This window comes from Pontiella sulfatireligans (assembly GCF_900890705.1).
Classification (GTDB): domain Bacteria; phylum Verrucomicrobiota; class Kiritimatiellia; order Kiritimatiellales; family Pontiellaceae; genus Pontiella; species Pontiella sulfatireligans.
This window is the reverse complement of sequence record NZ_CAAHFH010000001.1, coordinates 1,038,086-1,095,756: the sequence shown is the minus strand read 5'-3', so window position 1 is coordinate 1,095,756 and position 57,671 is coordinate 1,038,086. Positions and strand designations below refer to the sequence as shown.

34 protein-coding genes (2 of these 34 running past the window's edge) are annotated in these 57,671 nt (G+C 53.4%); 31 read left to right on the top strand and 3 right to left on the bottom strand.

Annotated elements, in window-relative coordinates:
* From SCARR_RS03780 to SCARR_RS03690, 20 genes are all read left to right on the top strand, one after another.
* Positions 1–1,211: the 3' portion of an arylsulfatase gene (locus SCARR_RS03780; protein WP_136060183.1), read on the top strand. The gene continues 208 nt to the left of window position 1, outside the view; 1,211 of the gene's 1,419 nt are visible here — the last part of the coding sequence; its start codon lies beyond the left edge, outside the window; the stop codon is at positions 1,209–1,211.
* Positions 1,212–1,218: 7 nt separating this feature from the next.
* A complete protein-coding gene (locus SCARR_RS03775) occupies positions 1,219–2,592 on the top strand; it encodes a sulfatase-like hydrolase/transferase (RefSeq protein WP_246044443.1) in 1,374 nt (457 codons plus the stop codon).
* Positions 2,592–5,009 carry a DUF5703 domain-containing protein gene (locus SCARR_RS03770; RefSeq protein ID WP_136060181.1) on the top strand — a complete coding sequence of 806 codons (2,418 nt, stop codon included), beginning with the start codon at positions 2,592–2,594 and terminating at the stop codon, positions 5,007–5,009. The genes SCARR_RS03775 and SCARR_RS03770 overlap by 1 nt, the downstream gene beginning before the upstream one ends.
* A 7-nt stretch (positions 5,010–5,016) precedes the next feature.
* The gene (locus tag SCARR_RS03765; protein WP_136060180.1) at positions 5,017–6,558 is read left to right on the top strand and encodes a sulfatase family protein; all 1,542 of its coding nucleotides are present in this window, start codon (positions 5,017–5,019) and stop codon (positions 6,556–6,558) included.
* Positions 6,559–6,583: 25 nt separating this feature from the next.
* Positions 6,584–8,749, top strand: coding sequence for a sulfatase-like hydrolase/transferase (locus SCARR_RS03760; RefSeq protein WP_168432977.1), 2,166 nt, complete (start codon positions 6,584–6,586; stop codon positions 8,747–8,749).
* A 5-nt stretch (positions 8,750–8,754) separates the two neighbouring features.
* Positions 8,755–9,900, top strand: a complete 1,146-nt coding sequence (locus SCARR_RS03755) for an aldose epimerase family protein (RefSeq protein WP_136060178.1) — start codon at positions 8,755–8,757, stop codon at positions 9,898–9,900.
* A 257-nt stretch (positions 9,901–10,157) separates the two neighbouring features.
* The gene (locus SCARR_RS03750; RefSeq protein ID WP_222846168.1) at positions 10,158–11,375 is read left to right on the top strand and encodes an FAD-dependent oxidoreductase; all 1,218 of its coding nucleotides are present in this window, start codon (positions 10,158–10,160) and stop codon (positions 11,373–11,375) included.
* Positions 11,376–11,556: 181 nt separating this feature from the next.
* Positions 11,557–14,622 (top strand): sensor histidine kinase, encoded by a 3,066-nt coding sequence (locus SCARR_RS03745; protein WP_136060177.1) that lies wholly within the window; start codon positions 11,557–11,559, stop codon positions 14,620–14,622.
* Complete coding sequence (locus SCARR_RS03740; protein WP_136060176.1) at positions 14,615–15,289, top strand: response regulator transcription factor; 675 nt, start codon at positions 14,615–14,617, stop codon at positions 15,287–15,289. Before SCARR_RS03745 ends, SCARR_RS03740 begins: the two co-directional genes overlap by 8 nt.
* A gap of 233 nt (positions 15,290–15,522) precedes the next feature.
* Positions 15,523–17,223, top strand: a complete 1,701-nt coding sequence (locus tag SCARR_RS03735; RefSeq protein ID WP_136060175.1) for a sulfatase-like hydrolase/transferase — start codon at positions 15,523–15,525, stop codon at positions 17,221–17,223.
* 12 nt (positions 17,224–17,235) lie between these two features.
* The gene (locus SCARR_RS03730) at positions 17,236–20,115 is read left to right on the top strand and encodes a sulfatase-like hydrolase/transferase (protein ID WP_136060174.1); all 2,880 of its coding nucleotides are present in this window, start codon (positions 17,236–17,238) and stop codon (positions 20,113–20,115) included.
* A gap of 15 nt (positions 20,116–20,130) precedes the next feature.
* Positions 20,131–20,259: a hypothetical protein gene (locus tag SCARR_RS29030; protein ID WP_281281109.1), complete on the top strand. Its 129-nt coding sequence runs from the start codon at positions 20,131–20,133 to the stop codon at positions 20,257–20,259.
* A gap of 74 nt (positions 20,260–20,333) precedes the next feature.
* Positions 20,334–22,316: a hypothetical protein gene (locus SCARR_RS03725; RefSeq protein WP_136060173.1), complete on the top strand. Its 1,983-nt coding sequence runs from the start codon at positions 20,334–20,336 to the stop codon at positions 22,314–22,316.
* 91 nt (positions 22,317–22,407) lie between these two features.
* Positions 22,408–23,160 (top strand): hypothetical protein, encoded by a 753-nt coding sequence (locus tag SCARR_RS03720; RefSeq protein ID WP_136060172.1) that lies wholly within the window; start codon positions 22,408–22,410, stop codon positions 23,158–23,160.
* A 144-nt stretch (positions 23,161–23,304) separates the two neighbouring features.
* Positions 23,305–25,974: a sulfatase-like hydrolase/transferase gene (locus tag SCARR_RS03715; RefSeq protein ID WP_222846167.1), complete on the top strand. Its 2,670-nt coding sequence runs from the start codon at positions 23,305–23,307 to the stop codon at positions 25,972–25,974.
* Positions 25,975–26,016: 42 nt separating this feature from the next.
* On the top strand, positions 26,017–27,636 hold the full coding sequence (locus SCARR_RS03710) for a hypothetical protein (RefSeq protein ID WP_136060171.1): 1,620 nt from the start codon (positions 26,017–26,019) through the stop codon (positions 27,634–27,636).
* Between the two features lie 22 nt (positions 27,637–27,658).
* Positions 27,659–28,429 (top strand): hypothetical protein, encoded by a 771-nt coding sequence (locus SCARR_RS03705; protein WP_136060170.1) that lies wholly within the window; start codon positions 27,659–27,661, stop codon positions 28,427–28,429.
* 23 nt (positions 28,430–28,452) lie between these two features.
* Positions 28,453–29,025 carry a PEP-CTERM sorting domain-containing protein gene (locus SCARR_RS03700; protein WP_136060169.1) on the top strand — a complete coding sequence of 191 codons (573 nt, stop codon included), beginning with the start codon at positions 28,453–28,455 and terminating at the stop codon, positions 29,023–29,025.
* 303 nt (positions 29,026–29,328) lie between these two features.
* Positions 29,329–29,745, top strand: a complete 417-nt coding sequence (locus tag SCARR_RS03695; RefSeq protein WP_168432976.1) for an alkaline phosphatase family protein — start codon at positions 29,329–29,331, stop codon at positions 29,743–29,745.
* 47 nt (positions 29,746–29,792) lie between these two features.
* The gene (locus SCARR_RS03690) at positions 29,793–30,680 is read left to right on the top strand and encodes an IS4 family transposase (protein ID WP_168432975.1); all 888 of its coding nucleotides are present in this window, start codon (positions 29,793–29,795) and stop codon (positions 30,678–30,680) included.
* Positions 30,681–30,773: 93 nt separating this feature from the next.
* On the opposite strand, the gene SCARR_RS03685 is transcribed toward SCARR_RS03690, so the two are convergent.
* The gene (locus SCARR_RS03685) at positions 30,774–31,544 is read right to left on the bottom strand and encodes a hypothetical protein (protein WP_136060166.1); all 771 of its coding nucleotides are present in this window, start codon (positions 31,542–31,544) and stop codon (positions 30,774–30,776) included.
* Positions 31,545–31,727: 183 nt separating this feature from the next.
* Positions 31,728–33,920, bottom strand: a complete 2,193-nt coding sequence (locus tag SCARR_RS03680; protein WP_136060165.1) for an alpha-galactosidase — start codon at positions 33,918–33,920, stop codon at positions 31,728–31,730.
* Between the two features lie 339 nt (positions 33,921–34,259).
* Between SCARR_RS03680 and SCARR_RS03675 the strand changes: the two genes are divergently transcribed.
* The 10 genes from SCARR_RS03675 to SCARR_RS03630 all read left to right on the top strand — a co-directional run bounded on the left by SCARR_RS03675 (position 34,260) and on the right by SCARR_RS03630 (position 54,587).
* Positions 34,260–35,777, top strand: coding sequence for a sulfatase family protein (locus tag SCARR_RS03675; RefSeq protein WP_136060164.1), 1,518 nt, complete (start codon positions 34,260–34,262; stop codon positions 35,775–35,777).
* 3 nt (positions 35,778–35,780) lie between these two features.
* Positions 35,781–37,373: a sulfatase gene (locus SCARR_RS03670; RefSeq protein WP_136060163.1), complete on the top strand. Its 1,593-nt coding sequence runs from the start codon at positions 35,781–35,783 to the stop codon at positions 37,371–37,373.
* 19 nt (positions 37,374–37,392) lie between these two features.
* Entirely contained in the window at positions 37,393–38,961 is a 1,569-nt protein-coding gene (locus SCARR_RS03665) for a sialate O-acetylesterase (RefSeq protein ID WP_168432974.1), read from the top strand.
* A gap of 19 nt (positions 38,962–38,980) precedes the next feature.
* Positions 38,981–40,432, top strand: coding sequence for a sulfatase family protein (locus tag SCARR_RS03660; protein WP_222846166.1), 1,452 nt, complete (start codon positions 38,981–38,983; stop codon positions 40,430–40,432).
* A 20-nt stretch (positions 40,433–40,452) separates the two neighbouring features.
* Entirely contained in the window at positions 40,453–41,934 is a 1,482-nt protein-coding gene (locus SCARR_RS03655; protein ID WP_136060160.1) for a sulfatase family protein, read from the top strand.
* Positions 41,934–43,922 carry a glycoside hydrolase family 97 protein gene (locus tag SCARR_RS03650; protein ID WP_136060159.1) on the top strand — a complete coding sequence of 663 codons (1,989 nt, stop codon included), beginning with the start codon at positions 41,934–41,936 and terminating at the stop codon, positions 43,920–43,922. Before SCARR_RS03655 ends, SCARR_RS03650 begins: the two co-directional genes overlap by 1 nt.
* A gap of 264 nt (positions 43,923–44,186) precedes the next feature.
* Positions 44,187–49,280, top strand: coding sequence for a sulfatase-like hydrolase/transferase (locus SCARR_RS03645; protein WP_136060158.1), 5,094 nt, complete (start codon positions 44,187–44,189; stop codon positions 49,278–49,280).
* A 182-nt stretch (positions 49,281–49,462) separates the two neighbouring features.
* Positions 49,463–51,634, top strand: coding sequence for a beta-N-acetylhexosaminidase (locus SCARR_RS03640; RefSeq protein ID WP_136060157.1), 2,172 nt, complete (start codon positions 49,463–49,465; stop codon positions 51,632–51,634).
* Positions 51,635–51,724: 90 nt separating this feature from the next.
* The gene (locus SCARR_RS03635; RefSeq protein WP_136060156.1) at positions 51,725–53,932 is read left to right on the top strand and encodes a glycosyl hydrolase family 95 catalytic domain-containing protein; all 2,208 of its coding nucleotides are present in this window, start codon (positions 51,725–51,727) and stop codon (positions 53,930–53,932) included.
* A 55-nt stretch (positions 53,933–53,987) separates the two neighbouring features.
* Positions 53,988–54,587, top strand: a complete 600-nt coding sequence (locus tag SCARR_RS03630; protein ID WP_136060155.1) for an RNA polymerase sigma factor — start codon at positions 53,988–53,990, stop codon at positions 54,585–54,587.
* 81 nt (positions 54,588–54,668) lie between these two features.
* On the opposite strand, the gene SCARR_RS03625 is transcribed toward SCARR_RS03630, so the two are convergent.
* Positions 54,669–56,711, bottom strand: a complete 2,043-nt coding sequence (locus SCARR_RS03625) for a serine/threonine-protein kinase (protein WP_168432973.1) — start codon at positions 56,709–56,711, stop codon at positions 54,669–54,671.
* Between the two features lie 193 nt (positions 56,712–56,904).
* Here SCARR_RS03625 and SCARR_RS03620 point away from each other — a divergent pair, with 193 nt between their 5' ends.
* A protein-coding gene (locus SCARR_RS03620) for a hypothetical protein (protein ID WP_136060153.1) crosses the window boundary here: on the top strand, positions 56,905–57,671 show its beginning. It continues 970 nt past the right edge of the window; 767 of the gene's 1,737 nt are visible here — the first part of the coding sequence; it begins with the start codon at positions 56,905–56,907; its stop codon lies beyond the right edge, outside the window.

Genomic DNA, 57,671 nt, shown 5'->3' with positions numbered 1-57,671 from the left:
TCCATGTCAGCCCGACCTGTGCACCGAGCCGCGCCGCATTTATGACGGGCAAACATGAATTTAAGTCCGGAGTAACCTACACGATGGGCAAGCGGAGCCGGATGAGCCTGGAGTCGGTCACGTTGGCTGAGCAGCTAAAGCAGGCTGGCTATGCCACTGGGATGTTCGGCAAATGGCATCTGGGTGAAGACGGACCGTACCGTCCGGAAAACCGTGGGTTCGATGTGGCATTGACGCGGGAAGGAGTTCCTAACCGCCCGAGAATGGATCATTGGGATCCTCGCATGATGTTGAACGGGGAGGAGCGGCAGTATAAAGGCTTCCGCACCGACATCTTTTTTGGGGAAGCAACGAGCTGGATAAAGGAGCAGGGGGGGCAGCCTTTCTTCTGCTACATCCCGACTTACTCCGCGCACGTGCCGCACGATGCACCTTCGGAATTTATTGAGCCCTATAAAGACGAGCCGAGCGGGGCTAAATATTTGGCGATGCTGGCCAATATTGATCATAACGTCGGGCTCTTGCTTGGAAAGCTGGATGAGTGGGGGATCGCGGAAAATACAATTGTGATCTACATGAACGATAATGGCGGAACGGGCATCGGCCGGTACAATGCCGGAATGCGCGGCGGCAAAGCCACGGTCTGGCGCGGCGGAACGCGGGCCATGTCGCTCTGGTGCTGGCCGGGTCGCTTTGTTCCCGGCGATGTTAACCCGCTGACAGGGCACGTGGATTTAATGCCGACGTTGCTGGAACTGGCGGGCGCCCCATCGCTGACGCCTGCTGACATTGACGGACTCTCGCTGGTCCCACTGCTGAAGGATCATCAGGCTGAGTGGCCGAAGCGGATGCTGTTTACGCATATGGGCCGCTGGCCGGATGGCGAGGCGGATAAGCATAAGTATGCCTTTGCCGGCGTGCTCTACGGCGACCTGCATCTGGTGCGCAGCGAGACCTGCGGCAATCCGTCGTGCCAGGGAGAGTGCCGAGTCTTTCAAAAAATCATTGATGGCACCACGCCGGTCTCCGACCGTAAAAACGATTTTCATTACCGCGTTTTAGAGCGGGGTCACTGGGGGCTGTACGATCTGAAAAATGATCCGGCTGAACGGCATGATTTGGCAAAAGAGCAACCGGAAGTCGTTCAGCAGCTAACTGCCTCGTTTGAAAAATGGTGGACGGATGTTCAACCGAATTTGATCAACGAGTGATTTGGAGATGGGAATGAATAGATATGTTGCAACCCTTTTGTCGGCATTGCTGGTTTTATGTGCGGCCAGTGCTGGGACAAAGCCGAATATCGTTGTGATGTTGTCCGATGATCTCAGCTGGACGTTGCCTGGATTCAACGGCGGTAAAATTGTGCCTTCACCCAATCTCGATCGTTTGGCGGAAGAGGGGATGCTGCTAACCCAGTTCTATGTGCAGTCGGTTTGTTCTCCAACACGGGCCAGTTTTCTGACCGGCCGCTATCCCTTTCGAACGGGTGTGGAAGAGCGCCCTCATTCGAATGACATTGCAGGCATGTTAACAGATGAGCGAACTTTGGCCGATGCGTTGACGGAAGCGGGGTACTTCACCGCAATTTTCGGTAAATGGCATTTGGGCAACTGGCAGAAGAAACATTTGCCAATGCAGCGCGGCTTCCAATACCAATATGGCCACTACTCCGCGTTGATTGATTTTTTCAGTCATGAACGGGAAGGGGTTATGGACTGGCACCGCAACGAAGAACCGCTTCAGCAGGAGGGCTACTCTACGTACCTCATTGCGGATGAAGTTGACCATCTCCTGGCGCAGCAGGATAAATCGAAACCGTTCTTCTTTTATGTGCCGTTCAACGCCGTTCATGGCCCATTCCAGGCGCCAGAAGAAGTGGTCAGTAAATACCGGCACATCGATTCAGCATTCTTGCCTGAACAGTTTGCTCAGTTTGAGTGTCTGGATATTGCGGTCGGCAGGGTTATGGCATCGTTGGAAAAGCATGGCTTTGCAGAGAATACGCTGGTGGTCTTCTTTAATGACAATGGAGCAGGGACCCGGATCGGGAATGGATCGTATAAAGGAGGCAAGGGGAACTATTACGAGGGCGCACTCCGGGTGCCTTGTATTTTCAGGTGGCCGAAACATATTGCTCCCAATCGGCGGGTAGATGTGCCGACACACGCGATCGATCTTTATCCCACGCTGATCAATGCGGCTGGCGCTTCCCTGAAACAGGAGTTGCCCATTGATGGCTTGGACTTATGGCAAACAATTACGAAAGGTGAAGGTTTGGACCGTGAAGAGATTGTTCATTGTCTTGATATGGCTGCGCAGGGGAAACGAAAGGCGTATAAGGGAACATTGCGGCATGGCGATTTTAAATTGGTAGGCGATGAACTCTACAACATTAAGCAGGATCCCTATGAGTCGAAGAATGTTGCCAACGATCATCCAGAAAAGGTGAGCGCCATGAAAGCTCGACTGAAAGCATTGCTGTTGGAACGCCGTCCTGCCGAAAGCCATGATCCTATCCCGAATTATCCTCCGGTGATTTTCGGGGAGGTTGAAAACCGCGAACTTATGAAGAAAGAAGCGAGGAGGAATTAATGCTGAAAATGACGACTATACTAGGGCTTATGCTATGCCTGCTAGGATTGAAAACTGTCGTCGCGGATACTTCATGGGTGGAGCAATATAACGTTGTGTGGAACTCGCAGAGTGAAAATTCGTCTGGTTCCATGCCGATGGTCGGCGGGAATATGGGCTGTAACGTTTGGGTCGAGAACAACGACCTGCTGTTCTATTTTTCCAGTCCGGGTTGCCGTGATGAAAACGGGGCGTTGCTGAAGTTCGGCCGTATCCGCATCAATACAGAGCCGGATATTTTTTCCGGAGCGGAATTCGAGCAAAAGCTAAATTTAGCAGCAGGATGCATTGACATCACAACACGTTCGTCGGCCCTGGGCGAAACGCGCATCAAACTGTGGGTGGAAATAAAGAACCCGATCATTCACGTGGATTTGGATTCCGATTCAGACGTGGTGGTGAATGCCACGTATGAAAGTTGGCGGCATGAGCCGTTGCTGATTCCCGATCATCGGAAGGGAAATCGATTTCTTCCGCATTTTGAACGCAGCCTTGCGTATACCAGCCGTCCGGGATATGAGGGCGATGCCTATATCTATAATGATGAATTTAAGGCTTCAGATAAGTCCATTCAGTTTGTCCATCGAATGCGGAACGACAAATGTTATTTCGGCGAGCAGGTTGTGCAACAGGAGCTGACCGCCATCAAAGACCAACTCTACGATCCGCTCACCGATCTGACGTTTGGCGGAAAATTGTCAGGCGACGGTTTGCGCTTTGTGAAAGAAATCGATGGAGTGTATGGACAGAACCAATTCAAGGGTTGGAAATACCAAACTGGAAAATCAAAAAAAGCCCGTCTGAAAATCATCACGCATATCAACCAGACCGATTCGCTCCAAACATGGGAAAAAGAGTTGGATGAAAAGGCGGCGGTGCGTGCAGATTGGGCGTCGAATGCGGCGTGGTGGAATCAGTTCTGGGTGCGTAGCCGGATTATCATCAATGCGGGGAGAGGTGAAGGCGATGAAGGATGGCAGCTGGGCCGTAACTACAACCTTTTCCGCTATATGCTGGTTAGTGGATTTTTTGCCAATGAGCCGACTATGTTTAACGGCGGCGTTTTAACCTTTGATGCAATTTATGAAGGGGCCGATCGATATGGCCGTCCCGCCGTCACCGAAAGAGAGCGGAAGAAAAAAGAACAGTATGGCGACAGCAACCCGCAGGCCGGTTCTGGATTTACTCCGGATTTTCGTCGTTGGGGCGGGGCGCTGACGGCACAGAACCAGCGGCTGGTGTATTGGCCGATGCTGAAGAATGGTGACTTTGACGGCATCCTTCCGCAACTCGATTTTTATGTCGATATTCTCCCGTCAACCAAAGGCGTGGCGAAACACTACTACGGCATTGACGGCTGCATGAACGCTGAGCAACCAAGCATTATCGGGCTGATCGGTCTGTCGGAATATGGCTGGACCAGTAAGCATACGGAAGGAACCAATAAATATCGTCCGCCCGATTATGAAAAGGGCATTCCGGCCAACGGAATCCGGCATATCTTCCAGTCCCAGTTGGAGTTTTCCTGGATGATGCTCGAATATCACCGATTCAGCGGGAACGATATTTCGGCCTACCTCCCGTTCATTGAGCAGTCGATGATTTTCTTCGACGAGTACTATCGCATGTGGCAGAAAAAACTCACTGGCAGTGAGTTGGACGGGAAAAAGCTGATGATTTATCCCTCCAATGCGCTGGAAGGTCACCCCAATGCCATCAACCCAACCAGTGTGATTGCCGGGTTGACTACCGTGCTGAATGGATTGTTGGAGCTCCCTGATTCAATGCAGAGTGAGGCAAAGAAGCAACGTTGGAGTGCGATGTTGGCCACGATCCCCGACTATCCGTATGGCTTCCGCAACGGGAAAACCTATTTGCGACCCGCTGCAAATAAAGAGCTGGGGCACAAGGTGCATTGTCCAGAGATGTATCCGCTATTTCCTTATCAGATCTACGGTCTGGGTCTGGAAAATCTGGATATTATCAAAAACACCATGGATGTGATTGTGGAAAAATATCCGCAGTACAACCAAACTTCAGGCGGCTGGAACCAAAACCTGATCTACTACGCCCGTATCGGTGATGCAGAAACGGCGCGCAAGCTCACAAGCGATAAAATCGGCAACGGTCCATTCCGTTTTCCGGCCTTCTTCCCGGGCGGCGATTATGCACCGGATCATAACGTCGGTGGTTCCGGAATGATAGGTCTGCAGGAAATGCTGTTGCAGACTCATGGAGGGAAAATTCTGATGCTTCCGGCATGGCCGCATGATTGGGATGTAGACTTCAAGCTCCACGCCCCCGGCAATAAGGTGGTCGAGTGTTCCTTTAAGGACGGCAAAATGATGTCGTCGGAGCAAGCTCAGGGAAAGAGGTAAGGAAGGGATGACTAAGACCATATTATCTATTTTTGCGTTATACTTTACCACGAGTATCGTTCTGGCAGGTGGCTCGAAACCGAACATAGTCTTTGTCTATTTCGACGATATGGGCTACGGGGATGTTTCCTGCCTGAACCCGGAATCGAAAATCCAGACGCCGAACATTGACCGGATGGCTGCGCAGGGGATGACCTTTACCGATGCCCATGCTCCATCGGCGGTTTGCACTCCCAGTCGCTATGGGGTGTTGACCGGTCGCTATCCGTGGCGCAGCCGCCGGAAATCCAGCGTATGCGGCAGGTTTTCGCCGCCGCTGATCCGCCAGGAACGGATCACCATAGCCGAAATGCTACGCGATAATGGATATGCCACCGGGCATGTTGGCAAGTGGCATCTAGGAAACGGATGGCAGCTTAAAGACGGCGGCGATTATGAAAAAGCCGTTGCCGAGATGCGAAAAACGAAGAACAAGTTTGCCGACCCGGGGGTGGATTTTACCAAACCCATTCTGGATGGCGCAAATCAACATGGGTTTGATTATTCGATTACGGCCAACACGACTATTTATGAGAACGGGGTTCCTCTGGGAGAGGTTCAGGTTATTAAGCCCGGCTCTAAGTATGGCTATCTCGATCCGAATCTTAAACGCGAAGAATTTGTTCCGTTGTGGGTTAAAAAGGCCGATGAATTCATCCGCAAGTCTGCGCAAAGTAAACAGCCGTTTTTCCTCTACTATGCATTAACAGCACCGCATGAGCCGCACGTGCCGAATAAGCCCTTTCTCGGCAAGTCGGGTGCGGGGATTTATGGTGACTTCATGCTGGAATGCGACTGGGTGGTCGGCGAGCTGATGGTTTCGTTGAAAGCGGCCGGCGTCGATGAGAATACACTGGTTTTCCTGACGTCCGACAATGGGCCGGAAAACTGCACGCTCGAACTGAAAACAAAGTATGATCATTACGCGGCGGGTGACTGGCGCGGCCACAAACGGTTGAATTTTGAAGGCGGGCACAGGGTGCCGACGTTTGCCCGATGGCCCGGTGTTGTGAGGCCGGGCAGCGTTTGCGATGCCACGGTCAGTCAGGTTGATTTCTTTGCCACCTGTGCCGAGATGGTGGGCCACAAGTTGCGGGATGACGAAGCCGTTGACAGTTGGTCGATGCTTTCGGCGTTTAAAGGGGACGGGCAGTTCCAGCGAGGAGAGTCGGTGATTTATCAAAACTATCTAGGGCAGCTCGCCATTCGAAAAGGGGACTGGGTCATGATGATGCATCCCGCTTGGAAAGGCATGCTTTCAACATACACAGATCCGGAGGAGCCGGAGGTGTTGGATGCCGAGCCTTTCCAGCTCTACAATCTTAAGACAGATCCCCGCGAGCGCACCAATCTGTTCAGAACCAATCCTGAGAAAGCAGAGGAACTAAAAACCCTGGCAGCGGAACTGGTTCGTGAGGGGCGCTCAAACCCTGGCTCGCAGCAGGAGAATGATCAGCCCTATGAATTTATGGACCAGTGGAATCAAATCGATTGGGCAGAATCACGGTAGTACAATTGGATCAGGAGCAGAAGATATGAATATTAAGATCAGAAGTTTACTCGTCGGCCTTATGCTGACAACCGCATTTGCATACGCCGCACCTCGCCCAAATATTGTCTACTTTTTTGCGGACGACATGGGCTGGGGGACGATCCGGGCCAATCAGAAGATCGCTGCCGCCAAAGGGGTGGACACGACTGAAATTCAAAAACTCATCATGCCGAATATTGATTCGTTGTCTGACAGGGGTCTGAATTTCTCGCACGCATACGGCAATCCCGTTTGCTCTCCGTCACGCGCCTGTCAGCAAACCGGGTTCCATCAGGGCCATACCTGGGCCGACTGGAATGACAAGGGGCCTCACAAGGCGATGCGTACGCAGGATCCAACCCTTGGGAAACTTCTCGCCGCAACGGGCTACCGCAACGGTATGTATGGCAAGTGGGGCTACGGCGGTTCGCTGGATCCGTTAAATCCGGTAATCGTCAATCCGCAGACCCTGCCGATTGCGCATGGCTATCATGACTGCGTGGTGGAGCTGCATCATGTCCGTGCGCATACCTTCCTGCAACCGTCGCTTTGGTATTCCCATGTTGCGCCCGACGGTACGGTTGAGCTGGACACCACATTGCGGATGAATAAGGAGGTCTATCCGGAGGAGGATCTTTATGCGGACAACTTTTATGCGGCCGGCGCAATCGATTTTATCCGGGCTGAGGCCAACGGGCCGTCGCCTTTCTTTGTTCAACTCTCTTTTCAGATTCCGCACGCTCCGTTTGACGAAATTGAAACCGTGCCCGGCTGGTTCGATGCGTATGCCGAAACGGACACCGCTGCGTGGAGCAGAGAGGTAAAGCAGTATGCCGCCATGATCACGCTCATGGACACGCGTATTGGTGAAGTCATTGCCACCTTGCGCGACCCCAATGGCGATGGAAATGAATCGGACTCGGTGTTGGAAAATACGCTGTTGATCTTTTCCTCCGACAACGGCGGCTCCGGCAACGAGTCCGTCCGGTTTTTTAACGGTAACGGTCATTTGAACGGTTACAAAGGTGCAGTTACTGAGGGCGGCATCCGCGATCCGCTGGTGTTCTGTTGGGATGGTGTGATTCCTCCAGGAACTACGACCGATCATAAAACATGTATTACGGACATTCTCCCCACGTTTTGCGAACTGGCGGGCGTTGCTGCCCCGGTCGGCGTGGACGGCACATCCATTGCACCGTTGCTGACGGGCAAGGGAGAAGCCCGCAAGCGCCCCGTATTTTGTTATGAAGGGTACGGTAAAAATACCTGGCGCTGGTCCTTGGTTCGGGACGACATGAAACTGGGCAAGGAACAGAAAACCGGGAAGCTTCATCTCTACAATCTTTCGATGGATGAGTCCGAGCAGAACAATCTTGCGGAGAATCCTGAGTATGAAGAAATTATGAAGGAGCTGCTGGCCATTGCACTGGATGAAAACCTGGAGGCCGACAAGCTTTACGCCAACGTCTTTCCGACCTGGATCGGCGGCAACGGCGCCGACGTGAATGCGGCTGACAGCTGGAAGGAAACCGGTAAGTGGGATTTCGATATTAAATGGCCGCAGAGCAAAACGCCGGACGAAAGCTGGAATGCACGGGTGGTGAACGCGAAAAACAAAAAACAAACCGCCCATCTCGATACCTCCATCAAAACCCTTGGTTTCGAAGTGGCGGGAAATTCTTCCTCGAAAGCCCTGATGGAGCTGACGCTCAAGCCCGGCATCACGCTGACCGGCCGCAATGAAATCCGGCTAGCTCCGTTTTCAAGCCTGAAGCTCAATGGTTCCACGCTCAGCTCAGTACGTTGGATCGATGTTTTCGAGCAGGCTACGTTGCAGGGAACAGGGCGGATCAATTCCTCGCTCTACAATGCCGGGCTCATCCAGGCCAAAGGAATGGTGGTTTCTGGCGACTATAACCAGTCTGCTGTCGGAACCCTCGAAGTGGAGGTCGGAAACAAAGCCCCGCTTACCGTCAACGGAAAGGCCGTGCTCAATGGAATCCTGAAATGCACTACTCCCAGCGGAAAGGGCACGCCCTTTAAGGTTCTGTCGGCGGCGTCAATCAATGGATCCTTCACAAATCCAAATGGACTGCTTCGCTCCGGCGGGCAGACCTTTCGTATCCAGTACAAGGCAGATAAGGTTATACTTGAAAAGATTGAAGGCTAAACACTATGAAGATCACTTTATTAAACCGAATTATTCCCGCACTGTTTTCCGCCGATTCATTCACCTATGCGACAAAACCCAACATCGTTTTGACTGTCGTCGTGGCTGTACTGTTCTCAGGGTGTTCATCGACAAGGGTTGAGGTAATTGATTCCGGACAGCAGTATACGTTGAAGAACAACAATGACATGAAAGTTCGATTAGCCTGCTACGGCGCGCGCATCACATCCCTTAAAGTCCCGGATCGCAATGGAAATATTGCTGATGTCGTACTTGGATACGATGACGTTGAACTCTACAAGACCGCAGTGAAGAAACCCTATTTCGGCTGCGTCCTGGGCCGTAATGCCGGCCGTATCGCCCGGGGACGTTTCTCTCTCGATGGGGTCGAGCACCAACTGGCGTGCAATAACGGGCCAAACCACAACCATGGCGGCATTATCGGGTTTGATAAGATGGAGTGGCAGGCCGAGCCTTTTAAGAACGGTGTTTGTTTCAGCCGATGTTCGCCAGATGGAGAAGAAGGCTATCCCGGCAATCTGAATGTTGCGGTCACCTATACGCTCACGGATGACAACGTGCTGATAATCGACTATCGCGCCACGACCGATGAGGCCACGCCGGTCAACCTTTCTAATCATTCCTATTTCAATCTGGCCGGCGAAGGGGCGAATACGGTTCTTGATCACGAACTGTCAATCCATGCCGATGCCATGACGCCGATCGATGAAACGTCTATTCCAACCGGTGCGGTTGTTCCCGTTTCAGGAACACCGTTCGACTTCCGACAGGGGAAGCCTGTGGGGCGTGACATTAATCAGGATAACGAGCAACTTAAATTCGGCAACGGCTATGACCACTGCTTTGTGCTGAATAAAGATGTGGAGGTAGCGGCCACGCTCTACGATCCGTCCAGTGGCCGATTGATGGAGGTGCTGACTCAAGAGCCGGGCATTCAACTCTACACGGCTAACTTTCTCAATGGCACCCTAATCGGGAAATCCGGCCGGCCGTATCTTCGTCGTAGCGCCTTATGCCTAGAAACCCAGCACTTCCCCGACAGCCCCAACAAACCGCAATTTCCCGTTACGATTGTACGTCCAGGGAAAGATTATCAATCCCGAACCATTTACCGGTTTTCAATTCGTTAGTTTACAAAAGGAGCCGTTATGAAAAAATACGGTTATTACCGCATTTATTCTTGGAGCAGTTGCATGTACGGCTTTATCCGATGAGGCCAAACATTATTTTGATCTATGGAGATGATATCGGCTAAGGCGACTTTCATGTCAGCCCGAGCCCTTCGTAAAGTCTCCAGAACCAAAAAACACCCCTGAGACCTATCCAAGATAATAACGCGCCAGAAAGCGCCGATAAGGCCGACGGCCGGCAGCTTGGCGCCACTATTTTGCTTTCATCCGACGACATGGGGAAACCGATGCCGTTCAAGGCGCCGTCTTTTGCGATTCCATATCATGGGGATGATAAACACTCAAAACACGGGCACTCTGACCGCAGCATCATCCCGTTCCAGGAAGGATTCTGGTGGGTCGAGGTCGGCAGCGACTTCGATATCGTCGGCGACTTCGACACCATCCGCCACAAGTTGATGGGCTATGCCTACGGCGTATGGGACTACGCGAAGAATTCCGGCCAATATCCTGAAACGGAGAACTTTGCCCTGAACTGGGTTGGATCTGTTCCCGGTCGCCGCGAATCGCGGCGCTTTATCGGGGATCATATTCTGTCCGAGACGGACTTGCTGGAGCACAAGCACTTCGACGATGCAGTGGCCTTCGGCGGCTGGCCGCTGGATGAACACAACCCGGGCGGCATCGAAAATCTGGATGATCCTCCGAGTTTCTGGCATTCCCATTTCGACAAGGTGTATGAGATCCCGTACCGCTCTTTGTTTTCAAAGGATGTTTCCAACCTGCTTTTCGCCGGCCGCAATGTGAGCGTAACGCATGTGGCGCTCTCTTCGACCCGCGTGATGGCCACCTGTTCCACGATGGGGCAGGCCGTTGGAACCGCTGCCGCGCTCTGCGTACAAAAGGGAATTACTCCCCGTGAGCTGGGCGAAAAACATATTGCCGAGCTGCAGGAACAGCTCATGCTGGATGATGCATACATTCCAAATCGACCAGCCTGCGATTCCAATGACCTCGCGAAAACGGCGAATCGGATTCATGCGTCATCGACTTCGTCCGGCGATGTGAATCTCCTCGTCGACGGCGTCCCGCGCGATGAACACGGAGAAATCCATCACTGGGCATCCGATGGCCTTTCAGCTGAAGTCGCCTTTGAGTGGGACGCGCCGGTGCCGCTTTCAAGCGTCATGGTCAAGTGCGACACCAACGTGAACAAAAACATCATGATGCTAAAGACGCCGCGCGAGACGGAGTCGTATACCAGCACGGTTCCGAAAGAGATGCTCAAGGCGATCGAGCTCGAAGCCTGCGTGAATGGCGAGTGGATCAAGCTCGGCGAGCTCGATAACAACAGGACCCGCCTGATCAAGTTCCGGTTTGAAAAAGTGGAAGCCTCCGCAGTGCGAATCCGGTTGAAGGAAACCTACGGGGCAGCAAACGCAAAGTTGTTCGAAGTCCGTTGCTATGAATCCTGACATGGTCTGGGTGGGTCAATTCCTTCGATACGAGCGGAACGGGATTCGGTCGCGTTGGCGCAATGGAGCGGCATGTTTCGCCTAGCGACGGTAAATAAACTGGAAAGGACTTTGCGCGATGTGGTAGTAATCGTGCAGAATTAAAAGCAGATCAGTAGCAACATTCAGGGGCCCTTGTCTAATGCAAATCGCTGGCTACATGGTAATCGTTCTCGACATCATCGGCATCGTGGGTGCCGGCATGGTGTTTGCCGGAAAGATGAAACGATTCAAGGATATGTTCGGCGCAGGCAACCAGCCGCCGTGGCGGGGCTCCCGCCTCGCTATCTTCGCGCTGCTTGGCTTATGCATGAGCAGCAGCGTTGGAGCGCAGGTTGTTCAATTCGAGTTTGACGAAGCAGAGGGCTTCGCAGACGGGAACATCAACAACCATCCTCGTTGGATAAGCTACTTGGAAGCGAACGCCGTAGATACGAGCGGAACGGGATGCCTCGTGTTGGATTCTGATACACGCTGGGTAAACTCCATCTGCGTGATTGGATTGTCGCCAGTCGATAGCCGGCTAACCACGTCCGCCGATTTGGTTTTCACTGAATCGGTTGCCTTCGGGCGTGGAGACCTCTTTAGTTTAATTGCCAAACACTCGGTTCATACAAGCCTGCCGGATATGCGTGTGGCTCTGAGGCGGCTGGATGATTTCTATCTGTTTTTCTTCAAATCCATGGACGGGACGCAGAGCTTTTCGCCGGGGGTCTCAAAATCAGCATTGGGCCTTGATGGAACGCTCAACGACACCAGCGATGAGCTCTCGCTAACCATGACTCTTCTGCGAGGGGAAGACCAGGCCGACTGGACCGTGTGCACAACCCTCTCCAACATGACCCAATTCACTGAAGTACTGAATCATACCAATACCAGTGTGGTGTCGTCTGCTGAGTTCTTTGATGCCTCGCACCTGTTTTTCGGAATGAGTTCATCGATGGAAGAGGTATACCACGGCACAACCAAGCGTACGGTTGAGCGTTTTTCGATGGAGAGACGTGGGATCAATGCGACCGCTGCTGGGGAGGGCGCAGGATACCGGGCTAGCAAGTCTGGCCTCCCTGATCAAGGCAGCGAAGGGAACAAGGTTAAAACCACAAGAAGCACGGCCAGCACGAGTGTTGTGTGGACGAATACCCTGATTTCCGGTGCATGGGACAATGAACTAGACGCAAAGACCTCGGCGGCAACCTCGAACCTGGTAAGCCAACAGGTGATTGAGTGGCCCGCTGAGAAGGAGATTGCATTCTTTGACATTCCCCGGACGCTGAACGAACTTTATGTTTTGGCAGATGGACTTCGGGCGGAGCAGAACACGCTGCCGGTTCTTAATGACACGCTGCAGTATGAGGCCTATGGGTATCATGGGGGCTATCTCCCCGCGTTGGAGGAGCTGCCGGACGAGCCGCGCTGGACACTGGATTTCTCGTTTAATTCAAATATTGCATTATCCAGGATTATTCTTGTTCCTGCGCTAGACCGCCGGTTTGGGCGCCCGAGCAGCTATGGCTTCCCGCTCCGTTTTCGTGTGCTGATGGTTGCGGCCGATGGAAGCATGAATGTTGTCAAAGAGTGGATGGATGCCGATTGCCCCGATCCCGGGCGTTTCCCGCTGATCATTGATGTCCCCCCGCCGAGGAGCCATATCGTTCGGATCGAGGTCTTTCGTGGATTTAAAGACGAAGGCCGGGAGCTGTTTGCCCTCGATGAACTGTTCGGTGTTATGGGTGCCGCCGACCATCCATGCCTCAGCATGACGGCCAGTTCGGAATATGAATCGCTTCCCTATTGGGGAAAACAGTTCCTGATTGACCGGAAAACCAGTCTGGGTTTGCCTCTTGATGTGAAATCGCAGGACGCGATAAACCCGATGGAGGGGGACTTTGCAGTTTCATTCGACGCTCCACCCACGAATCATTGTGTCGTGGAACTGGATATGGGGAAGAACCGAAAGCTCGGATGGGTATCGTTGTTTCCGGCCCAGTCTTCGGAAGGAATCATGATCCCCGGCTTCGGGTTCCCCGAAAACCTTGCGATGGACATCGTGAGGGAAACGCCGGACGGCAAACGCGGCCGGGTTTTCCGCAACCCGGTGGAATGGGAAGAGATGCATCCGGGCAACAATGTGGCGCGTTTGTCCGGGGTTGACTTAAGCGGGAGATGGATTCGGATTCAGGCAGACAACCTTCCATTGCATAATGGAAAACCGACCTTTGCCATCGGCGAAATACATGTTTACCGGAAAGAAACGACGTATCCAATCGACCAGATTCATCTGGAGGGGTTTCCGCCTGGGGCGGACGCCAAGACCGAGCTAATGAAAGATGGCATGGCCGGAGGACAACCCATTCTGTTTCTGTTGGATTGGCTTCACAAAATAGAACGGCGGCATCAACTGTCACGTTCATTGCTTGAGTTCGCCTCGTTGGAGGATGCCCTGCGAACGCGCTGGAAGAGGTCTTGGCAAATCACTGGTTTTAGCGCTCTCCTATTGCTGGCCATGGTTGCCGTATTAAGCGCTATTACCGCAATTGTCCAACGGCGGCGCTACGCGAAACGGCTTCGTTTCCAAATTAGTTCTGATCTGCATGATGATGTGGGTGCATTGCTTGGATGTTCGATGCTGGCCGGAAAAAAACTGGAGCGCCGGGTGACGGATGACAAAACACTGCATGAGGTTCGGCGAATCCTCAATTCCACGACGAAGGCAACGCACGCGTTAAGGGATGTTGTTTGGATCAGCAACGACGAGCAGGACACGTTGCGCCATCTGGTGGCCAAGTTGAGGGAAACGGCAGAAGTGTATTCCGAGTATTATCAACTCCAGTTTTCCGACGGCAACCTGTCCACCCTGACGGACTATCCATTGAGTCTCGCCAGCAAGCGCGACACGTTCCTCTTCGTCAAGGAGGCGCTGAACAATATCCACAAGCATGCGCAAGCCCAAAAGGTTGAGCTCTCGCTGTCTCAGACGGGGGGGCGGATGCGGATCTCCATTAAAGATGACGGCATAGGTTTTAATTTGAATGCAACCGATCTGGAAGATACAGTTGGCTTTGGCCTTCGAAGCATGGAAAAACGCGCCAAGCATTTAGGCGGCCGGTTAACGATCCACTCCGCTCCCGGATCGGGAACCGAAGTGGTATTGGCGTTCCCCATCAGGAAGGCGAGACGTGTTAAACTATCAGGAGACAGCCATGGATAAAGCTCGTATGCCCCGTTTCGCTGAACCGATCAAAGTTTGGGTCGTTGAGGATTTGGAAGATTATCGAGAGGATCTGGTCTCCTCTTTTGAGGAGCTTGACGACATCAACTGCACGGGGAGCTTCGGCAGCTTCGAGGCGGCTGAAAAGGCGGTTCACCTAAGCACCTATGAACAATGGCCTGACGTAGTGCTGATGGATATCCAGCTGCCGGGGATAAACGGAGTCGAGGCCATCCCCGTTCTTCAAAAGCTCATCCCCAGCGCGGATGTGGTGATCTTGACTTCCTTCGGCGACAAACGCCGCATCTTCGATGCCATATGTGCCGGCGCGTCCGGCTACCTCTTGAAAACCGATGGGATCGATGAAATCGTCAAAGGATTGCATGAGGTGCATTCGGGAGGTTCGCCGCTGAACAGCAGTGTGGCCTCGATTGTCCTAAATATGTTTTCGCATTTGAAAAAAGAGTCCACGGACCATGACCTGAACGAGGTGGAACTCGAAGTCCTGAAGCAGCTGGCCGAAGGATTTCAAAAGAAAGAGATCGCCGCATCCCTTGACTTGGAAGCCCACCAGGTGAACTACCATGTACGCAACATCTACAAGAAGCTGCATACCAATTCCCTGAGCGGAGCCGTCGCCAAGGCCATTCGCAAAGGTTTGATCTAGCCACATCCCCGTTGCCCCGGATAAATTCTTAATGCTTTAGCGTGCATTGCATTGCATGCCAATATCCTTGTTGTTTCCTGCTGGAATCCGGTGTGTCTCTTTTGACACTTTTCGGTCTCCATAGTGACAGTAGACCCATGGTCAGACCCTTGCTATCTTCCTACCGTGTTCAAATGGTTGTGGACGCTATGCAGGTTGGAGGAGGTGCCTACCTGCCTGAGGATGGGGAGACAATGATTGAAGCAACTATAAAACCGATGTCTGCTATTTGCGCATTGTGCGCGTTGGCGACAACTGTTTTTTCCGCTGAAGCACCGCGCCCGAACATACTCGTCGTCATGTGCGACGATTTGGGCTACGCCGATGTCGGTTTCAACGGGTCGACGGACATACGTACGCCTAGGATGGATATGCTGGCAAAGGATGGAACAGTATTCACCTCCGCCTACGTTGCACATCCCTTTTGCGGGCCGAGCCGCATGGGGCTCATGTCCGGCCGCTATCCCCATGCATTCGGCGGCGCGTACAACCTTCCAAACCATGGGCAGGGAATTGAAGAATACAACAACGAAGGAGTTCCCGTTGCCGAAACACTGATCGGCACGGTTCTTCAGAACGCCGGATACTACACCGGAGCCATCGGAAAATGGCATATGGGTTTCACCCAGCCGTACCATCCCAACAACCGTGGCTTTGAAGAGTTTTTTGGCTTTCTCGGCGGCGGCCACAACTATTTTCCGGACCAGTACCAGCCAGCTTATGAGCGTCAGGTTCAGTTCGGAAACAAGCATATCAACGAATACATTTTGCCTTTGGAATATAACGGGAAAAACGTCAACGAGACCGAATACATGACGGATGCTTTCACGCGGGAAGCGTGCCGCTTTGTGAAAGTAGCCTCGGCCAAGGAGAAGCCGTTTTTCCTCTACCTGTCCTACAACGCTCCGCACACCCCGCTTGAGGCGCTGGAAGACGATTTAGTGCTCTACGAGGATATCGAGGACCCGAAGCGCCGGACCTATGCCGCCATGGTTCACGCGGTGGATCGCGGAGTTGGGCAGTTGGTTGAAACGCTGAAAAGCACCGAACAATTCGATAATACCTTGATCGTCTTCCTGAGCGATAACGGAGGGAAAACCGCTGCGGGGGCAAACAACTATCCTCTTCGGAACGGGAAGGGCAGCGCCTATGAAGGCGGCTATCGCGTTCCTATGTTCTTCCATTGGCCTCAACAGGTGCCTGCAGGGCAGAAGTTTGATTTCCCGGTTTCGGCGCTGGATTTCTATCCCACCTTTGCGGGGCTTTGCGGCGCGGCGATTCCCGATGGAAAGATTCTGAACGGCAAGGATATCTGGGCCGCCTTCAAAGATGGGCAGAACCCGCGCCAGGGAGAAATGGTTTTTGCCCTGCGTTATCGAGGGGGCTACAGCGAAGTCGGCGCAAGGCGGGACGACTGGAAAGCTACGCGCGGCGAAGCAAGCACATGGCAGCTGTTCAATATCAAAGACGATGCGGGCGAAGCGCACGATTTGAGCGCCCAGTATCCTGAACGCCTTGAGGAGATGGTTGCGGCCGCCAAAAAATGGAGTCTTACCCATGCGGAGCCGCGCTGGTTCCATGAGGAAAGAGCGCGGGAAATCTGGGACGAAACCCGCATGCCGGCCACTGCTGCGACTTTCGGCATGGATTCGATTGCATTCAAGCCCGCCGACATCAAACCGGTGGCTTTGGAGCAAAAAACAACCCCGCTATCCAATGGAGATATCACTAAAGCCCAGTTTCTTGAGAACGAAAAAAGGCGGTGTGAAGTTAAGGGATGGAAATGGAATTCGGGCAAAGTGGAAACAATGTTCAACGAAATCGATGCCAACCAGGACGGCATCGCATCCGGTCGTGAGAAGAAAATCTACTGGGCAAACTACAAAGCACAATAAGAGAGGGATGAAATGAAAACATATATGCTAGCAGCGGCTCTTCTGGCCGCACTTGGTGTTCAAGCCGATACTTTAGTCAATTGGGGCGCGGCAGACACTGGCGCGGACATGTTTGCCGCTTCGGCGAATCATAATCCCAAGCCAGGTACTGTTTATGCAGCAGGCAATGTATATGGAGATGAGACTGTTCATAGCGTATCATCGGTAGCGCCGGTCGAGTCGCAGACCTATAATGCTGCGGCGTATGCGACTGTAGCCATCACCATATCCAAGGATATCCATGATGATGTCGGCTCCGGCGCCGCTGACGGCGGAGACTCTGTTTTCATCCAGGCTCCAAGTTCTACCTTCTTGCAAGCCATGGTCGTCTGGGAAAACTTCGTAAGCACCAATACGACACTCACCAGCATTGCCATGGGGGGTAGATATGTAGGCAGCAGCGGCGCCTTCAGATACCTGATCGAGAAAGACAATGGAGGATCTACTTCATGGTATGTAAGTGATCCAGCCCTCACGCTGGCACTCTCCTACGCTTCTGCCTCCTCAACGGATCCAGCCTCGTTGACCTGGTACGCCTTTACTCCGGTGAATAACGACGGCGGCGTCATCGGTTCTGTTGCAACGCCGGGCATGAATGATATCACCTCGGTCGGCGTCTATGCCGACATCGCCAAAACCACCGCAGGGAACACCGGGTTTAAGCTTAACTATTTCAATGCAACATCGGGTACAAGCGGGCCGCCTGTCAACCAGCCGCCATCGTTTGCCAACGATCCTTTCAACAAGCCTAATGCTGATATCGATGTAGGCTACACCAACTCGATCGCAGGCGATGCCTCCGATCCGGAATCCGATCCGATGGAATTCTTGAAAACCGATGGTCCCGACTGGCTTACGGTTGATGTCGACGGAACCATCATCGGAACCCCGGCTTCGAACAACGTAGGCGTCAATGCCTTCACAGTTCAGGTTTCTGCAACGGGTGGCGTGGACACGGCCGTGATGAATGTTACCGTAAACGCTCCGCCGGCGCCTCCTACAGGCTGGGAAGAATTTGTCAGTGACTACGACCTTAGCGGCGACAAGTTTGACGATGCGGACAGCGATGGGGTGTTCGATATCTATGAGTATGCCCATGGCGGAAACCCGACCAATCCTGCCGACAAGGGGGTTGCTCCTGTTGTTGAATATGGAACAGACGATGTGGCCAGCTTTATCTGCGTGGAAACCGCCAATACCAATTCGGGCATCACCTATACCGCAGAATGGATTGACAACCTCACAACGAATAACTGGAGCCAAATTTGGGATGCCACCAACGTGACGGCGGCAACGCTTCCAGGATACAACGAAGTGGAACGCCAACTCAACGGCACGGGCCAATCTAAATTGTTCTTCCGCAACCGCCTGTTCCCGGCTGCCCCCACGCCCTCCGGTGAACGACCGAATATTCTGATCATTATGTGCGACGACCTTGGTTATTCCGACGTCGGATATAATAGAGACTATAGCATCGCTCGTTGGGGTCAAATAACGCCTGCTCCAGCACATGCGATCAACACCCCCGAAATCGATTCGCTGGCGGCCAACGGCATGATCTTTGCCCAGGCCTACGTGCCGCATCCGTTCTGCGGACCGAGCCGCGTGGGAATCATGTCGGGGCGCTATCCGCACCACATCGGCGCTTTGGAAAACCTGCCGTACGAAACGGCAAACCGGCCGAGTCTAGTAACACAGACCACCTGGGGCTACGAACCCGCAAATGAGATCGGGGGAATTCTCACCAATGAAACCACCATGGCCACGGTGCTGCAGGATGCCGGCTATCATACGGGCATGATCGGGAAGTGGCATATGGGAGTCGCCGACTTTGCCCATCCGAACAACCGCGGATTCGACTATTGGTTTGGAATGCTCGGCGGCGGACACAACTATTATGCGCCATGGCTGTCGAAATATGATCCTTCCGTGGTCAACGACTACCAATTCTGGCTCACGCGCCAGGCGGCAGAAACCAATATTTTGTCGGGATATTTGACCGACATACTTTCGGTCGATGCCGTGGACTTCATTGAGCAGGCGCCTTCCGATGAGCCGTTCTTCCTCTTCCTGTCCTACACGGCGCCGCATTCTCCGATGCAGGGTAAAAGCGAGGATTTGATCGCCCGGTTCGGCGGGAGCGGCGCCTATGGCGCCTATTCGGATCGACAGAACCTGGTGGCCATGATGGATGCGGTTGACCGCGGCGTTGGCGACGTGGTCGCCGCGTTGACGGCCAAAGGGGTTATGGACGATACGCTGATTGTCTTCCTGAGCGATAATGGCGGAAGGGAAGTGGAAGACGATGCCGATAACAATCCGCTGAAGGGGGGTAAAGGGGATACGTATGATGGTGGAGTGCGCGTGCCGATGTTCATGCACTACCCGAATGCGATCCCTGCAGGAGAGGTTTATGATTATCCGATGAGTGCCTATGACTTCTTCCCGACCTTTGCCCGGTTGGCCGAAACGACGATTCCGGAAGGAAAGACCCTCGCCGGCAAAGACATTTGGGATGGCATCGTAACCAACGGGAATGCCCATGTCGATGATACCATAATCTGGGCTCGCTACCTCAGCAACGGGTACTCGCTTGGACTCCGCAAAAACGACATTAAAGCCACCCGCAAGAACTTCGGCGTGTGGTCGGTGTACGACCTGTCCACGGATGTTGGCGAGGCGAGCAATATTATCACCGATCCAGCCGCCTCCGCCGAGCTTGATGCGATGCTTCTCGTTGCGCAGGAGTGGGGCACACACGGCCTAGACCCGCTCTGGTTCAACTCGGAGATCAGCTATACCAATTGGAACGTGAACGGCATGCCGAAATATGACCAGAGCTTCAGCCGGTAAACCAATGCGGAGCGCATGAAGATGAAATCTTTCAGCAAACCGAAAAACGGACACAGAATTTTTACAGACGTCGAGGCTGTAAATTCGGAGGAACGCATCCGGCCGGTCATGGCCGGTGTTCCGCTGGCGGGAGCATCTCCATAACCCCGGAAGGGTATTTGGGCAAATGGAAGAGTCAGGGAAGTAAAAAGGAAGAAAAACAACTAGGAGAGGAATAGATGAGAATGAAAACGCAGTTCATAATTGGTGCGATAGCCGCCGTGGTTTTGGTGGCTGGACAAGCACAGGCGGCCTTTACCGATTTTACGGCGGCCGAAGGGTATACGAACGGAAATCTTCACGGTCAGGTAGATTGGAGCACGGCCTGGCCGAGCAACTATCCGAATGGGTTCGTTGTCGACACAAACGCAGCAGGATACAACGGTGCCTTGGGGGTTTGCACCGTGTATTCCAACTGGGCCTACTGGGGCGAAAGCGAAGTGGCGGATACCCGCGGCGACACGCTGGTTGCTAAAGCGGTATTCAAGTACGAAGCTCTCGGTGCAACTCCGGCAAACAACGGCATATTGTTTACCTTGAAGTTTTTGGGCTCAGGCGGGAATGACAATATCAGGTGCTCGCTTCGCCGCTCGAAGGGACCTGTGCAAAGCCTGACCTTCCAGCTGGCCTCAACGGGTGATAACGCTCAATCAGCCACTGCCTTTGAGGGGCATCTTGAAAAATATACGGGGGTCGTCAACTATATCGGAGAAAGTGACTGGCTTGAATATACCGCCCAACTGATGCGCGGAATCAATAAGAACGACTGGAAACTCGAGTTGGTAGTTAAAAATCTGGCGACGGATGAGGTCTGCATTGCCGGTCGCTGGACGTTCAAGTCATCCCTTAATTTCTACAATGCACCCGACTATGTCGGCATGATGGAAGGGACTAATGATGAAACCAAAAACAATATTGCGCCGGGAAGCCGGCAGGTTGACTCGTTCGAGTTCTACTCCTATCACCAGGACATCCTGTATGACGAGGTGTGCGATGGGAACATCGATGGTGCCAAAGGGAACGCCGAGGAAGGGCAGGCGTGGACGGATGACAGCAGCACCTGGTATGGCGATTGGGGCTATATGTCAGGAACACCCTTTGTTCGAGTTGCTCACGATAAATACGGCAAATTCGGTTCTCATCGGAATATAGACAGTGCCGTGAATCAGACCGGTCGCAAATGGATAACCGGACTGGGCCGCGCGCCCCTCGTAGACGAAACGATCCAGTGGAGTGTAAATACCAGAGTGTATGCCACCGGCCATGGGGACGAGCATCCCTTCTTTGACCTGTACCTGACGGCCAATTCTATAAACAACAAGGATCCCGATACAAAAATAGCATATTCCATAAATCAGGTAGAAAGCGTGGATGATCCGAATGAGTATACAAAGATGCTTGGCTGCCGCATTGCCCAGGACGATAACGGGTCCATGGCGGTACTGCTCAAGCCGGCAAACAACTATAGCAATGTGGGCTCGTCAAATAACGTTACGGGTTGGATTCCCCTAGGTGATGTCGGCATCTCCGGTGATGACCTTCAGGGCGATCGCCTTCACGTAGCCTACCGTGCGAAAAAAACAGCGGCACCGACGGTCTGGGATTGCAGTGTGATCATATCCAACATGGATACTGCGGCATCATGGACCTTCACCGAAGACGGGATGACCAATACCCTGCTCTATTATTCGGGCAGTGCCATCTATCCGACTGTGATTGATCCTAAAGGCTTTACCTTGGGCGGCGGCATTGAAATGGATGATCTCATCTGCCGCATCTACTACACAAACGCCTTTGATCTGCCTCCGGGACCATGGGACGACTTTACCGCAGATTATGGCCTGACGGGCGTCAAGACCGATGATGCAGATATGGATGGCGTCGTTGACTGGGGTGAATATGCGTTCGGTGGCAACCCAACCAATGCAGACGATGTCGGTGTGCTGCCATCGTTCGAGGCATCTTCGGGGAACTATATTTTTGCCCTGATTGGCGACAACACGATTAGCTATTCCGTGCTCACCAGGGATGACCTTGTGCTTGGGTTATGGACAACCAACGGCCCCCTTCCGATTACCGCTAATGACAACATTCTTAGCAACTATACCGAAAGTGTCGGTACTGCAACCAACAAGATGTTCATCAAGCTACTGGTTGAATAGGAAGCAAGACAGGGTTGAAAGAGCGCCCCAATCTCCTCCGAGGCGCTCTGGAGACCAAATTAAGAAACACAAACGAACAAAGGAGAAACAAATGAAAAAAATAATAGGAATAATCACAGTAGCGCTCATGGGGACGACTCTGGCTCAGGCAGCGCTGTTCACGGAAGACTTCAATGAAACGGTGGGAACAGCTTTCACTGCTCTGCCGGCAGAGGTTGCGGGAACTAGCTGGAGTGCAGGTTCTGCTCTTCTCGATGGGCGCGTTTCCGCAAATCCAACTACTGGATCCAATGTTGGTGAGCTCAATGGGACCGGCAACGAGAAAACCGAGGCAAACTTTGCTTCCACCGCGGTGAGTACCGCTTTGCAGGTAAACTTTGATCTGTTTATCAATCTCAACACCGTACTTCCGCGTGATCTTGGTGCGCAGCTTGAGTTTACACCGAACGCTACTACCGATATGGAGATTGAGTTCAACCAAGGCGGTAATATCACTCTAGTTGGTGGCAATCTGGCCTTTGCGTCTGGAAGTGGAACGACCCACCTAGGTGATGATGTATGGCAGGATATTACCGTTTCCTATAATAATGTTACGGCCAATTCCTATGAAATGGATCTTACAATGACTGACGGTACTACAACAAGCTATGCTACAATTATTGCTTCCGGCTTGGTAGCTTCCGATATGTCTATCAACCGTTATCGCTTCGGCATGCACGGTGGAAACGACGAGACGATTTTTATAGATGACCTTTCAGTCGTCATTCCGGAGCCGGCAACGCTCGGTCTGGTTGCAGTCTTCGGTGGTGCAGTCATGTTCATCCGCCGCAGATTCATGATCTAGGCCATCTCCTCTCAATACGGAATCTCATGCAGACTGCATGAGATTCCTTTGTTCAGCACATTGGTGAATTAACCTTATTCGCTTTTGGCAGATTGGTTGTGTCTGGTCGTTTCGAAAGCTACCGATTAATTGACGGGAAATACTATGAAAAAACATGCGTTGGTCATGGTGGGGCTCTTGTGTGTTGCCACAGCATCGTCGGATGCCGCGGTCGTTATTGCGGGATCAACCGGAAACGGCGATTTCGAAGCAACCGAACCTGCCGCGTCGGGCGAACAAACCTTTGCGGAGACGCCCTATTGGTACAACGCAAGCGGGGTTGAATCTCTCGGATTTACAACCGATACCGGCACGGGCGGAAGCCCCCAACCGGACTCGCGAGGTTCGCTTCCGACCCTTAATCAGGCCATCAATGCTGCCGGTTATATGGTGGTCTCAACCGGCGAAACGTTCAGCGTTTCTTTGTCCCTGCACGATTGGGGCGGCGGTTATAGCGGTGATGAAACAGCACGGATCAGCCTGTTTACTATTTCGGCCCCTATGAATGACGATTTGACGACATCCAACTTAACGGAAGTGGGCCATATTTCATTCAATATTGACGGCACCTGGATCGACCATCCGTCAACCTCGTTCTATTCGACTACTTCAGCCGATGTGGGCAGGATTATATATCTGGGAATGCGAATGGAGGCCCCGACTTCTTCTCCGAAACCCCGCCTTGATGTGCTGGAATTGACCGTGGATTCCATTGGCGGAAACAATCCTCCAGGTTTCAGTGTTGATCCGATCGCCAAGCCCGATGCCGCCGAGGGCGCTTCCTATACCGGCCAATCGCTGGCCGGTGACGCTTCCGACCCGGAAACCGATCCGATAACCTTCGCAAAAGTATTCGGTCCCGAGTGGCTTCAGGTTGCAACCAATGGAACGCTTTCCGGCACTCCGGGTGCGGCAGACGCGGGAACCAACACCTTCACGGTACTGGTTACCGCTCTGGGAGGTTCCGATGCGGCGACCTTGCAACTTTACGTGGAACCTATTCCGGTCGTCCTCGATGGCTGGGGGGAATTCATTGAAGCATACAGCCTGGCTGGCCGCAAATTTATCGACACCGATGATGACGGCGTACTTGATATATATGAATTTGCCCATGGCGGCGATCCAACCAACCCGGCCGATAAGGGGATTCAACCCTATGTTGAATACAACCAACTCGGCGCAGCTCATTTTAACAGCCTGGAGACAACACATACCAATCCGGGCATTTCCTATACGGCCGAGTGGACCGACAATCTGGCAAACGGCGAATGGAATACGGCATGGGTTTGCTCGAACAGTTCCCCTTCAACTATTCCAGGCTACAACCATGTGGTGCGCACGATCTGCGCATCGACCCGGGATCAGTTATTTGCAAGAAACCGGCTTTTTACATCCCGGCCCAATATCCTCGTTATTATGGCGGATGACCTTGGGTATGCCGACGTGAGCTTCAATGTTTACGCTCAGGGGCGAACCCCTGATATCGTGACGCCTCAGCTGGACAATCTGGCGGCAAACGGCACGGTGTTCACCTCGGCGTATGTGGTGCATCCGTTCTGCGGCCCCAGCCGTATGGGGCTTTTCTCCGGCCGCTACCCGCATGAGTATGGCGGGCCGTTCAATTTGCCGAACTTTAATGGGGGCGACTACACCGACCAGGGAATTCCCGTCAGCGAAACCATGATCAGCACTGTGCTGCAGGATACCGGATATTTCACGGGCATCATGGGCAAATGGCACATGGGGCAGCAGCCGGAACACCACCCCAATGTTCGTGGATTCGACGATTTCTACGGGTTCCTCGGCGGCGGTCATAACTACTTTGGCCCCTATGGGAATGCCACGGATTATAAGTCGTATCCTGAACATAACGGGATTGACGACACAACCCTGACGGCGACGAACTATTTGACCGATGTGCTGACCGATTATGGAGTCCGCTTTCTTGATGAGGCTGTAGAGCGGGAGCAGCCGTTCTTCCTGTTCATGTCGTACAATGCGCCCCACACGCCACTTGAGGCGAAAACGGAGGACATGGCCATGTTCCCGGATATCACTGATTACCAACGCAAAACCTATGCGGGCATGGTCTATGCGATGGACCGCGGGGTGGGTGACCTTGTGGATGCCCTGAAAGCCAACGGCCAATTCGACAACACCCTGATTATTTTCCTCAGTGACAACGGGGGAAGAACCGACCAGGGCGCCAGAAATACCCCGTTGAGGGGAAGAAAGGGCGATACGGTGGAGGGCGGATTCCGCGTTCCCTTCTTCATGCATTGGCCCGACGTGATCCAAGCCGGCGCCATCTATGACCATCCGGTATCCGCGATTGATTTTTATCCGACATTCGCCCGCCTTGGCATGGCAGAGATTCCCGCAGGCAAGGAAATCGATGGAGTCGATGTCTGGGATGCGATCCTCGCCGGCAACAGCGGGCGCGTGGGCAACCCGATCTACACCCTGCGACATAATCCGGGGTATGGAACAACGGGAGAACACAGTGTGGGCATTCGGCAAGATCAATGGAAAGCCGTTAGGTGGACTTCTTTCGGCGCTCCCGTCACTTGGAGACTCTTCAATATCGAGAATGATATTTATGAGAGCAACGATTTAAGCGCCACGTATCCAACGATCCTCAGCAGTTTGGTTTCCGAGGCGGAAATCTGGAGCCAAAGCCATATCCGGCCACTGTGGTTCGATGGCATCGAACAGGAGCAAATGTGGGACGACCGGAGCCTGCCACTCTACGACCAGGTCTTCTCGCTTCCTTAAATCAGAGGCAGAAATCCAAATCAAAACGGTATGGGGAACGAAATGAAAAAGACACTAACGATTCTGTTTGCGCTGGCTATAGCGACCGTTGCATCAGCGGGATCCTATTTCTGGTTTTCCGACGCCGATCTGGGATCCAGCGACCCGGGCTATGACCTCAATACAGAGGCGGGCAAGGGCGCTGTCGGCGGCCGTATGGTAGCGATCTTCAAAGCAACCGAAGCTCGACCTTCCGGCACATGGTACAAGGATCTGGTTATCTACGATGATTTTTCGGTGAGCGCTCCCTTTGCGGGCGACATGAAAGTCTATCAGAGTACTCTTATCGATGATTCCGGTTGGGTCTATTTTGATGAGACCGTATCACTGGATGACGGCAGCAATTACTATACGGTTATCTTTGATGTTCCGACAGGAAGTGTTGTTGCCGGTTCAGAATACATCATCATCGAAAAAGTTACGTTCCTTGCAACGGGAACGGATTATGAGGTGTATTCAGAAAACCAGAACGCCGGCATTCAGTGGAATACCGTTCTGGCCGTTCCGTCAGATAATCCGCCTGAGGTGATCATCACTACTCCGGATGCCAAAGTATTACCTGCAGTTCCAACCTACGATATTTCAGGCACGGCCAATGCCAATGTGGTGGGCAACCTGGTTTGGTCCAATGCTTGGAACGGTGCTTTCGGAACGATTCCAGCGGCTGCGAGCTGGACGATCACAAGTGTGCCGCTGGATGAGGGCGTCAACACAATCGCGGTATCCGGCACAAACTCAACCGGGACGGCCTCGAAGAAGATTGTAGAGATTATTCGTCAGGAAATAAGCACGGCGCCCTGGTTCCAGGGATTCGAAACAAACACGCCCTCCAGCTGGTCGCAGGAGGATACCTGGGCCATCCTTCAGGGAGCGGACCTTGGAGGGATCGACCCCGGTGCCGAAGCGACTCCCGAATCACAAACCGTAAGGTCTCATCTGGCCTCCTGGCAGTCAGCGAATGAGCCGACTGCCGACACCGCGCTGCTGGAGCTGGATGAGATATCCGTTTCCAACCTGACCGGAGCCTTGACCTTGACTGCGCATCTTTCAGCCATATCGCTTGATGAAGAATTCATCGGTTTGCTGAACGGGGATCAAATCAAGTTCTATGTCGCGTTGGATGGTGCGGGATATTCGGCAACGCCGGATATTACGATTGAGGGATTCGGTTCTGCCGACGGTGTAACATGGGGATACAACGCAACCGGCGTGGCCTCCACTACGGCTGGATCACCGATGAGCTTCCAGCCGACCAGTGAAGGGGAACTGGCGGATGGGTTTTCAACGGTACAGATCACTATTCCGGCAGGGACTTCTATGGTCAAGATGAAGGTTGAAGCAGGGATCAACATTGATTATTTCACCAGCTGGAATCTGGATGACATCTCTCTGACTGAAGCGGAAATCCCTCTGGAGATTACCGATATTGCGATAAGCGGCGGCGACGTACACCTCGAGTGGCAGGGCGGCGCGGGGGCCACGCAGGTGGTGGAATACATAACCAGCCTCGAAGACACCGGCGAGACGTGGAAGGTGCTGTACACCGCTCCTCTGAATACGACGAACTTCAGCTATGCAATGCCAACCAACAACGCATTGTTCTACCGGCTGCGAACCGAATAAAAACCAACAGGAGAAAAAGAGAATGAAAAAAATATTGAGCATAGTGTGTGCGCTTTTTGCGCTGGCGACGGTGGTTTCCGCACAGCTGGTTGAGCATGACTGGTACAGTATTGATGATCTTGGGCGTCTCGATGATCCCTATACGCTGGAAAATCTGACCGGAAGGGCAGCACCCGCCAATGCGGTACTCGCGGTATACCGGGCAACCGAAGCCCGCGATAATACAACCACCTGGCACAATGATATTGTTGTTAATAAGGACCTCACCATTGGAGCCGGTACGGGGGATCAACTGCATTTTGTTTTCAATTGTGAAAAGGTAGGAGTTACCTATTTTTACTCTCCAATATTTCTGAATCCCGGCGACAGCTATTATACCGTGGTGTTCAGCAGAAGTTATATTGCAGACATCGCGGCCGGCAGCAGCACCAAATATATTGTCCTTGATAGACAGACCTACCAGGCGAAAACTGGCGGGAATGTAAACTATGAAGTTTTCGAAAAATCCAAGTGCAATGGTATTGCCTGGCAGGATGTCGTGAATGCGACCAATGGGCATGGCGTGGCAGCAGTCACCGATTTTTCATTCGGCACCAATGATGTGAGCCTGGCATGGCATGGCGGGTTCGACAAGACCCGGTATCTGGAATGCACGGATAACCTTGGGACGAATGCACCGACGTGGAGCATTCTGCTGACCAACAATGCCTTGACCTCGGTCTATGGGAACTATTCCACCAACTCGGCTCCAACCAACAGTGCCATGTTCTACCGCGTCAGAACGCTTCCCTAACCGGAGAGGACAAGGTGATCCGAATGAAAAAAACATTCTTAATATTAAGTGTGCTGGCCGTGGCCGCCTCGGTTGCGAATGCCACGATATACTCTTGGTACAGCGATGGCGATCTAGGGGACACCGATCCGGGATTCGACCTCTTTAGTGTATCCGGAAAATCGGCTGAGAGCGGGCATATGGCCGTGCTTTATAAAGCCAGCTCCGCCCGCTCTTCCGGAACATGGTACCAGGACATGGCTTTGTACGACAACTTTTCAACCAGCTATGGGGATATGAAGGTTGCGGAAACAACCATTTTTTCAGACCGAAACTGGCTCTTTTTTGAACAGGACGAGGATCTGGAAGATAGCAGCCATTACTTCACTGTTTTGTTCGATGTGCCCGTAGGAGGAATTTCAGCCGGCAACCAGTTTATCGTGATGGATAAAAAAACCCAGGCCCCGGAAACCGGCAACGAAATACTTTGCTATGATTTTAGCGGGAGTTACAGCGGCATTGTTTGGAACGATGTCCAGGCCGTTCCCGAGCCAGCCACCCTTTCCCTTTTTGGCCTTGGCGGCATGGGTTCATGGCTCCTGCGCAGAAAACGGTAAAGGCGTTTCAAGGGAAAGCAGCATCAGGAATTCGAAATAAGGGCAGGTGTCCTGCAAGGGCTGGATGTCCTCCCGTTGAAGTTCATTGGTTATAATTCCTTCCCGACATATTGTAAGATGCTTTCGAGTACGACGTTCTCCTCGGCGAACTTGTCGATGAGCGGTATTCGAGCACGAGCCTTTCGCTGATCTTCACGGCGAAGGCGGTTTCCTTTTCATCGAGCCTTTTCTGCCGACAGAGCAGCACCTGCCTGAAGTTGCGGATGTAATGGCCGGGGCGGACAGACCGTGCACGGAACTCGCTTGAAAGGTGGCAAAGGAAAGGCGACCGAAGGTGGTCTGTGGGTGCCGTGTCTCGTTTCTTGGCCTGGCCACCTGCCGGAAAATGTGGATCGCGAAGAGCTTTGTGGGCACATCGATTGGTTTATGACTTTTGCCTCGCTTGCAGGCCGCTCGATCTCCGCACCAGGGCAGCAGGCTTGGGATGGGCGCAATATGCTACCGGTTTTATCCGGCGCAGCGGATGCTGGCTGGAATAACCGCTTGTTCGTCGGCCACCGCGCCCGTTGGAAAAACGGAGAAGCGGCAGAGACGAAGTATGTGGAATGCTCCATTCAGAATGGAGACTTTAAACTCTATAACCATAAACATTGTCATCCCACAGCTCGTAAACAAAAAGGCTGGCTTGTGAGCTCTAAATCCTCCACTCGGAGGGTATGAAAAAACAGAGACAAAAACACAAGCCAGCCGGACATAGGTATACAACCTTGAAACAATTGTGCAATCTGATTCCCGGGCACATGGTATCTAACCTTGCGAAGAAGCATGGCGTGGATATCCAGAGCCGGACGTACACGCCGTGGAGCCATGTGGTTTCGCTGCTCTACGCCCACTTCGCCCATGCGCTCGGACTCAACGATGTGTGCGACGCGCTCCAGATGAACGCGGCGGCGCTCTCCACCATACGCGGAGCGGTTCCGCCTTCGCGCAACAACCTCAGCCATGCGAACAAGATCCGTAGCGCGGACATGGCCGAAGAACTTTACTGGAACATGATGAAACATCTGATGGATACGGTTCCGGGCTTCGCGAAGGGCAAGGTTCGGCGCGGATACCTCCGGCGCTTCAGCAAGACGATCCATGTGCTGGACTCGACCACGATCCAGCTGGTCGCCAACTCCATGGAGTGGGCGAAGCACCGCCGCCGCAAGGCGGCGGCCAAGTGCCACCTGCGCCTCGACCTGCAAAGCTTCCTGCCCCGGTGCGCTATCATCGACACGGCGAAACACCACGACAGCACGATGACCCAAAGCCTGTGCGCCGACCTCAAGCCCGGCGAAATCGCCGTGTTCGACAAGGCGTACAACAAGTTCAAGCATCTCTTCGGGCTGACGGAGCGCGGCGTCTGGTGGGTTGGCCGGGCGAAGGACAACATGCAGTACAAGGTGGTGCGCACCCTCGAAACCACCGGGCACAAGCGCATTCTGCGCAACGAGGTCATCGAGATGGTGGTCGAAGCATCGAGGAAGGCCTACCCGTGCGAGTTGCGCAGGGTCGTGGCGCTCGTCGAGGTCAACGGCAAGGAGGTCGAGATCGCCTTCATCACCAACCATCTGGAGTGGAGCGCGTGGACGGTTGCCGAACTCTACCGTTGACCGCAAGCGCGTCCAGGCCGTCGACGAGCGGGACGTCGTTTGCGTAGCGAACGGTGTGGGTTTCCCATTTGCCCTTGTTCTTGGCGCGGCGCGTTAGCGTGTGCAGGCCTGCGCCGGGCTCGAGCTCGTCCACCCATTCGTAGAGGTGCTTGTGCGAGTCGGGCTTGCAGACGAAGATGAAGTGGTAGTTACCTTGCGGCAGAAGGGCTGGCGCGAATAGAGGTCGTCGCCGAGCAGGGTGTCGTTGCCGGTGTGGCAGAACGCGCCGTTGGCCGCGAGCCAGCGCTTGGCGGCGTTGGTCTCGCAGTCCTGCTTCCCGGCCCCGTCTTGCGGGACGATGAACTCGGGGCGCAGCGCGATGGCTTGGCTGCGCCCGGGCGCGACGACGACGGGGGTGATGGCGCTGTGGTGGTATGTGATCGAGCCGTTCTTGTGCTGGCGGGTCGAGCAGTTCTTGCAATGAACCTTGCTTGAAGAGTGGTGCCAGGTGCCGTCGAGGGCGATGAGCTGGGTGCCACCGACGCAACGGAACCCGTCGAGGACGCCCTGCGCGCGCATCGCGGCGTGAATGCGGTCATAGACCGGGAAGAGCGCCTTCGGCTCGACCGGGTCGAGCAGGCTGCGAACATGATTGTCGGTCGGGATGGCGCCGGTTTTAAAAAGCGTGCCCGCATTGCTGCGCCCCTTGCTTTCCTGCATGGCGCGCTGGGCGGCCAGGAACGACGAGTTTTGCATGAAGAATACCGAGAAGGCCACCAGCCCGGCGTCCTGCATCGAATACTGCGTGTTGCTTCCCGTCCGCTTGTCGGGGAGCAGGGCCAACGTGTGGCGGAGTTCGTCGATAATTTGGTCAAAGCCTTCCATACGGAAGCAATAAACGCAGAAAAAAGCCGGCCAAGCAGCCCCTAAATGAAAAAAAATGCGGCCGACCCGCCTGTTGCTGTCGCTTCAATCCATAATTAGAATTGCTGGCAGAGCACCCTCCATATTCCTTTTGGGCCCTATATTTGATATACAGCGTAGCTGGACATCTTATCTAAGATAATTTCATTGGAATTTTAATATCCAGTTTATGCTGCCCGTGATCGAGGGAGTGAGTGTTGCGCGGGCAAGCTCGTCTGCTTGTTCCACGGCTGATAGAATTGCTGTTTTATCGCTTGTTTTAAGCTCCATTGCTTGGAAACCATCGGGGCAGACGATACGCAGCTCATAGGGGTCGTTGGCGACGACATTGCTGGTTCCGCGCAGTTCTTTTTTGCGCGGATTCCACTCTTCGGAGACCACGTCGATTAGCCCCTGGGTGATGTGGCGCGAGGTGCTGAGCAACTGCGGGTGATCCTTTGTTTTGCGTAGCGCGAGTACCTGGCAGTGCGCACCTTTCAGTGTGGTGTTCAGTTTGCCCTTGACGGTGCCGAGATAGCGGTTGGCCCAGAAGTCGAACGCTTCGTAGCCTTTGTTCGGGTCGAGGCCCATGCGTTCGAGAGGATAGTTGATGGCGGTCTCTTTCTCCTCTTCCCAGTTGAACAGGGCGATAACGACCATGCGGTCGTTTTCAACCTTCCAGATCTGCGGCTTGCTGTTTTCGAGGATGTCGATCGGGCGCACATCGAGGTTATGTGCGGGAAGCGTGCGCTTGATGATGTCGAACCGTTCGGGGGAGAGTAGGGAATACTGCACGCTTGTGGTGTTCAGAGCCCCGCTGACCGCCACCCAGGAGGCCATCCAGCGGGCTTTGTGGAGGGGGTTGGATTTGCGCACGTAGATCGGGTCGGGGTCGTTGTACCAAACGCGGTTGTTAAGGAACCAGAGGTTGCCGGCGTAGTCGGCGCCGGCGATGGTTTGTTTCCAATCGCCTTTGGATGCGCCTCCGTTGTCGGGGCCGACGCGCATGGCGTCGACCAGTCCGAACACGGGGGCGAAGGAAACCATGTTCTGGGTGGCGGCGCAGCCGAGGATGGTGGTGTCCGGGAATTCTTCGCGCATGATGTCGAGCCCTTTGCGGTAGGCTTCGACAAAGGTCATGCTTTTGTCGTGGATTTCCGCATTGCCGAACACCTTTCCGTCGTAGGAGCGGTTGACGTAGAGGTTGTGGCTCGGGGAGCCGATGTGCAGGCCGTCGACCTTGATGTAGCGATAGCCCCAGTCGTAGATGCGTTTAAAGCGTTTGCGCAGGAAGGCTTCGCCCAGGGGGCTGGAGGCATCGATGGTGGTTCCCGACCAGCGGTTGTCCTCAAAGGGGCCGCCGGTGGCTTTGTCGATGGCAAAAATGGCCGGATCAAAGGTGGGATTGTTCAGGTCTCCGGCAAACGGCATAAACCAGATGCCGGGGACGAATCCTTCCTTTTCGATTGCATCGGCGGTTTTGGCCATGCCGCTCGGGAAATGCTTGGTGGTGGAGATGAAGGTTTTTATCGGTCCCTTATTCTGTTTCCCGGGGTTGTTCTCGGGCGCCTGCCAATTGTCGTCGATTTGAAGGACGTCCAGGCCGAACGGTTTCAGGTATTTTTGTGCGAAGACGGCGTTTCCGGCGATCATACTTTCGGTCGAGGCGCCGGAGCCGGTTTGTTTGCGGTGGTACCAGGTGCAGTAAACGTTGGGTTTGGGCGGCAGGTTGATGTCGTAAACCTTGGCGATGTCGTCGGCATACTGCTCAAGGCCGAGGCGGGCATCGTCGAAAAATCCGATGAGCAGGATGTCGGTCTCGCGGGTTTGGTCGGGTTGCACGCGCATCAGCCCGAAATCGAGCTGCGTTTCAAGCTGGTGTTTGCCTTCCTTGAACGTGGGCAGCATTAGGCCGACACCGCGGAGCTGGGTCAGCCAGCTGCAAATCACGCCGTTGCGCGATTCGGGATCGGCCAGTACGGAGTAGGCATAGCTTCCCTTGGGGCTGCTTGCTGTCCGAAGTCCACCGGTTCCGAGGGTGTTTAATTGGGATTCCTTCACGTCGAAGTCGAAATCCATCTTCGCGATAATCAGTTTTTTTAGATTGAGCATTTCCTCCCCATGGTTGGAAACCCGGGTTTCAAGATGGGCGAAAGGATTGCCATCGTAGAGGGTGAGGGTGGTGGTGCTGTCGCCATGCTTGATCATGAGCTGCTTTCCCTTTCCCCAGAGCTGATCGCTACATTCCGCAATCTTGCTGCTTTGAATGAATCCGGGAAGGTCCAGCTGGGCGGTCATCTGCTGCGCATCGACTAGCGAAGACAGAACCAGTTTTTCGCCAGCTCGTTCAATTTTCATGTATTTGTTCTGAATGAGTGGCGCTGCCTGTAGGGAGCAGGCTGCAAAAAGGGCGAGTGTTTTTACCAGGGATTTCATTCTGATTCTCCGTTTAATGACGCTCTATCAAATAAAACAGTATATCCTGCGAGTAAAGCGATAAGTATGGCCTATTTAGATAAGGTTTGTCTGTTTTTGAACAACACATGCAGATTACGCAGAAACTCCGTCCAAAAAGAATGAAATATACCGTTTTATTATTGTGCTCCTGAGCTCTTTGGCTAAGGTATCTTGCGTGGGTTTATTAAATGTCATAATCCCGCTTTGTGGGTGGTCGGGAAGCGGTAACGGGGAAAATGCATGAAAAGGAAACGCGTGGTGTGTGGTTTCGGGCTGGGTTTGCTGTTGTTGGGAACAGGCTATGTTTCTGCTCAATCGCCCAATATTGTGATCATTTATGCAGATGACCTGGGTTATGGCGAAGTGAAGGCGCTCAATCCTGAGCGGTGCAAGCTGGAAACGCCCGCCATCGACTCGCTTGCCCGCGATGGCATGGTGTTCACGGATGGGCACAGCAGCTCGGCGGTCTGCACACCCTCGCGCTACAGCATGCTGACCGGCCGTTATTCCTGGCGTAGCAAACTGCAGAAGGGCGTGTTGAACCCCTGGGGCGAAAATCTCCTCAATCCGGAGCGCATCACCATGCCGGAACTGGTCAGAACGAAGGGATACCTGACGGCGGCTATCGGCAAGTGGCACCTAGGCTGGGATTGGCAGAAGCGGGATGGCAGCTATGTTTTTGACGAACCGGTGCGGGGCGGACCGGTCGATCACGGCTACGACTATTACTTTGGCCCCGACGTGCCGGATTTTCCGCCGTTTGCCTGGATTGAAAACGATCGGCTGACCGCGATGCCAACGGAGAACAGCAAACCCGATCCGCGCGGCGGACGCGGCGGGCCGTTGGTGCCGGGCTGGGACCCGGAGGCGATGCTTTCGACGATGGCCGGTAAGGCTGCGGATTATTTTGATGAACGTGCTTCCGACAAAAACCCATTCTTCCTCTATTTCGGGCTCACCTCGCCGCACACGCCGATCGTGCCTTCCAAGGCGTGGCAGGGAAAAAGCGGGATGGGGGCCTACTGCGACTTCGTGCTCGAAACGGATCACACGGTCGGGCAGGTTCTCCAGGCATTGGAAAAAAGCGGGCTGGATCAGAATACGCTTGTTTTCTTTTCGAGCGATAACGGCTGCTCGAGCGGGCCATCCAAATCGATAAAGCTGGCCAAGGAGTTAGGCCACTATACCAGCGGTAAGCTGCGCGGCCATAAAGGCTCCAACTTTGAAGGCGGAACCCGCGTACCGTTTATCGTCCGCTGGCCCGGTGTGGTGCCGGCCGGTTCCGTTTGTGATCAGATGGTCTGTCAGATTGACTATATGGCCACGGTGGCCGACGTGTTGGGCATCGAAATGCCTGCATCAGCCGGGGTGGACAGCATCAGCTTTCTTCCGCTGCTGAAGGAACCGCAGGCGGCTCCACCGCGCGAGACGCTGATTCTGCACAACTACTATGGCGAATTTGCATTGCGCGATGGACCCTATAAGCTGATTCTTGCTCCGGGCAACGGGCAGGGGTTCGGCGGCGGGCCGTCTGATGCCGAGGCCATCCAGCGCGGTGACCCCATGGTGCAGCTCTATAATCTGGGAGACGATGTGGCTGAAACCACTAATTTAGCGAATATACACCCCGAGCGTGTCCAACTAATGACCGAAAAACTAGTCTCCAGTGTGGCGCGGGGCAGGACAACGCCGGGCAAGCCGCTCAGGAACGATGCTGAAATCGATCTCTACAAGAAACATTTACACAAAGGTAAATAAACAATGAAGAAAACTACGATTATGACTGCAGTGCTTATTGCAGCGCTGGCCTCGGGCATTCAAGCCGCGACAGAAAAACCGAATATTGTGCTCATCTACATGGACGATCTGGGCTGGAAGGATATTGGTTGCGCCGGCAGCACGTTTTACAAAACTCCGAACATCGACCGTCTGGCCGCTCAAGGCATCCGCTTCACCCGCAGTTACGCAGCTGCGCCGCTCTGTGCCCCCTCCCGCGGTGCGGTACTAACCGGAAAATTTCCCGCCCGCACAAAATACACCAGTATCTCCGGCGGCGGCTCGGACGATTCTCTCTGGACGCAAAGCAAGGCGCTGGGCGTGGGCAACACCTGTATAGAAGCGAAGGATCGGCATGTGGTTCCCAGCACGGAAACCGTCTTTGCCGAGCAACTCCAGGAGGCCGGATATAAAACCTGCTTCCTTGGGAAGTGGCACTGCGGCAGTAAGTCCGGCTACGCTCCACAGGATCGCGGCTACGACGAGGTGCATGCTTTTTTCCCCAAGAGGGATGGAGGACTCTATCCGCATTACCTGACCCAGAGTGATGTCGACCAGATGGTGGGCCTGCCGAAGGCCAAGCCCGGCGATTATCTTTCTGAGATCATGACCGACCAGGCTTGCGAGTTCATGGGGAAACAAGCGAAGGACGGGAAGCCCTTCCTCCTCCACCTGTGCCATTATTTGGTACATGGGCCGGTCGTGCCCAAAAAGGGATTGCCGGAACAGTATGCCGAACGCCTTAAAACCATCAAGACCGACCAGGACAACTGCGACTATGCTTCGATGGTTGAGAGCATGGATGATTCTGTCGGGCAGATCATGGATCAACTTGAAAAACTGGGAATGCTTGAAAACACGCTTGTCATTTTTACCGCCGATAACGGGGGGTTGACCTGGAAAGAAGTTACCTCCAACTATCCCTTGATGGGAGGCAAAAGCTTTTCGCACGAAGGCGCCTATCGCGTACCGTTCATTGCAAACTGGAGGGGCCGCATCGAACCGGGCCAGATCAATGACACGCGTGTGATCGGAACAGATCTTTATCCGACCCTTCTGCAGGCCGCCTGCCTGCCGCCGAACCCCGAGCAGCATATGGACGGGCTGTCGCTGATGGGCGAATTTACCAAGGGGAAGGAAGGCCTTTGCCTTCCGGAACGCCCGCTCTATTTCCACCATCCGCACTACACGCACGCCAGCAGCCCGCACTCGGTCATCATCGATGATGGCTTCAAGTTGGTGCGTTACTACAATGATGAAGAGGGGGCCTACGCGCTTTTCAATCTCGAAGAGGATCCCGGTGAGCAGATCGATCTTTGCGACACGAATCCGGAAACCGTTCAGCAGCTCGCCAAAAAACTGGACGCCTTTCTCGACGGGGTCGATGCGGAACGACCCATTCGCTCCGACAGCGCAGAGGGTCGCCGCACGCTCGAACTGCACGCCCAAGGCAAAAACAAGGGCTGGAGCAAAAAGTACAAGGACCACACCAAGATTATAAACAAAAAAACCGAACGTGAATTTGCGATGAAAGAACGCGCAGTGCAGGAAGCAAAAATTGCTGCTGGAAAAAAATAGGCCAATGAAAAGGGCACACATGAAAAAACAAATTCTGATGGCGGTTTGCATGGCCGTTTGCGGTGTTGTGGTCGGCGATGTTCAGTTGGCCTCGGTGTTCAGCGACCACATGGTGCTGCAGCGCGGCAAGCCGGTGCCGGTCTGGGGCACGGCGGAACCCGGAGAAAAAATCACGATTGAATTTGCAGGGCAGAAAAAAACGGCCTTGGCAGATGCTGCAAACCATTGGAAGATTCTGCTCAATCCCATGCCCGCATCTTCAAAACCTTGGAAACTCATCGTCACCTCTCAAGTTTCAGATTTCAAGTTTCAGGTTTCCGACGTCCTTGTGGGCGATGTCTGGCTTTGCAGTGGGCAGTCCAATATGGAGTTTACGCTTAAAAACACGCTGGATTCCGAAGCTCTGCTACAGTCTGCTGGGCATCCGTCATTGCGCCTGCTGGAAGTGCCGGGGCGGCAGATGGTTTCTTCGCCCAGCAAAGGGTTCGACGCGAGCTGGAAGGTCGCCGCTCCGGAAACCACCGCCACTTTTTCCGCCGTCGGTTTTCTTTTTGGTCAGCGCATTCATACGGAAAGCGGTGTTCCGATCGGCTTGATCGAATGCGCAAAGGGCAGTTCAAGTGTCGAGTGCTGGGTTTCAAATGAAACGATCGCAAGCGAATTGTTCGCCCCGGCGGTAAAGAAGTGGCGCGAGGTGGAGGCTGGCTGGGAGGATCCTGCTGTGCGTGCAAAAGTGATCCATAAATCCGTCAAGGATCCCGATACCATCCAACCCTCGGAATCGCGGACTTATCCCGCCTGCTGCTACAACACCATGCTCCACCCGCTCTTCCCCTTCGCCATCAAAGGCGTTGTCTGGTATCAGGGGGAAGCCAACCGCGAACGCGCTCACCAATACCGCATGCTCTTCCCGGCCATGATCGAAGAATGGCGCGAACGATTCGAGCAGGACGACTTTAAGTTTTATGTAGTCCAGCTTCCAGACATTGGAAAAGATACCGCGCCATCCGGTGGTGAAAGCATCTATGCTGAATTGCGCGAGGCGCAGTTACTTACTGTGCAAAATGATCCGCTACTGGAAATGGCCGTCATCATTGATTCCGATCAAGAGGGCAACATACACCCGAAAAACAAACAGCTGCCCGGTGATCGCCTGGCGCGGATTGCTCTGGCAAAAGATTATGGAAAACAAATTGAATGCAACAGTCCGCTCTTTCGCGAAATGAAGATCAAAGGGAAAAGGGTCCATCTCTCCTTCGACCATGCCGATGGTTTAATGGTTGGCAGGCGCATTTCCCCGACCAGTTTGGAAGTTGAAGCTACCGATGAGCCGCTGGCCAACTTTGCGGTGGCCGGCGCCGACCGGAAGTTTTATCCGGCCAACGCCGATATTAAAAGCGACAGGATTGTGGTCCATTCCAAGGATGTGAATAAGCCGGTTGCGGTTCGCTATGCCTGGGCCGACAATCCTGCAGGATGCAATTTATACAACCAGGCGGGGCTTCCTGCCTCGTCGTTCCGTACCGATGACTGGCCTTGCGTAACCGAGGGTAAACTCGATGGAAAGGTGCTGGTCATCCGGCCATGAAATCAAAAAGGAAATGAAGATGAAAAAATTGACGATTCTATTCGGTCTGTTGTTTGGGGCTTGTCTGGCCTTTGCAGATAATCAGCCGAACATGATGTTTATTCTGGCGGATGACTGCACGTTCCGGGATCTGGAACTCTATGGCGGCCCCGCCAAGACGCCGCATATCAATAAACTGGCGGCAGAAGGCATGACTTTTTCGCGCTGCTACCAGGCTGCGCCGATGTGCTCGCCAACGCGCAATAATCTTTACACCGGTGTTTATCCGGTTAAAAGCGGCGCTTACCCGAACCACACGTTTGTTTATTCCGACGTTAAGAGCATTCCACACTACTTGAAGGAGCAGGGGTACCGCGTGGCGCTGATCGGCAAGGTGCATGTCGGCCCGAAAAAAAACTTCCCGTTTGAGTACATCGACGACTTCGGCGCACACGGCGCCATGCCCGAAGGGGAAGATGAGCTGAGTCGTCCCGTGCGTTATCCGGAGTTCGATGCCTTCGTGAAGGAATGCACCGAATCGGGAACGCCGTTTTGTATTTTCGCTACGTCCAACGAGCCGCACGGACCCTATGACCGGGGCGATGCCACCCAGTATCGGAATGGAAAACACAAGATGCCGGCCAATCTGGTCGATACCCCGAAGACGCGCGAAGAATATGCGCGCTATCTTGCGGAAATTACTTATTTCGACGGGCAGGTTGGCGAGTGCATTTCGATGCTTTCGAAGTATGGCGTAAAAGATAAAACTCTGATCATGGTTGCTACGGAGCAGGGCAGTTCGTTTCCTTACGGGAAATGGACCACCTATGAAAACGGTGTGGCCAGCGGACTCGTGGCGCGGTGGCCGGGCAAAATCGCCGCCGGAAGCAAAAGCGATGCGATCGTGGAATACTGCGACGTGGTGCCCACGCTGCTTAAGGTCGCAGGGGCTCCTATTCCGAAAGCAGTCGAGGGGCTTTCCTTTCTCCCTGTGTTGATCGGCGAATCGACGACCCATAAAGATTATTCCTATTCGCTGCACACGACCGTTGGCGTGAACGGATTCAAAGAGCCGTATGGAACGCGATCCGTTGTTTCGAAGCGTTACCGCTACATTCGTAACCTAACGCCGGAAGGCAAATTCACGGTGGGGCCCACTCGTCGGATTGCCGATGGCAAGGAAGCTTCCGGCTATATTGGGGAATGGGTGGAGCGCGCCAACGACGGGGATAAAAATGCCCGCGCCCTGATTGATAATTATATCCGCCGCCCGGCCGAAGAGCTGTACGACATCATTGCCGATCCCTACTGCCGCAACAATCTGGCCGCGAATCCTGAAAATAGCGGCATCTTGAAAGAACATGCCGCCAAGCTGGATGCCTGGATGAAGCAGCAGGGCGACAAAGGGGCGCAGACGGAATTGGATGCCAAATATCGTTGCACCAAGCTGGACGGTAAGGGCTGGAAAAACAATGAACGGCCTTCGGAATAGGTCGGATCGATGAGCTTATGATGAATACGAGAAAAGAAATCAGGGCATTCACTGTTGTATTGTGGGCTGTGGCTTCTCTGGTTCATGCTGCTGTAGAAGGACTGCCAAGCATCGTCTATATCATTTGCGATGATCTGGGATATGGTGAAATACATGCTTTAAATCCGGATCGGAGCAAGGTGCCGACGCCGCATGTGGACAAGCTGGCTTCGCAAGGCATGGTCTTTACCGATGCCCACTCTGGCTCGTCGGTCTGCACCCCGACGCGCTACGGTGTGCTGACCGGGCGCTACGCATGGCGCACCCGTCTGCAGAACGGCGTAGTGCATCATAACGGAACCCCGATGATCGCTGAGGATCGCCTGACTGTTCCCGCATTGTTAAAGCGTTCCGGATACCACACGGTCGCAATCGGCAAGTGGCACTTGGTTTATAACTTCGTCGATGAAGGCGGCGAAAGGGTACAGGGGAGCAAGAAGAAAAAATGGAATGCCGGCATGCCCGTCGGTACACGCGTGGAGGACAGTCCGATCACGCGAGGTTTCGACTATTATATCGGCTTTCACCATTCGGCGATCATAGAGACCTTTGTTGAGAATGATCGGGTGATTGCTGACAAGCCGAAGAACGAGGTGCTGGAGTTTCTCGGCAACCGTGCCGTGAACTATATCGGCGAACAGGCCGGAACGGATAACCCGTTTTTTCTCTATCTCGCCCTCAACTCCCCCCATACCCCGATTGCCCCTTCCAAGGATTGGATCGGTAAAAGCGGCATGGGTGACTATTGCGATTTCCTGATGGAAACCGACGATGTGGTTGGTCGCGTTCTCCAGGCCTTGGAAGACAGGGGGATGGCCGACAACACACTGGTCTTTTTTACCTCCGATAACGGCTGCTCGGCTGGGCCGGCCCATGCTGCCGACCTGATCAAAAAATACGGCCACTATCCGAGTGCGCACCTGCGCGGCTACAAGTCCGATGGCTGGGATGGCGGGCATCGCGTACCGTTTGTCGTGCGTTGGCCGGGCAAGGTGAAGGCCGGTTCCACAAATCAGGAGTTGGTCTGCCATACCGATATGCTGGCCACTTGTGCCCAACTAACCGGACAAAAACTGGCCGCTAACGAGGGCGAGGATTCTGTCAGCATTCTTCCTGTATTGCTCGGCAAAAACACGAAGCCGGTTCACGATGCGGTGGTGCACCATTCCATCAATGGAAAGTTTTCCATCCGGCAGGGCAAATGGAAGCTGTGCCTCCATCCCGGTTCCGGCGGATGGAGCGGTCCGAAAGACGCGGCCGCTCGCAAAGAAGGTCTGCCGGAATATCAGCTCTACGATATGGAAAAGGATATTGGAGAAACCACGAACCTTGCAGGCCAGCACCCCGAAAAGGTGGAACAGCTACTAACCCTGCTGAAAAAGCAGGTAGCCGATGGCCGCAGCACCCCCGGAACGTCCCAGCATAACGACGTCGGGATCGATGTTTTCAAAAAGGATAAATAATGCCAAAACATGTAATCGTATTATTCGGAGCCAGCATTTGGTTGGCCTTTTCGAATACCGGGTTTGCCAAACCCATTACGCTGGAATCTCCGGAGAAGAAGGCTTCGGTATTGCTGTCGCTGGCAAAGGGGCAGCCACAGTGGGAACTGGATTATAATGGGCATAAGGTATTGAAGTCCTCCCGGTTGGGGCTATTGCTCGGCGAGGCATGGCAAGGCGGTTTTGAGGTGCTGGGCGCGGAGACGGCCTCGGCAGACAGTATTTGGAAGCCCGTGTGGGGCCGTTGCTCTGAGGTGCGCGACCATTACAACGAACTTACGTGGAAGCTTTTGGAAAAGCAGGGCGCGAAGCGGCGGCTCGACATTGTTGTGCGAGCCTACGATGCCGGAGTGGCGATTCGCTACCGGCTGCACGGCGAAGGAAACGTTCAACTAGAAGCCGACGAAACCCGTTTTGCATTTACGGGCGACTACACGTGCTGGAGTGCCAACGGCGAGCGCCCCAATATAGGCCCGGTTAAGTTGAGCGAATATAAGGGGAGCCAGTTTCCACTTACCGTTCGGGTGGCTGATGATTGCTACGCATCGGTTTTGGAAGCGGCGATCTTTGACCACGCATTCAGCCAACCGAAGCGGATTGGGCCGACCGAGTTTCAGTTTGCCTTCCACAATAAAAATGAGAAGGGCGGCGAACTGGCCCTTCCGGCAGAAACCTCGTGGCGCGTGGTTTTGTTGGGGCAGACTCCCGGCGACCTGCTCACAGGAAATGTGATGCTTAACCTGAACCCGCCCAATGTGCTGAAAGACAGTTCGTGGGTGAAGCCAGGGCTGGCTATGTGGGACTGGCGCGCGTGGGGTGGAAAGGGCGACGATGGCTTTGTCTACAATTTGGATATGGCCTCCTGGCGGCGTATGATCGATTTTGCATCGAAGCACGGGATCGAATACCTCGTGCTCGATGCCAACTGGTATGGGCATGAGTTCGATGCCAAATCGGATCCGATGACCAGTCGTGACTACATCGTTTATCAGCCGAATCCGAACAGCCCGAAGATGGGCACGAAGCCTGCACCGGAAAACGGGGACGATTCCATTGATGTGCCCGCCCTTATTCAATATGGCAAGGCGCACAACGTGGGCGTAATTCTCTATATCAACGACGTCGCCCGCAATAATTATGATTTTGACAAGACACTGGCCACCTATCACGAGTGGGGCGCGGCGGGCATTAAATACGGATTCATGAAACGCAACGGCCAGGACAAGGTGCTGACTACTCGCGAGATTGTGCGGCAGTGTGCGGAAAACCAGTTGCTCTGCGATTTCCACGATGGGCCCGTGCCGCCCTCGGGCGATGAACGCACCTATCCGAATTATGTGACCCGTGAGTTCTGCCACGCCCAGGCTGATGCCAGGAGCTCGTTCACGCCGGAAACCTTCTGTACCACGGTGTTCTGCAATATGCTGGCCGGGCCGCTGGACATGTGCAATGGCTTTATGACCCTGACCGATCTGGAAAAAGAGCGTCCGAAGGTTTTCAGACCCATCAATTCCACGGTCGTAGCCGAAGCGGCCCGTGTGCTGATCACCTTTTCCGGATTGGCCTATCTACCGGACACGCCGGAGTCCTACGAAAGCAAGGCCGATCTGTTCGAATTTATCGCCCGGCTTCCGATGACGTGGGATGAAACCCGAATTCTCAACGGCGAGATTGGTCAACACATCACCACCGCGCGCCGTTCCGGCCGCACCTGGTACATTGCTTCCTGCTGCGATGAAACGGGTGCCGAGCTGCTGATCGATCTTAACTTTCTGGAAGAGGGCACGGCGTATACGGCGACCCTCTTCGAAGATACCGAGAAGACTCATTTCAAGACGAACAAGGAAAGCTATCGGGTTCGGAACATTTCGCTGAAGAAAGGCGATCGCATCACTGCTCGGCTGGCTCCGGGCGGTGGGCATTGCATGATAGTAGAGATTGAAAAATAGCAGCATATGAAGATTATGTAAACACAGACAGAGGGAAACTGTTCTATCGCCTAATCCATCAATTCGTGAACATGATAGAATCAGCTAGCCCCGTAAAAAAAGATGTGTCCAAGAATCATAAAACTTTACGTCTCCATCAGATTCGGATGGTGATGCGTGCCTACTTTGGGTCGATATGCTCTCCGTTTGTACCAGAATCACTCTTTTGGACTTTCTTATAGCCGCCTGAAAGACGAGCTCTCATCAATCAGTTAGGATTTAAATATGAAAAAGAAAAACACAATCAAAAAGCTCTTAGGTTATGTCATCGTAATACCGTTGATGGTTATGACGGTGAGTGCCGCTGCGGAGAGACCCAATATTCTATATCTCTTTTCGGATGATCACAGTCCCCGGACGGTCAGCGCGTATCCGGGGTCATACCCATATGCAAACACACCGAATATCGACAATCTGGCTGAAAACGGGGTCAGTTTTGAAAATGCGTATGTGGGTGCCCGGTGTGTGCCGTCGCGCGCGTCGATGTTGACGGGCCGCTTGCAGATCCATGTGGAGAGTGGCACGACCCGCTACTGGCCTCAGGATTTCAGAGCTGCCGGCTATACGACGGCAATGATTGGTAAGTGGCATTGGGGAGCTGGCGCAGAAGCCCACCAGCACGGGACGGCCTGGGATTGGTCCGTGGTCTGGGATCATGGTGCTCCTGACGGGGCGGCCGGCGGCTATTACTATGACCAGTTCGTCATGATCGACGGTGCCGATCCGGTTGAACTGGGCGGCTACAGCACCGACCGCTACACGGATTATACGCTCCAGTTCCTTGAAGAGCAGGAAGGTGCCACCAAGCCCTGGTTAATGTGGCTTTGCTATGGTGCCGTGCATGGGCCCTATACGCCGGCGGATCGCCATATCGGAACACTTACCGATGCGGAGCAAACTCCGGTTCCCGCCGATATTTATGGGCCGCGCCCCGGCAAGCCGGATTATATCAATACGTTTACTCGGTGGAGCGACCAGAACGGGGTTCCATACACGGGCACGCAACCGTTTGATCTGGCGGTGAAGCAGTATACCGAAGCGGTGGCGGCGATCGACGAAAGCGTAGGCCAGATTTTCGCTGCGCTGCAGGCCAGCGGGCAGTTGGAAAACACCATTATCATTTTTAGTGCCGATCAAGGGTATGCTTGGGGGAATCATGGTCTGATAGATAAGCGGTTCCCGTATGAGGCTGCCTTACGTAGTCCGTTAATTTTCTATGCTCCCGATCGTTTCGCTACCAATGCGTGGTGCAATCATCCGGTCAATGGTCCGGATATTGTTCGCACCATTCATACCTTGGCGGAGGTTGAACCGGTTATTCCGATGGATGGACGCGATTTCTCGCAACTGCTGGTGCAGCCGGAGCACGATGAGACCTGGTCGGACGATCCGATGGTTCAAATATTCACGGAAAACACCTATGGCTCGGAGGCGATTGAAGAGCGTTTGGCTGATGAGGATTGGAGCAACCTGGACTGGAACCAGAATTCTCCGGCGGGAACCCCGTACTGGATTATGACACACGACGGCCGATACAAATACACACGCTACATGGCCGACAATCATATGGAAGAACTCTATGATTTGCAGACCGATCCGGAGGAATTGACGAATCTGGCTTTCACCGCGGAATTCAGTACGAAGCTGGTGGAGCTCCGCGCGCAGACTGTTGACGGGTTCCATGCCATCGGTGCTGATTTTGTGGATCTGCTTCCCGAGCCCGGTCCGCTGCCGGCACCTGTGCCTCCGCTCCCGCCGAAAGACGCCTATAACTTACTTGAGGATTTTGAGTCGCGTTCTTTGGGGGCTGCGATCAGCGGGCAGGGTGATTGGGGGGGCAACACCACTTCCGCCGATGAATTTGTTGTGAGTCAGGAACCGAATGACCCTTCCAATCAGGTGCTGTTTTTCAATCAGGGAACAGATGCTGATGTATCCTTGAATGCCAGCGCATTGCGCATCACCAACGATACCACCAGCACCCTGTTTTTCCGCATGCGCGGTATGCCGGTAGAGCCGGGGGAATCCAACCTTCTGGTTCGGACTGCACTGATTGAGCAGGCTTCGGGTTCAGACACTGAACCGGGATCTGGCGCATCAGAAATAGCAATCGATTTTGATTCAATATCGTCGGCGACAGAGGCCGAGCTTTCCGCTGCAACGATTGGCGGAAGCTGGACGCTGAACTTGGACCGAGGGGCGGTTTACAGCATTCAGGCAGATAATGGCGGTGCGAATGACCGGGCCTTTCTGGCGGATGATGGAAACGACGGGAATGCCGGTGAAATCCTTTTCGCAACATTGGCCTTCGACACCTCTATGGATGTTGTGTCAGCGCCCGACCGCAGTTGCAGCATGACTTTCGAAACGGGAACGTCCCGCAAGAATGTTGGAAAAAATATCATGTATGTTTTTCATGACGGCAGCTCCGCTGAAGCCATACGAATTATTTGGCAGAACGACGGCTCACTGTTGGTGAACGGCACGACCGTGGGCACCGTATCAACGCTAACAGATGCCCAGATGACTTCGGGAAACTGGGACTCAACATCAGATAAGGTTCAGCACATCCAACTTGTATTCGGACAAACCTCTTGGGATCTCGATTGGAACGGCGCGGCTTTTTCCGGCCTCAGCTACGCGCCCGGATTCGATGGAGAAATCACTGCGTTTAACTTGTATAGTGAAGGAGCCGGGGACAATTCCAAGGGGGCTTATCTCAACGATATCAGCATCATCATCACCGAACCGGCATCGAGCGCATCCGAAATAGCAATCGATTTTGATTCAATATCGTCGGCGACAGAGGCCGAGCTTTCCGCTGCAACGATTGGCGGAAGCTGGACGCTGAACTTGGACCGAGGGGCGGTTTACAGCATTCAGGCAGATAATGGCGGTGCGAATGACCGGGCCTTTCTGGCGGATGATGGAAACGACGGGAATGCCGGTGAAATCCTTTTCGCAACATTGGCCTTCGACACCTCTATGGATGTTGTGTCAGCGCCCGACCGCAGTTGCAGCATGACTTTCGAAACGGGAACGTCCCGCAAGAATGTTGGAAAAAATATCATGTATGTTTTTCATGACGGCAGCTCCGCTGAAGCCATACGAATTATTTGGCAGAACGACGGCTCACTGTTGGTGAACGGCACGACCGTGGGCACCGTATCAACGCTAACAGATGCCCAGATGACTTCGGGAAACTGGGACTCAACATCAGATAAGGTTCAGCACATCCAACTTGTATTCGGACAAACCTCTTGGGATCTCGATTGGAACGGCGCGGCTTTTTCCGGCCTCAGCTACGCGCCCGGATTCGATGGAGAAATCACTGCGTTTAACTTGTATAGTGAAGGAGCCGGGGACAATTCCAAGGGGGCTTATCTCAACGATATCAGCATCATCATCACCGAACCGGCATCGAGCGCATCCGAAATAGCAGTCGATTTTGAGTCCTTGTCGACCGCAACAGCCACTGAGCTTTCCGCTGCAACGCTTGGCGGAAGTTGGATGCTGAACTTGGACCGAGGGGCGGTTTACAGCATTCAGGCAGATACTGGCGGTGCGAATGACCAGGCTTTTCTTGCGGATGATGGAAACAACGGAAATACCGGTGAAATCCTTTTCGCAACACTGACCTTCGATCAGCCCGTTGATGTGGCGTCGGCGGACGACCGCAGTTGCAGCATGACTTTCGAAACGGGAACGTCCCGCCAGGGTGATGGAAAAAATCTCATGTATGTTTTTCATGACGGCAGCTCCGCTGAAGCCATACGGATTATTTGGCAGAACGACGGGTCACTTTTGGTGAACGGCACGACCGTGGGCGCCGTATCAACGCTAACAGATGCCCAGATGACTTCGGGAAACTGGGACTCAACATCAGTTAAGGTTCAGAACATTCAGATTAATTTTGGGCAAACAACTTGGGATCTCGACTGGAACGGGATGGTCGTTTCCGGTCTCAGCTACGCGCCCGGATTCGATGGAGAAATTACCGCTTTTAACCTGTATAGTGAAGGAGTCGCGGACAATTCCAAGGGGGCTTATCTCAACGATATCAGCATCATCATCGCCGAGAGTCAGGTCGTGGTTTTTGGGGATCCACAGCTTACCATGGACCTTGCGAGTGATGGCTCTTCGAATATGACGTTTATAGGCGACACGGTTCTGGACGAAGCGAAGTGGTACGATGTGTGGTGTGTTGTGGATAATGCGGACGACACCTTCAGTGCCTATATCAGGCCGGATGGAAGTAATCAGTTTCTAATTGCAGTAAATAAGGCGTTCTTTGACAGGGAGGGAACGAATGATTTGGTCTCTTTGATGCTGAAGAGTCCGGGGGGTTCCGGTTCCAACGGGGATGCCTGGTTTGATGATTTTTATATTTTTCACGGGCTTGATGCGCATCACATTGATCCGGTCGCTCTTCCGGCCGATCACCTCTCGCCGGTAGCGGATGCCACTGTGCATGACGGGGATCCGGTCTCCGGAAACTTTGGCAGCGACCCGGCTCTGGCTACTAAAACCGGTGTTGCAGGCTACAACCATCACACCTACCTGAAGTTTGATGTATCGGGCATCAGTAGTGAAGTGTCCCGGGCTCTACTGCGATTGAAGGTTCAGAGCATCAATAAACCGTCTACCAGGCACCATATATATTTTGTTGAAGACGATACGTGGACAGAATCGGGTATCGTTTGGACGAACAAGCCGGAGCAGGGATTGGCGCTGGATTCAGCATTGGTTTCCAGTGTCGGCGAATGGATCGAGTTGGATATCACCTCGCAACTGGAAGCGGAACGCACCGGCGACGGACTGTTGAGCCTGCTTATTGAGGATACTTTCGGGAGCGGTTGTTCCAGCGCTTACCACTCCAAAGAGGCCGCATCTCAAGATGACCGTCCCTCAATACACGTTTATTATGAAGTTCCGGAGGAGACGAATCCGATTATGTTACGATCCCTTTGGGCCGGATCATGGGGGCAGGATATCGGGGCTCTGACTGAAGATTTCGATGGGGATGGCGTGAACAACTTGTATGAATATGGATGGGGCGGAAATCCCACCAATCCCCAGATTAAGGGCACCCTTCCAATCTTTGGATGGTCCGGCACGAATCTGGTCTATGTGTATGCGAAGCGCACCAACGACACGTCACTCATCTACTATCTGGAATCAACGGACGATCTGGTTGATGGCGTATGGAGCAATGCCGGTTATCAGGTTATGTCCACGAATTCCGGGGAGCTTGATACCGTAACGAATCGGGTCTCGCTGGATCCGTCTCGGCTCTTTGTTCGGCCTGTTATCAAATAAATGCGCCTAACCTCGTTTTGGGAGTAGACGTCAGGTGTCCGCATCGGCTTTGGATCGTCGATTAGTTGTACAAGAGAAAAGAGGCATGAAAAATAGATTGGAAAAATACTCATCGGGGCCGTTGCGTGTTGTGCACTGTCGGTTGTCGCTGAGTTGAATTTTTTCTAACTAGAGTGGCTTGTATGAAACGGATGATTTTATCGCTGGTGTTTATGACTATGGCTGCGGGGGCTTCGCCTTCCGTTATACCCCAACCCTTGGAGATGAAGGAGACGGACAAGATCCTTACGCTTCAGCCGAATGCGGGCATCTCGTACGTCGATACTGCGGCAAAATCATCCGCCGAGCAATTGGCGTCTATGCTCCGACCTGCAACGGGCTATGACTGGCCGGTCCGGCAGGGAGGAGAGGGCACCATTGTTCTGCAAACTCGAAAAGACGCTTCGCTGGGTAAGGAAGGGTATCGGTTAAACATCACAGATCGCGTTGTCATTCAGGCACCGACCGCTGCGGGACTCTTCTATGGTGCGCAGACCCTGCTTCAGCTCTTGCCTCCGGAAATTTATTCCGCCAAAAAGGTTTCCAAGGTTTGGAACGTGCCGACGGTGGAAATCCGCGACACGCCGCGGTTTGAATGGCGCGGTATGATGCTTGATGTATCGCGCTGTTTTTTCGGCAAGGAATTTGTGCTGCGGTATATCGACCTGATGGCGATGCATAAGGCCAACGTACTGCATTGGCATTTGACCGATGATCCGGGCTGGCGAATTGAGATCAAGAAATACCCAAAGCTGACGGACATCGGTGGGTTCCGCGGCAAAGGGGAATCGAGGTATGGCGGTTTTTACACACAGGATGATATTCGGGAAATTGTTCAATACGCGGCGGATCGTAATATCATGATCGTGCCGGAAATTGAACTTCCCGCGCATTCGCAGGCCGTGATGGCCGCCTATCCTCATTTGGCCTGCTTCGACAAAGAGCAGACCATTCCGACACGCCACTTTATTTCGAGAGAACTTTATTGCGCGGGCAAGGAGAGTACCTGGGAATTTCTTGAAGATGTCATGGATGAAGTCTGTGAATTGTTCCCTGGAAAATATGTGCACATCGGCGGTGATGAAGCCAAATATGATCAATGGAAAAAGTGTCCGGATTGCCAGGCCAAAATCAAAGAACTGAACATTAAAGGCGAACATGAGCTTCAGGGATGGATGACCCAACGGATCGAAAAATATCTTCAGCAACACCATAAAAAAATTCTGGGCTGGGACGAAATTCTCGGCTGCGGGGTTTCTGATGAGGCCGGTATCATGAGCTGGTGGCGCCCGAAAGCCGCTGTAGAAGCAGCGAATCGTGGGAATCCGGTTGTCATGGCCCTCACGGGTCACTGCTATTTCGATGCGCCTGAAAGTCATGTCGTCGGCGAGCCCCCCGCCGCAACCTGGATTCCGCCGGTTTCATTACGCCATGCCTATAACTGGGATCCCGTTCCCGCCGCGCTGAAAGGCGCCGCGATTAAAAATATTCAGGGAGCCGAAGGCTGCATTTGGAGCGATCAGCTCATTAACCCTGCAAATGGGCTCATGGATAAACCCGGAGAGGGAACAGCGCATTCCGAGGCGTATGTGGAATATCTAACACTACCGCGTCTTGCGGCATTGGCAGAGGTTTGCTGGACCCCTCAAGACGATCGTGTCTGGGATGATTTTTTCAGCCGGATGGCCACGCAGTATAACCGCTATGACGCAGCAGGCTGGAACTACCGAACACCGCTTCCGGTGGTTGAAACGAAGCAAAATGAGGAGGGAACTTTTTCCATTTCCGCGATCGCTCCTATGCGCGGCGCTTCGGTTCATTACACACTAAACGGAATGGAACCTACCGCTACATCTGTGGAGCTGAATGCCCCGATTAATGTGAAAGACACGATGGCGTTCAAGGCGGTTACGGTTGGCGCGGATGAACGACGAACCAGCCTGGTGTTTAATTTCGAGGAAAAACTGGCGCCGCGCTACCGCAAGCTCGGCGCGCTGGTGGGCAAATGGTCGGCAGAGAATGTGGCGCCCGTCATGAAATTCAAGGTGACGGGCAAGGTGGATCAAAACGGGATCTACCGCGTCTCTTTCTCGGAAAAAAAGAGAGGCGAGGCCATGGAGGTTACCGGTCTGAGGTTGTTGAAGAACGGACGGGCCATCGCGGAAGGCACGCTATTGGGGCCGACTTCGAAACGGCCGAAAACCGAAGGTGTTGATCTGGTGGTTTCAGACTATGAAACCGGAGCGCACTTTGAGTTGGAAGTTACTATGAAACCCGGAAAGAATCAGGGCTTCGTGTTGATTAAGCGAAAGTAGAATGAACTCCTGGGGTCGTGGATGTGGATCTGGTTAAACCCGTTCGGGGAAGAGTGGGTGAGAAGTGATTTTTGAAAATAAGGAAACGATATGAAAACATGTGTTGTCAGAATGATGTTAGGAATTGTTTTGTTGGGTGCGCTGTCGGCTACGGCGGACATGGAAGGGGCGGAGACCTTCAATCCCCGCAACCTGGTTTGGGAAAATAAGGATTTTTCCGATGATTGGGAAAACGTCGGTTTTATCGGTGACGGGCAGCAGGGCGCGAGCGTTCTGCTCGATAACGAAAATGCCAACGACCTGCGATTCTTGCTGAGCCGCTACGACATCGTCGAATATCCCGAAAAAGGATATTGGCCGCGTGTGTTTGCCGGTAATGTGATCATCAGTCCGAAGGGCACCGTTGCCGACCGCACGATGGAACAGGATCTCTATACGGGCATCATTTCGGGTACGCTCAAAAGCGATAAAGGAATGATTGAATGGAAGGCGTTTGCCGAGCGCGAACACAACGTGATTGTAGTTGGTGTGCGCGGGCAGGGCGGTGAAGCAGGAGCCGAGCCGACCTATCGCGTCGAACGCCCGGTGGACACCCGCCGCTACTTCGTGAAAAGTAAGCACTATAAAATACGCGGCTACGATAAAATTCCTTTCGCTCCTGAAGCCAAGCCGATGCGTTCAATTGATGGTATCCAGGTATTGGAACAACCGATGAACAACCGGGGTGGATTCGGGGTGGCTTTCCAACCAGTGGAAAATTCCAACGGTTGGAACTATATCCTCATTGCCCTTTCCGCTGATCCGGGCACTGATCAGGACGCGGCCATTGCTCGTGCGGCGGAGCAGTCGTTGGTTCGCGTTAAGGCCGCGGTTGCTAACGGCGTGGACAAGCTGACTGAATCGAATATCGAGTGGTGGAAAAACTACAGTGAAAAATCTTGTCTGAAGATTGATGAGGATCCCCGGTGGGAAAAACTCTATTCGATTCAACTCTACAAATTCGCAAGTGCGAGTTCGAAAGACTCGCCCTACCTGATCGATAATCAGGGGCTGTGGCCGTGGCATTGTGGCTGGGCGGGTACCTGGTGGAATCTGAATGTTCAGCTCTCCTATTTCCCGATGTGTTCGGCCAATCGTTTGGATGCCGGCAAGTCGATGATCAACGGAATCAACCGTATGTACAACGACGGAACGCTGCGCGCCAACGCCGAGCAGAACGGCTGGCCGGGCATCACGGTCGGGCGCAGCTCCGACTACCGCGGCCGCAAGGACCAGGGCTGGAGCCGCGAGTTCGGCAATCTGACCTGGGTGCTGAACAATTACTGGAAATATTGGAAGTACAGCGGCGACGAACAGATCGGCCGCGATCTCTTCCCGATGCTTAAGGACAACATTGTTTTCCTGACGCACTTTCTGGAGAAGAAGGAAGACGGCAAGCTTCATATGCAGAAGTCCCGCTCGCCGGAATATGAAAACGTGACGGGGGACAATGAAGCCATGCGGGAGGATAGCAATTATGCGCTGATGTCGCTCGACTGGGCGCTGCAGACCGCCATTGAAATAAACGAGGAGCTGGGCTTCAACGATCCGGCTTCCAAGGTTTGGAAGCAGACGATGGCCGATCTGACGCCGCTTCCTGTCGCGGAAAAAACCGGCTTCATGGTCAGCGGGAATACGGAGTTTGATCACGGGCACCGGCACTATTCGCATCTGTTGTCCATCTATCCCTACCACACCGTCAATGTGGACCAAGGACCGGAAACTCGGGCGCTGGTCCAGAAGAGTGTGGATAACTGGCACAGTTTTGGAGGCAAAGGATCGGCCGGATATACCTTTACCGGAGGTTGTGCAATGTATGCCTTGCTCGGACAGGGTGACCGCGCACTGGAGCTGCTCGACCAGCTGCCCGGACGGCTTAAGCCCAACACCATGTACCGCGAAGGCGGCGGGCCGGTGATCGAAACGCCACTCTCTACCGTCGAATCGGTTAACTATCTGTTGCTGCAGTCGTGGGGTGGAGTGGTGCGCGTCTTTCCGGCGGTTCCGGCAAAATGGAAAAATGTCGAATACCGCGACCTGCGCTGCGAAGGCGCGCACCTGGTTTCTGCGAAGCGCGTCAACGGAAAGACGCAGTCGTTCGAACTGACAGCCGGGCGGGATGGAGACGTGCTGATCAAAACCGACCTTGTTAATCCCAAGGCCAATATGAAGCTAAAATGCGTGGCTCGGGACGGTTTCTTTGCGACTTACAGGGTCCAGCTTAAGAAAGGTGACAAGCTAATGGTAGATGCCGACTAAAATGGTTTAATTCCACATGTCAGGATGATATTGTGCTCACTCCAAAGAGAAGTCTATGAGCGATCAGTATAATACTCGATATACCCTGATTCAGCGGGTTCAGGAAAATCAGGATGAACATTCATGGGAGGAATTCCTGCAAGCCTACCAGCCGTATATTCAGGCCATCATCCGGAATATGAATATTAATGAGCATGATGCCGAAGACATTGTGCAGCAGGTTATGCTCAAGGTTTGGAAAAAGATCGGCGAGATTGATAACGATCCGAACAAACGCTTCCGCAGTTGGCTGAGCACGGTAACGTCAAATTGCGTGAAGGATTTTATCCGCAAGCGTAAGCAGGATGTCGCCCGCTTGGAAAAGGCCGCCCAGGATGAAACGCTATCGTACATTAACTCCATTCGCTTGCCGGATATTGAGGAGATTGCTGAGCGAAGGTGGGGGGTCCATGTTTTTAACCTCGCGCTGGAAAGGATCGATGGTCTTTTTTCCGGGAAAGCCATACAGGTGTTCATGTTAAGTCTGGAGGGGATGCCTGTGGATGTAATCGCTCAACGCATGGAGCTGAAGGAGAACTCGGTCTATCGTCTTAAAAATCGGGTAAAGGAGCGATTGGCTCTGGAGATTAAACAGTTGCGCGAGGAGCTGGAATGAATTGAGGAATATCGAATATTGAACAAGGAATATTGAATGTTGACGGGGATATATCCTTCGACGTTCCATGTTCGATATTCATTATTCGATATCCTCTTCAATCACCTCAATACCCTGTTTGCGGATATAGCTGACCGTATTTTCTGAATAGTCGCCTTTTCCCAGAATCACCTGTTCGACTCCCATGTGTTTCAACATTCCGGCCATTCCTTCGGCGGGTTCAAGGTTTACGCTCACCATGCGAAGCTTCTTCACCTTCAACGCCCATAACTCTCGCACAAGCGATACGGGGGTATGACTGATATCCAGCGAATGCAATTTCAGCGGCTGTAGGACATTTTGTCCATAGACCAAAGGGATTTCTACTGTGTAGATACTATAGGGGGTATGGGTCAGGTCCAGGTGATAGCCTTCGGGGCGTTTGCTGAGTTTTAATTCCGGTATTTCAGATGAGTTAATCTGGTTCAGCCGAGCCAGCATGCCTCCGACCACATCGATGTGGTCTTCTGGATTCAAAGGCCGTTTTCTCCGGCGGTCGTGGTAATAGGCATACATCGCCAGAGAACGCGGGAATATTTTATAGTGGGTTGTCAGGAACAGGGCCAGATCCCGATCAGACAGCGGCAGGGCATCGTCAGGTTTGATCGCTGCGAATTTCCGGCACACGCCCAGCATGCCCGGCGAATTCTCTTCCGGATCTTCCATGGACTGGAATGTTTCTGCCGCGGCATTGAACTGCTGGAGCACCATGTGCATGCGCGCTTTATGCACCTGAATGTCCTGCTTTCGATCCGAGGTGAGCGTGTCATGTTCAAGGAGTTGTTCGGCAACTTGTATCATGCTTACTGCGCTGACATAGCTGAGCACGGTTTTTGTGCTGAAGGAAAGTTCGGAAAGTTTTTTGTTTGTCCGATTGGCTTTTTCTTGTTGCTCCCGGTAGAGGGAAAAATTGTTTTCCGAAAGTTGTTTTTCCCTGCCAATAATAGAGAGATTGATGCTCATGACGATCGAAAGCAGAGCTAGGAAGGCCATAAGCCACAAGGTTGGTTTACGGTGCCGCTGGGTCAGCAGGCTTATCCGGGTGAAAAGATGGGCGTGTTGTGCTTGGGTCGGGTATCCTGACAGGTAGAGGCTGATGTCGGCTTGCAACGTCTGCACGTTCGCATAGCGGTTTTCCGGTTTGAGTGCCAGCGACTGCATAGCCACGGCAGCAAGACCGCTTGGGACATGTTCGTTGGTTTTGCGCCTGAGGGGCGGGATGACCTTGCCTTTTCGCGTGTTTTCCACGACTTCGTTGGCATTTTCCCCGTCAACTGGAAGTTGATGGGTCAGAATCAGGTAGAGAATCGCGCCGAGGGCATAGACGTCGGTTTGTTTGTTTTTTTTGTCGTTGGTGATCTGCTCCGGGGCCATGAAGCCCGGGGTTCCCTTGATGGTTCCGGATAGCGTCATGTCGTTTAGGAGGTCCGCATCCAGCTCGCCCGGTTCAGGATCGCCCATGTCAATGTGTCCCTCGACCCGGGAGAGGCCCCAGTCGCAAAGGAACACCTCGCCAAACTGGCCTACGCGAATATTGTCGGGCTTGATGTCCAGATGCAGCACGTTCCGGGAGTGGGCATAGGCCACGGCATCGCAAACCTTGTTGAAGATGCTCAGCATGGTTTTTAGGCCGTAGTGAACTTTGTAATCGGGATTTTCCGACTTTAATTGGTCGATGATATCCCCAAGACTGTCGCCGGGTATCAGCTCCATGGAAAAGAACGGGGTTCCATCGCTCCCGATCCCCATATTATGGACCGGTACAATGTTAGGGTGGGTCAGATTGGCGGTCAGTTGCCCCTCGCGCAGAAACTGCTCCTGGTCGCGGTCGGTTTTTGCGCGCACGGCCTGTGCCATGGCGACAAAACGGTTGAGATGCTTGTCGTAGACCTTGAAAATCCGCTTTTCACCCCCCTCGGCCAACAAAGCCGGGGTTTCATAGCGTGATTCCGGTTTTTTAAGGGTGTTCAGGATGGGGTTAAGATATTGCTCCTCTTCGTCCGACGAGACAGAAACGCTTCTTTTGTAGAAATCATAAGCAATTTCCTCGAAATCATCTCCTTCGTATTCAGATTCGTTTTCCATCGACTCGTTGGGATATAACAGTTTATTTAAATCTTGTTGTTGCACTATTTCTATCCATTTCATGGCGATTGTCAATAATTGAATATTTCGTGTCCAAATGAGGTTGTCAGTTGAGTGTTCTGTTATGGAGCACGGAATATTATGTTTTATTCCGAATGTGGTAATCGATAGGTAAAAAAAAGGAGATGAGAAGATGAAAAAAAGGATAGCAATAGCAATAGCTGCAGGATTCGCACTGAGCGCTTCCGCCGCTGTCTTGCAGGAGTGGACATTCGATGAAGTTGCTGGAAAGGGGGTTCACCAACTCAGTAACTCGGGTACACCGGGAGATGCGGTGTGGAGTTATGGAGCGACTGATAAATACGTCACAGATGGAAACGGCAACTTGAACATACTTCCCGGCACGAGCGGCTACAACTCTGCGCCCTTCGCTGCCGCTTTGGCCGGCAGCGAAACGTATTCGTTTGAAGTCACCGTCGGCGCTTGGGCGGCCGGAACAACCAACGTCCAATTACAGTGCAAGTTGGGTGCCGAAGTGGAGATTTACGCCATTGTCGACCCTGTCAATGGTCTGGTTTTCAAATTTAAAGCCGACGGAAAATATCAGAGCGTTACTGCCTCCACCAACTTGACCGGAACGACGGAGCATACGGCTCGCATCGACTTCAATATCGATGCAGGCACGGCGGCGTATTTCATTGATAATGTCGATGTGACAGGTAGTTGGGTCGACCTTACCGGGCTTACGTTCGACAACGCATCCAGCATGATCTGGCAGAAGTCTGGTGGATTTACCACAGCCGATCCTTCAACCGTGCTGAAGATCAGCTCTCAGAGACTGAGTAACACGGATGCGCCGGAAGGTGTGTATGTTGTTGATAAATATGTAAGTTCGGATAATAACTCGGCGATTACCCATACGGTAAGAACCTTCAATGTTCAGACCGGAGACGTGATTGT

Coding starts and splice junctions, on each gene's coding strand:
- SCARR_RS03775 (WP_246044443.1), top strand. CDS start 1,219: ATGGGAATGAATAGATATGTTGCAACCCTTTTGTCGGCATTGCTGGTT.
- SCARR_RS03770 (WP_136060181.1), top strand. CDS start 2,592: ATGCTGAAAATGACGACTATACTAGGGCTTATGCTATGCCTGCTAGGA.
- SCARR_RS03765 (WP_136060180.1), top strand. CDS start 5,017: ATGACTAAGACCATATTATCTATTTTTGCGTTATACTTTACCACGAGT.
- SCARR_RS03760 (WP_168432977.1), top strand. CDS start 6,584: ATGAATATTAAGATCAGAAGTTTACTCGTCGGCCTTATGCTGACAACC.
- SCARR_RS03755 (WP_136060178.1), top strand. CDS start 8,755: ATGAAGATCACTTTATTAAACCGAATTATTCCCGCACTGTTTTCCGCC.
- SCARR_RS03745 (WP_136060177.1), top strand. CDS start 11,557: ATGCAAATCGCTGGCTACATGGTAATCGTTCTCGACATCATCGGCATC.
- SCARR_RS03740 (WP_136060176.1), top strand. CDS start 14,615: ATGGATAAAGCTCGTATGCCCCGTTTCGCTGAACCGATCAAAGTTTGG.
- SCARR_RS03735 (WP_136060175.1), top strand. CDS start 15,523: ATGATTGAAGCAACTATAAAACCGATGTCTGCTATTTGCGCATTGTGC.
- SCARR_RS03730 (WP_136060174.1), top strand. CDS start 17,236: ATGAAAACATATATGCTAGCAGCGGCTCTTCTGGCCGCACTTGGTGTT.
- SCARR_RS29030 (WP_281281109.1), top strand. CDS start 20,131: ATGAAGATGAAATCTTTCAGCAAACCGAAAAACGGACACAGAATTTTT.
- SCARR_RS03725 (WP_136060173.1), top strand. CDS start 20,334: ATGAGAATGAAAACGCAGTTCATAATTGGTGCGATAGCCGCCGTGGTT.
- SCARR_RS03720 (WP_136060172.1), top strand. CDS start 22,408: ATGAAAAAAATAATAGGAATAATCACAGTAGCGCTCATGGGGACGACT.
- SCARR_RS03715 (WP_222846167.1), top strand. CDS start 23,305: ATGAAAAAACATGCGTTGGTCATGGTGGGGCTCTTGTGTGTTGCCACA.
- SCARR_RS03710 (WP_136060171.1), top strand. CDS start 26,017: ATGAAAAAGACACTAACGATTCTGTTTGCGCTGGCTATAGCGACCGTT.
- SCARR_RS03705 (WP_136060170.1), top strand. CDS start 27,659: ATGAAAAAAATATTGAGCATAGTGTGTGCGCTTTTTGCGCTGGCGACG.
- SCARR_RS03700 (WP_136060169.1), top strand. CDS start 28,453: ATGAAAAAAACATTCTTAATATTAAGTGTGCTGGCCGTGGCCGCCTCG.
- SCARR_RS03685 (WP_136060166.1), bottom strand. CDS start 31,544: ATGGAAGGCTTTGACCAAATTATCGACGAACTCCGCCACACGTTGGCC.
- SCARR_RS03680 (WP_136060165.1), bottom strand. CDS start 33,920: ATGAAAATTGAACGAGCTGGCGAAAAACTGGTTCTGTCTTCGCTAGTC.
- SCARR_RS03675 (WP_136060164.1), top strand. CDS start 34,260: ATGAAAAGGAAACGCGTGGTGTGTGGTTTCGGGCTGGGTTTGCTGTTG.
- SCARR_RS03670 (WP_136060163.1), top strand. CDS start 35,781: ATGAAGAAAACTACGATTATGACTGCAGTGCTTATTGCAGCGCTGGCC.
- SCARR_RS03665 (WP_168432974.1), top strand. CDS start 37,393: ATGAAAAAACAAATTCTGATGGCGGTTTGCATGGCCGTTTGCGGTGTT.
- SCARR_RS03660 (WP_222846166.1), top strand. CDS start 38,981: ATGAAAAAATTGACGATTCTATTCGGTCTGTTGTTTGGGGCTTGTCTG.
- SCARR_RS03655 (WP_136060160.1), top strand. CDS start 40,453: ATGAATACGAGAAAAGAAATCAGGGCATTCACTGTTGTATTGTGGGCT.
- SCARR_RS03650 (WP_136060159.1), top strand. CDS start 41,934: ATGCCAAAACATGTAATCGTATTATTCGGAGCCAGCATTTGGTTGGCC.
- SCARR_RS03645 (WP_136060158.1), top strand. CDS start 44,187: ATGAAAAAGAAAAACACAATCAAAAAGCTCTTAGGTTATGTCATCGTA.
- SCARR_RS03640 (WP_136060157.1), top strand. CDS start 49,463: ATGAAACGGATGATTTTATCGCTGGTGTTTATGACTATGGCTGCGGGG.
- SCARR_RS03635 (WP_136060156.1), top strand. CDS start 51,725: ATGAAAACATGTGTTGTCAGAATGATGTTAGGAATTGTTTTGTTGGGT.
- SCARR_RS03630 (WP_136060155.1), top strand. CDS start 53,988: ATGAGCGATCAGTATAATACTCGATATACCCTGATTCAGCGGGTTCAG.
- SCARR_RS03625 (WP_168432973.1), bottom strand. CDS start 56,711: ATGGAAAACGAATCTGAATACGAAGGAGATGATTTCGAGGAAATTGCT.